Source organism: Mycobacterium sp., assembly GCF_049608025.1.
Lineage (GTDB): Bacteria > Actinomycetota > Actinomycetes > Mycobacteriales > Mycobacteriaceae > Mycobacterium.
This window is the reverse complement of the sequence record NZ_JBMYXC010000004.1, coordinates 1-57671: the sequence shown is the minus strand read 5'-3', so window position 1 is coordinate 57671 and position 57671 is coordinate 1. Positions and strand designations below refer to the sequence as shown.

The 57671-nt window shown below is 65.7% G+C and carries 44 protein-coding genes and 1 tRNA gene (1 of these 45 running past the window's edge); 25 read left to right on the top strand and 20 right to left on the bottom strand.

Going from position 1 to position 57671, the window contains the following annotated elements:
* Positions 1-139: part of a hypothetical protein coding region (locus ACPGXI_RS02530; RefSeq protein ID WP_526649474.1), annotated on the bottom strand (this coding region is incomplete at its 3' end). The annotated region extends 743 nt beyond the left edge of the window; the window shows 139 of its 882 annotated nt.
* 197 nt (positions 140-336) lie between these two features.
* Between ACPGXI_RS02530 and glf the strand changes: the two genes are divergently transcribed.
* From glf to ACPGXI_RS02455, 15 genes are all read left to right on the top strand, one after another.
* On the top strand, positions 337-1599 hold the full coding sequence (glf, locus tag ACPGXI_RS02525) for a UDP-galactopyranose mutase (RefSeq protein WP_526649472.1): 1263 nt from the start codon (positions 337-339) through the stop codon (positions 1597-1599).
* Positions 1600-1623: 24 nt separating this feature from the next.
* A complete protein-coding gene (locus tag ACPGXI_RS02520) occupies positions 1624-3585 on the top strand; it encodes a glycosyltransferase family 2 protein (RefSeq protein WP_526649470.1) in 1962 nt (653 codons plus the stop codon).
* Complete coding sequence (locus ACPGXI_RS02515; protein WP_526649468.1) at positions 3578-4162, top strand: phosphatase PAP2 family protein; 585 nt, start codon at positions 3578-3580, stop codon at positions 4160-4162. Before ACPGXI_RS02520 ends, ACPGXI_RS02515 begins: the two co-directional genes overlap by 8 nt.
* The gene (locus tag ACPGXI_RS02510) at positions 4159-5094 is read left to right on the top strand and encodes a decaprenyl-phosphate phosphoribosyltransferase (RefSeq protein WP_526649467.1); all 936 of its coding nucleotides are present in this window, start codon (positions 4159-4161) and stop codon (positions 5092-5094) included. Before ACPGXI_RS02515 ends, ACPGXI_RS02510 begins: the two co-directional genes overlap by 4 nt.
* Positions 5072-7060 carry a terminal beta-(1->2)-arabinofuranosyltransferase gene (gene aftB / locus ACPGXI_RS02505; RefSeq protein ID WP_526649465.1) on the top strand — a complete coding sequence of 663 codons (1989 nt, stop codon included), beginning with the start codon at positions 5072-5074 and terminating at the stop codon, positions 7058-7060. The genes ACPGXI_RS02510 and aftB overlap by 23 nt, the downstream gene beginning before the upstream one ends.
* Positions 7061-7286: 226 nt before the next feature.
* Complete coding sequence (locus ACPGXI_RS02500) at positions 7287-8354, top strand: alpha/beta hydrolase (RefSeq protein WP_526649463.1); 1068 nt, start codon at positions 7287-7289, stop codon at positions 8352-8354.
* 219 nt (positions 8355-8573) lie between these two features.
* Positions 8574-9485, top strand: a complete 912-nt coding sequence (locus ACPGXI_RS02495; protein WP_526649461.1) for an alpha/beta hydrolase — start codon at positions 8574-8576, stop codon at positions 9483-9485.
* Positions 9486-9558: 73 nt separating this feature from the next.
* Positions 9559-10023, top strand: coding sequence for a DUF732 domain-containing protein (locus ACPGXI_RS02490; protein ID WP_526649459.1), 465 nt, complete (start codon positions 9559-9561; stop codon positions 10021-10023).
* A 34-nt stretch (positions 10024-10057) separates the two neighbouring features.
* The gene (gene culp6 / locus ACPGXI_RS02485; RefSeq protein ID WP_526649457.1) at positions 10058-11068 is read left to right on the top strand and encodes a carboxylesterase Culp6; all 1011 of its coding nucleotides are present in this window, start codon (positions 10058-10060) and stop codon (positions 11066-11068) included.
* A 169-nt stretch (positions 11069-11237) separates the two neighbouring features.
* Entirely contained in the window at positions 11238-13127 is a 1890-nt protein-coding gene (fadD32, locus tag ACPGXI_RS02480; protein ID WP_526649455.1) for a long-chain-fatty-acid--AMP ligase FadD32, read from the top strand.
* An 83-nt stretch (positions 13128-13210) separates the two neighbouring features.
* Positions 13211-18541 (top strand): polyketide synthase Pks13, encoded by a 5331-nt coding sequence (gene pks13 / locus ACPGXI_RS02475; protein ID WP_526649453.1) that lies wholly within the window; start codon positions 13211-13213, stop codon positions 18539-18541.
* 11 nt (positions 18542-18552) lie between these two features.
* Positions 18553-20109, top strand: a complete 1557-nt coding sequence (locus ACPGXI_RS02470) for an acyl-CoA carboxylase subunit beta (RefSeq protein ID WP_526649604.1) — start codon at positions 18553-18555, stop codon at positions 20107-20109.
* 19 nt (positions 20110-20128) lie between these two features.
* Entirely contained in the window at positions 20129-21061 is a 933-nt protein-coding gene (locus ACPGXI_RS02465; RefSeq protein WP_526649451.1) for a DUF4331 family protein, read from the top strand.
* 10 nt (positions 21062-21071) lie between these two features.
* Positions 21072-21512, top strand: a complete 441-nt coding sequence (locus ACPGXI_RS02460) for a hypothetical protein (protein ID WP_526649449.1) — start codon at positions 21072-21074, stop codon at positions 21510-21512.
* Positions 21496-21951, top strand: coding sequence for an RDD family protein (locus ACPGXI_RS02455; RefSeq protein WP_526649447.1), 456 nt, complete (start codon positions 21496-21498; stop codon positions 21949-21951). Before ACPGXI_RS02460 ends, ACPGXI_RS02455 begins: the two co-directional genes overlap by 17 nt.
* Before the next feature lie 10 nt (positions 21952-21961).
* Here the strand turns inward: ACPGXI_RS02455 and ACPGXI_RS02450 are convergent, their stop codons facing one another.
* Positions 21962-22579, bottom strand: coding sequence for a TetR/AcrR family transcriptional regulator (locus ACPGXI_RS02450; protein ID WP_526649445.1), 618 nt, complete (start codon positions 22577-22579; stop codon positions 21962-21964).
* A gap of 116 nt (positions 22580-22695) precedes the next feature.
* Here ACPGXI_RS02450 and ACPGXI_RS02445 point away from each other — a divergent pair, with 116 nt between their 5' ends.
* Positions 22696-23829, top strand: a complete 1134-nt coding sequence (locus ACPGXI_RS02445; protein ID WP_526649443.1) for a lipase family protein — start codon at positions 22696-22698, stop codon at positions 23827-23829.
* A 15-nt stretch (positions 23830-23844) separates the two neighbouring features.
* On the opposite strand, the gene ACPGXI_RS02440 is transcribed toward ACPGXI_RS02445, so the two are convergent.
* From ACPGXI_RS02440 to ACPGXI_RS02400, 9 genes are all read right to left on the bottom strand, one after another.
* Positions 23845-27060, bottom strand: coding sequence for an arabinosyltransferase domain-containing protein (locus ACPGXI_RS02440; RefSeq protein ID WP_526649441.1), 3216 nt, complete (start codon positions 27058-27060; stop codon positions 23845-23847).
* Positions 27057-30272 carry an arabinosyltransferase domain-containing protein gene (locus ACPGXI_RS02435; RefSeq protein ID WP_526649602.1) on the bottom strand — a complete coding sequence of 1072 codons (3216 nt, stop codon included), beginning with the start codon at positions 30270-30272 and terminating at the stop codon, positions 27057-27059. The genes ACPGXI_RS02440 and ACPGXI_RS02435 overlap by 4 nt, the downstream gene beginning before the upstream one ends.
* A gap of 81 nt (positions 30273-30353) precedes the next feature.
* On the bottom strand, positions 30354-33668 hold the full coding sequence (locus ACPGXI_RS02430) for an arabinosyltransferase domain-containing protein (RefSeq protein ID WP_526649439.1): 3315 nt from the start codon (positions 33666-33668) through the stop codon (positions 30354-30356).
* Entirely contained in the window at positions 33583-35568 is a 1986-nt protein-coding gene (locus tag ACPGXI_RS02425; protein WP_526649437.1) for an arabinofuranosyltransferase, read from the bottom strand. Before ACPGXI_RS02425 ends, ACPGXI_RS02430 begins: the two co-directional genes overlap by 86 nt.
* A complete protein-coding gene (gene dprE2 / locus ACPGXI_RS02420) occupies positions 35568-36341 on the bottom strand; it encodes a decaprenylphospho-beta-D-erythro-pentofuranosid-2-ulose 2-reductase (RefSeq protein ID WP_526649435.1) in 774 nt (257 codons plus the stop codon). The genes ACPGXI_RS02425 and dprE2 overlap by 1 nt, the downstream gene beginning before the upstream one ends.
* Before the next feature lie 13 nt (positions 36342-36354).
* Positions 36355-37746, bottom strand: a complete 1392-nt coding sequence (gene dprE1 / locus ACPGXI_RS02415; protein WP_526649433.1) for a decaprenylphosphoryl-beta-D-ribose oxidase — start codon at positions 37744-37746, stop codon at positions 36355-36357.
* Positions 37747-37778: 32 nt separating this feature from the next.
* A complete protein-coding gene (locus ACPGXI_RS02410) occupies positions 37779-38174 on the bottom strand; it encodes a GtrA family protein (protein ID WP_526649600.1) in 396 nt (131 codons plus the stop codon).
* A gap of 34 nt (positions 38175-38208) precedes the next feature.
* A complete protein-coding gene (locus ACPGXI_RS02405; protein ID WP_526649431.1) occupies positions 38209-39816 on the bottom strand; it encodes an HNH endonuclease signature motif containing protein in 1608 nt (535 codons plus the stop codon).
* 160 nt (positions 39817-39976) lie between these two features.
* Positions 39977-40471 (bottom strand): nitroreductase family deazaflavin-dependent oxidoreductase, encoded by a 495-nt coding sequence (locus ACPGXI_RS02400; protein WP_526649429.1) that lies wholly within the window; start codon positions 40469-40471, stop codon positions 39977-39979.
* A 98-nt stretch (positions 40472-40569) separates the two neighbouring features.
* On the opposite strand from ACPGXI_RS02400, the gene ACPGXI_RS02395 reads away from it, so the two are divergent.
* Positions 40570-41013, top strand: coding sequence for a pyridoxamine 5'-phosphate oxidase family protein (locus tag ACPGXI_RS02395; protein ID WP_526649598.1), 444 nt, complete (start codon positions 40570-40572; stop codon positions 41011-41013).
* 10 nt (positions 41014-41023) lie between these two features.
* On the opposite strand, the gene wzm is transcribed toward ACPGXI_RS02395, so the two are convergent.
* The 4 genes from wzm to ACPGXI_RS02375 are packed head-to-tail and all read right to left on the bottom strand — an operon-like array spanning position 41024 to position 44135.
* Complete coding sequence (gene wzm / locus ACPGXI_RS02390; protein ID WP_526649427.1) at positions 41024-41854, bottom strand: galactan export ABC transporter permease subunit Wzm/RfbD; 831 nt, start codon at positions 41852-41854, stop codon at positions 41024-41026.
* Positions 41851-42783, bottom strand: coding sequence for a galactofuranosyltransferase GlfT1 (gene glfT1, locus ACPGXI_RS02385; RefSeq protein WP_526649425.1), 933 nt, complete (start codon positions 42781-42783; stop codon positions 41851-41853). Before glfT1 ends, wzm begins: the two co-directional genes overlap by 4 nt.
* Positions 42776-43603 carry a galactan export ABC transporter ATP-binding subunit Wzt/RfbE gene (gene wzt / locus ACPGXI_RS02380; RefSeq protein ID WP_526649423.1) on the bottom strand — a complete coding sequence of 276 codons (828 nt, stop codon included), beginning with the start codon at positions 43601-43603 and terminating at the stop codon, positions 42776-42778. Before wzt ends, glfT1 begins: the two co-directional genes overlap by 8 nt.
* Positions 43604-43610: 7 nt before the next feature.
* Entirely contained in the window at positions 43611-44135 is a 525-nt protein-coding gene (locus tag ACPGXI_RS02375; protein ID WP_526649421.1) for a proteasome activator, read from the bottom strand.
* A gap of 205 nt (positions 44136-44340) precedes the next feature.
* Between ACPGXI_RS02375 and ACPGXI_RS02370 the strand changes: the two genes are divergently transcribed.
* Entirely contained in the window at positions 44341-45537 is a 1197-nt protein-coding gene (locus ACPGXI_RS02370; RefSeq protein WP_526649419.1) for a cysteine desulfurase-like protein, read from the top strand.
* A 14-nt stretch (positions 45538-45551) separates the two neighbouring features.
* Here ACPGXI_RS02370 and ACPGXI_RS02365 read toward each other — a convergent pair whose 3' ends face one another.
* Positions 45552-46526, bottom strand: coding sequence for an NAD(P)H-quinone oxidoreductase (locus tag ACPGXI_RS02365; protein ID WP_526649417.1), 975 nt, complete (start codon positions 46524-46526; stop codon positions 45552-45554).
* Between the two features lie 231 nt (positions 46527-46757).
* Between ACPGXI_RS02365 and ACPGXI_RS02360 the strand changes: the two genes are divergently transcribed.
* From ACPGXI_RS02360 to ACPGXI_RS02350, 3 genes are all read left to right on the top strand, one after another.
* Positions 46758-46844 (top strand) — tRNA-Ser (locus tag ACPGXI_RS02360).
* 94 nt (positions 46845-46938) lie between these two features.
* Positions 46939-47286 (top strand): hypothetical protein, encoded by a 348-nt coding sequence (locus ACPGXI_RS02355; protein WP_526649415.1) that lies wholly within the window; start codon positions 46939-46941, stop codon positions 47284-47286.
* A 289-nt stretch (positions 47287-47575) separates the two neighbouring features.
* Positions 47576-48328, top strand: a complete 753-nt coding sequence (locus ACPGXI_RS02350) for a lysophospholipid acyltransferase family protein (protein WP_526649413.1) — start codon at positions 47576-47578, stop codon at positions 48326-48328.
* Between the two features lie 170 nt (positions 48329-48498).
* Here ACPGXI_RS02350 and ACPGXI_RS02345 read toward each other — a convergent pair whose 3' ends face one another.
* Positions 48499-52215 (bottom strand): beta-1,3-glucanase family protein, encoded by a 3717-nt coding sequence (locus tag ACPGXI_RS02345; protein ID WP_526649411.1) that lies wholly within the window; start codon positions 52213-52215, stop codon positions 48499-48501.
* A gap of 64 nt (positions 52216-52279) precedes the next feature.
* Between ACPGXI_RS02345 and ACPGXI_RS02340 the strand changes: the two genes are divergently transcribed.
* The 4 genes from ACPGXI_RS02340 (at position 52280) to ACPGXI_RS02325 (ending at position 55779) form a co-directional block, all read left to right on the top strand.
* The gene (locus tag ACPGXI_RS02340) at positions 52280-52570 is read left to right on the top strand and encodes a hypothetical protein (RefSeq protein WP_526649409.1); all 291 of its coding nucleotides are present in this window, start codon (positions 52280-52282) and stop codon (positions 52568-52570) included.
* A 113-nt stretch (positions 52571-52683) separates the two neighbouring features.
* Positions 52684-53586, top strand: coding sequence for a LysR substrate-binding domain-containing protein (locus tag ACPGXI_RS02335; RefSeq protein WP_526649407.1), 903 nt, complete (start codon positions 52684-52686; stop codon positions 53584-53586).
* A 224-nt stretch (positions 53587-53810) separates the two neighbouring features.
* On the top strand, positions 53811-54449 hold the full coding sequence (locus ACPGXI_RS02330; RefSeq protein WP_526649405.1) for a hypothetical protein: 639 nt from the start codon (positions 53811-53813) through the stop codon (positions 54447-54449).
* A gap of 25 nt (positions 54450-54474) precedes the next feature.
* Positions 54475-55779, top strand: a complete 1305-nt coding sequence (locus ACPGXI_RS02325; RefSeq protein ID WP_526649403.1) for an MFS transporter — start codon at positions 54475-54477, stop codon at positions 55777-55779.
* On the opposite strand, the gene ACPGXI_RS02320 is transcribed toward ACPGXI_RS02325, so the two are convergent.
* From ACPGXI_RS02320 to ACPGXI_RS02310, 3 genes are read right to left on the bottom strand one after another with little or no spacing between them, the layout of a single operon-like run.
* Positions 55766-56590: a crotonase/enoyl-CoA hydratase family protein gene (locus ACPGXI_RS02320; RefSeq protein ID WP_526649401.1), complete on the bottom strand. Its 825-nt coding sequence runs from the start codon at positions 56588-56590 to the stop codon at positions 55766-55768. The two genes, ACPGXI_RS02325 and ACPGXI_RS02320, sit on opposite strands and share 14 nt — an antisense overlap.
* Before the next feature lie 51 nt (positions 56591-56641).
* Positions 56642-57085, bottom strand: coding sequence for a hypothetical protein (locus ACPGXI_RS02315; RefSeq protein WP_526649399.1), 444 nt, complete (start codon positions 57083-57085; stop codon positions 56642-56644).
* Positions 57086-57103: 18 nt separating this feature from the next.
* Positions 57104-57586: a GXWXG domain-containing protein gene (locus ACPGXI_RS02310; protein ID WP_526649397.1), complete on the bottom strand. Its 483-nt coding sequence runs from the start codon at positions 57584-57586 to the stop codon at positions 57104-57106.
* Positions 57587-57671: the final 85 nt, after the last annotated feature.

The window sequence follows — 57671 nt, the reverse complement described above, 5'->3', positions numbered from 1 at the left end:
CGAACTCGCGGTGCTGCGGCGCTCCCTCGGATGCCTCGGACAGTTCGTAAACGGCGAAAATGGCAATTGGACTCGCGACTGCCATAGCGGCGACTGTGCTCAAGGCTGTCGAGAGCCGGCGTCGACGTCGGTTCGGCACGGAAGTCTCCTCAATACTTGGACGTAGAAAATCGGCTACCTGAAGTGGCTGCCTGTGCGTGATCTTTCGGTATGCGATCGATGGTACTGATGTGACTAGTGTGACCAGAGTGGCGATGCGGAATTGTGAGCAAACCGCGATCTGCAAGGCTCGGTCAACTCGGGTCTGGCCGTGCTGGTCGGATACCCTTGCTGCCGATGATCTCTCCAGATCCCCGGGTCGCTTCGCTCCTGCCCACCGGCTCTACCTCCCGGGTCGCTTCGCTCCTGCCCACCGGTGACTTCGACCTGTTCGTCGTCGGCTCCGGGTTCTTCGGCCTGACGATCGCCGAGCGCGCGGCCACCCAACTCGGCAAGCGGGTGCTCGTACTTGAGCGGCGCCCGCATATCGGCGGCAACGCCTACTCCGAACCCGAACCCGAGACCGGCATCGAAGTGCACCGCTACGGCGCACATCTGTTCCACACCAGTAACCAACGGGTGTGGGATTACGTCCGGCAGTTCACCGAGTTCACCGGGTATCAGCACCGCGTCTTCGCGCTGCACAACGGGCAGGCCTACCAGTTCCCGATGGGCCTGGGCCTGGTCAGCCAATTCTTCGGCCGGTATTTCACCCCCGATGAGGCGCGTGCGCTGATCAAGGACCAGGCCAGCGAGATTGATACTGCCGATGCGCAGAACCTGGAAGAGAAGGCCATCTCGCTGATCGGCAGACCGCTCTACGAAGCGTTCGTCAAGGGCTACACGGCCAAGCAGTGGCAGACCGACCCCGCTGAGCTTCCGGCCTCCGTCATCAGTCGGCTGCCAGTCCGCTATACCTTTGACAATCGCTACTTCAACGACACCTACGAGGGTTTACCGGCCGAGGGCTACACGGCGTGGCTGGAGAACATGGCCGCCGACGACCGCATCGAGGTGCGGCTCGACACCGACTGGTTCGATGTCGCCGATCAGTTGCGGTCCGCGAACCCGGCGGCCCCGGTGGTGTACACCGGCCCGCTGGATCGCTACTTCGACTACGCAGAGGGGCGTTTGGGCTGGCGCACACTGGATTTCGAGCTCGAGGTGCTGCCGACAGGCGACTTCCAGGGCACTCCGGTGATGAACTACAACGACCCCGGGGTTCCCTACACGCGCATCCATGAGTTCCGGCACTTCCACCCGGAACGCGCATATCCAGCCGACAAAACGGTGATCATGCGGGAGTTCTCGCGGTTCGCCGACGATGACGACGAGCCGTACTACCCGATCAACACCGAGGCTGACCGCGCGGTGCTCGGCGCCTATCGCAAGCGGGCACTGGCGGAGACGGCCTCGTCGAATGTGCTGTTCGGGGGCCGCCTCGGCACCTACCAATACCTGGACATGCACATGGCGATTGCCAGCGCGCTGAACATGTTCGACAACACCCTGGTGCCGCATCTTCGCGAAGGCGCGCCGCTGGTCGATACCCAAACATGAACCCGCCAAGGAAAGTAGTGGACCATGAGTGACATTCCGTCCGGCGCGCTCGAGGCCGGACAGTCACGGGCGATCAGCCTGCTGGCCCGCGTCATCCTGCCGCGCCCGGGCGAGCCGCTCGACGTCCGAAAGCTCTATATCGAGGAGTCGGAAACCAACTCCCGGCGCGCCCACCCGCCGACCCGCACCGAACTGGAGATCGGTGCGGAGTCCGAAGTGTCGTTCGCCACGTATTTCAACGCCTTCCCCGCCAGTTACTGGCGGCGCTGGTCGACGCTGAAGTCGGTGGTGCTGCAAGTGGAGCTGACTGGAAGCGGTCGCGTGGACGTTTACCGCACCAAGGCCACCGGCGCCCGCATCACCGTCAGCGGAGATTCCTTCTCCAGCGATCAGGGAGACTCCGCGGTGGTGGAGTTCGAGATCGAGCTGGATCCCTTCGAGGACGGCGGCTGGATCTGGTTCGACATCACCACCGACACGGCGGTCACGCTGTGCGGTGCCGGCTGGTACGCACCGGTGCCGGCGCCCGGCCGGGCCAACATCGCCGTCGGTATCCCGACCTTCAATCGGCCTTCTGATTGCGTCAACGCGCTGGCTGCGCTGACCTCGGACCCCTTGGTGGACGAGGTGATCGGCGCGATGATCGTCTCAGACCAGGGGACCAGCAAGGCCAAGGATCACCCGGGCTTTGCCTCGGCCGCAGCCGCGCTGGGCGACCGGCTCTCGGTGTACAACCAGCCCAACCTGGGTGGATCCGGCGGCTACAGCAGGGTCATGTACGAGGCGCTGAAGAACACCGACTGCGACCAGATCCTGTTCATGGACGACGACATCCGAATCGAGCCGGACTCGGTGCTGCGGGCGCTGGCGATGAACAGGTTCGCCAAATCGCCGACGCTGGTCGGCGGCCAGATGCTGAACCTGCAGGAGCCGTCGCACCTGCACGTGATGGGGGAGGTCGTCGATCAGGCCAACTTCATGTGGACCAACGCACCCAATACCGAGTACGACCATAACTTCGCCAAGTACCCGCTGGTAGGCGAGGAGGACCGCAGCAAGCAACTGCACCGCCGCATCGACGTCGACTACAACGGATGGTGGATGTGCATGATTCCGCGGCAGGTCGCCGAGGAGTTGGGCCAGCCGTTGCCGTTGTTCATCAAGTGGGACGACGCCGACTATGGGTTGCGTGCGGCCGAGCACGGCTACGGCACCGTGACGCTTCCAGGTGTCGCGATCTGGCACATGGCGTGGAGCGACAAAGACGACGCGATCGATTGGCAGGCCTATTTCCACCTGCGCAACCGGCTGGTGGTCGCCGCCATGCACTGGGATGGCAAAACCACCGGCCTGCTGCGCTCGTCGATCAAGGCCACGCTGAAACACCTTCTGTGTCTTGAGTATTCGACAGTAGCGATTCAGAACAGGGCGATGGCAGACTTCCTGGCGGGCCCGGATCACATCTTCTCCATCCTGGAGTCGGCGCTGCCCGACGTGCGGGCGATGCGCGAGAACTTCCCCGATGCCGTGGTGCTGCCGGCGGCGACAGCGTTGCCCCCACCCTCGGGTAGGGGCGGCAGGAAGTTGAGGCTCCCGACGTCCAAGCCCGCCATCGCTCTTCGAGTGCTGCGCGGTGTCGCTCATCAACTCACCGAGCACGACCCCACCCATCATCGGCGGCCCGAGCTCAACGTCGCTACCCAGGACGCGCGCTGGTTCCTGCTCTGCCAGGTCGACGGCGTCACCGTGACGACCGCGGACGGCCGCGGCGTGGTCTACCGGCAGCGGGACCGAGCGAAGATGTTCGAGCTGCTGGGTACCTCCCTGCGTCAGCACGTGCAGCTGGCCCGCAGGTTCAACCGTATGCGCCGGGTGTACCGCGACGCATTACCGGCGCTGACCAGCAAGCAGCGGTGGCAGACTGTGCTGGACGCCGGCGAGCGGCGAGTCGCGCTATCCCCTGATGTGGAATCCCGTAATGGTTGATCCAGCGATGATCGAGGAGGAAGTGCCGCCCGAAGGTGAAGACCTGGCACTGGTGGCCGTGCAGTCGGCGCTTGCCGGCCGGCCCGGAGTGTTGGCCGGTGCCCGGGGGCTGTCTCACTTCGGTGAACACAGCATCGGTTGGATGATGCTCGCCGCGGCCGGTGCGCTGGTCTTTCCGAGTCGCCGCCGGGACTACCTGGCTGCGGGTGCGGGCGCATTCCTGGCCCATGCCTGTGCGGTCGTGATCAAACGGGTGGTGCGCCGTCCACGCCCGCACCACCCGGCGATAGCGGTCAACGTCCGCACGCCGAGCAGGCTGAGCTTTCCCTCCGCACACGCCACCTCAACGACCGCGGCGTCGATGTTGTTGGCCCGGCCCACCGGCCTGCCGCTGCCCGTGTTGGTGGTCCCGCCGATGGCCATGTCCCGCCTGGTTCTCGGTGTCCATTATCCCAGCGATGTGTTGGCCGGTATCGCCGTCGGGGCGGTTGTGGCCAAAGTAGTCGGCAAGGTGGTCGACGGGGTGGCTGACCGGGTCGGAGATAGGGTGCCCACCGTGATGAGTAGATGGCCATGAGCGCATCCGAGGTCGGCCAGGACGCGGGCTCGACCGCCGGTCCTCCCAAGAGTCTGCCCGCAGGAATCGTCAGGGCGCTTCGACCCCGCCAATGGGTGAAGAACGTATTGGTCTTTGCCGCTCCGGTGGCCGCGCTGGGCGACGACCGTTACGCCTACGACTACCGCGAAGTGCTGGTCAAGGTACTCCTGGCGTTCGTCGTGTTCAGCCTGGCCGCGTCGGCGGTCTACCTGGTCAATGACGCGCGGGACGTCGAGGCCGACCGCGCTCATCCGACCAAGCGGTACCGCCCGATCGCGGCCGGAGTGGTGCCGGAGTGGCTGGCCTACTGGCTGGCGGGCGTGTTGGGGGCTGCGTCACTGGCGATCTCGTGGCTGGTCACGCCCAACCTGGCAGTGGTGATGGTCGTCTACATCGGCATCCAACTGGCCTACTGTTTCGGGCTCAAGCACCAGCCGGTCATCGACATCTGCATCGTGTCGTCGGGTTTTCTGATCCGGGCGATCGCCGGCGGCGTTGCGGCGGAAGTGCCGCTTTCGCAATGGTTCCTGATGATGATGGCGTTCGGATCGCTGTTCATGGCGGCTGGAAAACGCTACGCCGAACTGCAACTCGCCGAAATGACCGGCGCCAAAATTCGCAAATCGCTGGAGAGTTACACAAGCTCGTATCTGCGTTTCGTGTGGACGCTGTCGGCGACGGCGCTGGTGCTGTGCTACGGACTCTGGGCCTTCGAGCGCGATGAGACCGGCGGTACGTCCTGGTTCGTGATCTCCATGGTGCCCTTCACGATCGCGATTCTGCGTTACGCCGTCGACGTCGATGGCGGGATGGCAGGCGAGCCCGAGGAGATCGCGCTCAAGGACCGCGTACTGCAGCTGCTGGCGCTCGCCTGGATCGGAACCATCGGTGCCGCAGTCTTCCTCGGCTGACCGGCCGACTGCCACTCTGACGGACCGGCTCGCGCGCTGGCCCGCCTTTCCCTACGACGCCTCGGCGCGTGTCAGCCTCTGGGTGAGCCTCGCCGTGGTGGCCGTGCTGTTCGGCTGGGGCGCCTGGCAACGTCGCTGGATCGCCGACGATGGATTGATCGTGTTGCGTACGGTGCGAAACCTGTTGGCGGGCAACGGCCCCGTCTTCAATGCCGGGGAGAGGGTGGAGGCCAACACCTCCACGGCGTGGTCGTACCTGGTGTACTTCGGTGGGGTGGTCGGTGGTCCCGTCAGGCTCGAGTACGTCGCGTTGGTGTTGGCGCTGGTGCTCAGCGTGCTCGGCGTAGCACTGGTCATGCTGGGGGCCGCACGGTTGTACGCGCCCAGTCTGGTGGGCCGGCGCGCGCTGTTGCTGCCCGCCGGCGCACTGGTCTACATCGCGGTGCCGCCGGCCCGGGACTTCGCCACTTCCGGTCTCGAGAACGGTTTGGTGCTGGCGTATCTGGGCCTGCTGTGGTGGATGATGGTCTGCTGGTCGCAGGCACCGCTCCGGACTTCGGGAACCTCGCGGACCTTCGACGCTGCATTGGCAGCGGTTGCCGGGCTGAGCGTGCTGGTGCGGCCGGAACTGGCGCTCATCGGCGGCCTGGCACTGATCATGATGCTGGTTGCGGCACCCGATTGGCGGCGGCGTGCGTTGATCGTCGGCGCGGGCGGCCTGCTTCCGGTGGCCTATCAGATCTTCCGGATGGGCTACTACGGCCTGTTGTTCCCGGGCACCGCGTTGGCCAAGGATGCCTCTGGGTCCAAGTGGCAGCAGGGTTTCGTCTACCTCGCCAACTTCAACCAGCCCTACCTGCTGTGGGCCCCGGCGATTCTGATTGTCGGCTTGGCGGTCATGGTGATGTTGCTGCGAGGTCGGCCGTCGTCGGTCGACCGGCGAACGCCATCGGGGTCCCGATGGCAGGCCAGAGCGGTGCAGAGCCCCACCGCCGTCGTGGCGTTCATGCTGTTCAGCGGTTTCCTGCAGGGGGTCTACTGGATCCGTCAGGGTGGCGACTTCATGCATGGCCGGGTGTTGTTGACGCCGATGTTCTGTCTGTTGGCGCCCGTTGCGGTCATCCCGCTCATGCTGCCGGAGAGGTCGCGGATGGCCCGGGGAGCGGGCTACCTCTATGCGGGCGCTACCAGCGTGCTGTGGTTGGCGGTGGCGGGCTGGGCGTTGTGGGCGGCCAATTCGCCGGGGATGGGCGCAGACGCCACCCGGGTGACCTCTTCGGGCATCGTCGACGAACGGCGTTTCTACGCGCAGGCCACCGGTCATGCGCACCCGTTGACCGCCGCGGATTACCTCGACTACCCACGGATGCGCGCCGCCGTGGCCGCCATCCAGAACACCCCGGACGGCGCGCTGCTGTTACCCGGGGGCAACTATGACATGTGGGATGTGGTGCCGGCGATCCCCCCGCCACCGGGTGCCCCACCGGTATCGACACAGTCCCGAAGTGGTCCTCACACAGTCTTTTTCACCAATCTTGGCATGCTTGGAATGAACGTCGGCCTCAACGTCAGGGTGATCGACCAGATAGGTCTGGCTAACCCGCTGGCAGCCCACACCGCGCGGATCGAGAACGGCCGAATCGGACATGACAAGAATCTGTTCCCGGACTGGGCGGTAGCCGAGGGTCCATTCCTGAAGACGGATCCATACATCCCGGCATATCTGGACGAGGACTGGATCAGGCAGGCGGAGGCAGCGCTGACGTGCCCCGAAACCGAGGCGGTGATGGCCGCGATCCGGGCGCCGATGGGGCCCGGGCGGTTCCTGTCGAACCTGTGGCGTTCCGTGCAGTTCACCCAATACCGCATCGACAGGGTGCCGTTGTACGAGCTCGCGCGGTGTGGCCTGCCGGTGCCGGAGCCGGTGAACCCGCCCTACACTGGGATACCCCCGACGGGCCCCTGATCCGCAGGCGATTTGCTGGCGGGTAGGGTCATCTGCTTTCGTAACGCTGTAGCCATGTCAGTCAGATAAGACATGTGTCGGGACCACAAGAAGGTTCGCGGCGAACAGAGAACACCACAAAGCGGTGGTCCACTGATCGGGCAACGAAGCCGATACGAGGACTATTTCAGCTGGTCCGTTGTTGTTTTTCGAAAGATTGGATTGACTGCCCGTGACTAAACAAAGCATGAAGCTCTTTCCGGGGCTGCGTGGCGCAGCCAAAACTCTGGGGCGTCGGCTCACGGTGGCAGCCCTTGCCGCGGCCGTGATACCGGGCCTGATCGGCGCCTTCGGCGGATCGGCGACTGCGGGGGCTTTCTCCCGTCCGGGTCTGCCGGTGGAGTACTTGATGGTTCCCTCTGCCGGGATGGGCAAGGACATCAAGGTCCAGTTCCAGAGCGGCGGCCCTAACGCGCCCGGTGTCTACCTGCTCGACGGTCTGCGCGCCCAGGATGACTTCAACGGTTGGGACATCAACACCCCGGCGTTCGAGTGGTACCTCGACTCCGGTCTCGCGGTGATCATGCCCGTCGGTGGACAGTCCAGCTTCTACAGCGACTGGTACAAGCCCGCTTGTGGCGACGCGGGTTGCAGCACCTACAAATGGGAGACATTCCTCACCAAGGAGTTGCCTGCCTACCTGGCCGCCAACAAGGGTGTCGACCCGACCCGCAACGCCGCAGTCGGCCTGTCCATGGCAGGTTCGACCGCGATGACGCTGGCCATCTACCACCCCAATCAGTTCCAGTACGCGGGCTCGCTGTCGGGCTTCCTGAACCTGTCTGAGGGCTGGTGGCCCATGCTGGTCAACATCTCGATGGGTGATGCGGGCGGCTACGACGCCGACGACATGTGGGGCAAGACCGAGGATCCCGACAGTGCGTGGGAGCGAAACGACCCGATGGTCAACATCGCCAAGCTGGTGGCCAACGACACCCGCATCTGGGTGTTCTGCGGCAACGGCAAGCCCTCCGAGCTCGACGCGGGCTCCAGCTCCGGCAACCTGTTCAACGCCAAGTTCCTCGAGGGCTTCACGTTGCGCACGAACAAGACCTTCCAGGAGGAGTACATCGCCGCCGGTGGCAGGAACGGTGTGTTCAACTTCCCGTCCAACGGCACCCACAGCTGGGGTTACTGGGGCCAGCAGCTTCAGCAGATGAAGCCCGACATCCAGCGGGTGCTCGGCGCGGTGCCGCAGCCGTCGGCTCCGCCCGCGCCGGCTGAAGCGGTCGACGCTGCGGCGAACGGCGGCTAGGCCCGGGCTACCGGGACGGCACAAGCACGGCCACAAGCGCGACACCGACGGCGGTGATCCCCTCCCGGGGGTCACCGCCGTCGATCGCTTTAGCCCCGTTCGGTCGCGGTGATGTGATTCACTACCTTGCGGTAGGCCGGACAGGCGACGCGAGATAGCGACGCGCGACACCGGCGCGCAAGCAGTGCAGAGGATGGGCGAAAGAATGGGGTGGGCTCTATGCGTGCTTTGACTCGAATGATCGCGGCCGCAGTGCTGGCTGTGGCGCTGTGGTCGGTGGGTGTGGTGTCCCCGGAGCGGTGGACTCCCGGTGCGCCGAACGCCAACGCACAGGGCGTCGAGTACCTGATGGTGCCGTCGGGGGCGATGGGCCGCGACATTCCCGTCGCCTTCCAGGGCGGTGGACCCCACGCCGTCGTGCTGCTCGACGCGTTCAACGCCGGACCCGAAGTCAGCAACTGGGTGACCGCGGGCAACGCCATGAACACGCTCGCAGGGCTGGGCATCTCGGTGGCTGCCCCTGCCGGTGGCGCGTGGAGCATGTACACGAACTGGGAGCGGGACGGCAGCAAGCAGTGGGAGACCTTCCTGGCCGACGAGCTGCCCAACTGGTTGTCCGCCAACAAGGGGTTGGCCCCCGGCGGGCACGGCATCGTCGGCGCCGCGCAGGGTGGCACCGGTGCGCTGACCATGGCGGCCTTCCACCCCAACCGCTACCGGTTCGCCGGTTCGCTGTCGGGGTTCCTCACACCGTCGCGTACCACGATGAATGGTGCGATCACCGCCGGACTCATGCAGTTCGGCGGTGTCGACACCCAGAACATGTGGGGTCCGGCACAGTTCGGTCGTTGGAAGTGGCATGACCCCGAGGTGCATGTTCAGAAGGTGGTGGACAACAACACCCGGCTCTGGGTGTTCAGCCCGGCCGCCACTACCTGCACCGACCCGCCGGCGATGATCAACTACTGCGCCCAGGCCCAGGGCAGCAACCGCCGCTACATCCAGCAATACCGCGGCATCGGCGGGGGCAATGCCCACTTGGCCATCCCGGCCGGGGGCAACCACGACTGGGGTACATGGAGCGGGCAGCTGGCCGCGATGTCGGGCGATTTGGTTGCGACCATCAGGTAGGCGCTCTCGGTATGGGAGGCGCCCGGCGGGCAGCCGGTACCGTGGAGGAGTGCAGCACGGATCAAGATCGGCGATGGCAGGAATGACAGGGGTGTCCCTGCTCCTGGCTTCGTCTGCGGGATGGCTGACGGGGTGTTCGCCGAGCGACGAGATGGTGGTGGGCCTGGGGCCGCAGCTGGAGACCGCTACGGCGCAGGGCCAGTCCAGCGCCCAGGTCGCGGGTCCGTCGCAGTCAGGGTCTCAGTCCCATGCCCTGGTCGTCACCCCGCGCCAACGCGCCTACCTCGAAGCGCTGAAGGTCGCCGGTGTTACGCCGTCCAGTGAATTGACTGCGCTGAGTATCGGTTCGTACGTGTGTCAGGCGCGTGCGGCAAGTCACACCGACCAAGCGGTGTGGGACTTCGTGGAGCCGCTGGTACGCGACGACTTCGCCGAATCCGACAACCGCGATGGTCTGCGGTTGATGGAGCCGTCGCCGGGTGAGCTGCGCTCCGCAACCTCCGACTACATCCGGATAGCGACAGGCCGGCTCTGCTAGCAGGCGCACGAGTACTCAGGAGCGCAACAACTTGATGGCCAAGACCAACCGGCGGAAGCGCCACCGAATTCTCGCGTTGTCCGCTGCCGGGGCGGTGGGCCTTGTCGTGGTGCTGGTGGTGGCGATCGTGGTCGTGGTGCTACGGAGGCCCGACACTCCGTCGACCGCCATCCCGCCCAGTGCGGTCCCGCCGACGTCCGTCGTGCCTGGAATGAAGAAACCACGTCCGGACTTCCAGGACGCCAGTTGCCCGGACGTCCAGCTGATCTCGATTCCCGGCACCTGGGAGTCTTCGGTACAGCTCGACCCGTTCAACCCCGTGCAATTTCCGGCCGCACTGCTGCTCAACGTCACCAACCCGATTCGTCAGCAGTTCGACTCGGACCGCCTTGAGGTGTTCACCGTTCCCTACACCGCGCAGTTCCACAACCCGCTGTCCGCGGACCGGCAGATGTCCTACAACGACAGCCGCGCCGAGGGCACTCGCGCCGCGGTGCAGGCGATGAAAGACATGAACAATCGCTGCCCCTTGACCAGTTATGTCCTGGTCGGGTTTTCCCAGGGTGCTGTGATCGCCGGGGACATCGCCAGCGACGTCGGTAACGGACGTGGCCCCGTCGACCAGGATCTGGTGCTCGGTGTGATGCTCATCGCCGATGGCCGCCGCCAGGCGAGTGTCGGTCAGGAACTCGGCCCCAACGCCGAAGGCCAGGGCGCGGAGATCACGCTGCACGAGATACCCACGCTCTCGGCGCTCGGCCTGACGATGTCGGGTCCGCGCCCGGGTGGGTTCGGGACGCTCGACAACCGCACCTACGAGATCTGCGCGCCCGGCGATCTGATCTGCGCCGCGCCGGAATCGGCGTTCAACATCATCGAGCTGCCCAAGACGCTGGAGGTGCTCAGCGGTGGAGCGGGTCAGCCGGTGCACGCGATGTACGCAACGCCGGATTTTTGGAATCTCGACGGTCTGCCCGCCACGCAGTGGACACTGAACTGGGCCCAGGGTCTGATCGATAACGCTCCGCAGCCAAAACATGGCTGAGCCGTGACCGGGTTGATTTGGCACTGGTGGGGGTGTCGCCTAACATTAAGGAAAATCTAAGAGCGTTGAGTTAAGAGCATTGTCCGGCGGCTGAAGTGCGAGAAGTCTTCTCCCCGGTACGCTCTGCGGGCCGGGATCACCGATCCCGTTCGATTGGAGTTTGTGAGATATGGCCTTCCATAACCCGTTCATCAAGGACGGACTGATCAAGTTCCCCGACAACGGGAGCCTGGTCAAGCACGTCGAACGATGGGCGAAGGTTCGTGGGGACAAGCTCGCCTATCGTTTCGTGGACTTCTCGACCGAGCGCGACGGTGTCGAGCGCGATCTGAGCTGGGCCGACTTCGGCGCCCGCAATCGGGCGATCGCGGCCCGGTTGCAGCAGGTCACCGAGCCGGGTGACCGGGTGGCCATCCTGTGCCCGCAGAGCCTCGACTACCTCGTTGCGTTCTTCGGCACGTTGTACTCCGGCCGCATCGCGGTGCCGCTGTTCGACCCCTCGGAGCCCGGTCACGTCGGCCGCCTGCACGCCGTGCTCGACGACTGCAGCCCGTCCACGATCCTCACCACCACAGACTCGGCCGAGGGAGTGCGCAAGTTCTTCCGGAGCCGTCCGGCCCAGGAGCGGCCACGGGTGATCGCCGTGGACGCGGTGCCCGACGAGGTCGGTACCACCTGGGAGCCGGTCGATGTGGAGCTCGACACCATCGCCTACCTGCAGTACACCTCCGGATCCACGCGCATCCCGACCGGCGTGGAGATCACCCATGTGAATCTGGCGACCAATGTGGTGCAGATCATCGAGGCGTTGCAGGGCGAAGAAGGTGACCGCGGCGTTTCGTGGCTGCCGTTCTTCCATGACATGGGCCTGGTCACGGTTCTGCTGCCCACGGTGATCGGTCACTACATCTCCTTCATGACCCCCGCCGCATTCGTCCGACGGCCGAGTCGCTGGATCCGTGAGATGGCCCGCAAGCCCGATGACACCGGCGGAGTCATCTCACCTGCGCCGAACTTCGCGTTCGACCACGCCGCGATACGCGGTCTCCCCAAGGAGGGCGAGCCACCGCTGGACTTGTCGAACGTCAAAGCTCTCCTCAACGGCAGCGAGCCGATCTCGGCGGCCACGGTGCGAAACTTCAACGAGGCGTTCGGGCCCTACGGCTTCCGGCCACAGGCGATCAAGCCGTCCTACGGTCTGGCCGAGGCTACGTTGTTCGTCTCGTCCACCCATTTCAACGAGCAGCTGAAAATCGTCACCGTCGATAGGGAGCAGCTCAACAACCACCGCTTCGTCGAGGTGCCGCCCGACTCGCCGAGTGCGGTCGCACAGGCCTCGGCCGGCCTGGTCGGGGTGGCTGAATGGGCCGTCATCGTCGATGCCGAGTCGGCCTCCGAGTTGCCCGATGGTCAGATCGGTGAGATCTGGATCAGCGGCCAGAACATGGGCCTCGGTTACTGGAACAAGCCCGAAGAGACCGCCGCGACCTTTCATAACATCCTCAAATCGCGCACCAGCCCGTCGCATGCCGAGCGTGCCGACGACGACGCCACCTGGGTGCGCACCGGCGACTACGGCGCTTATCACGACGGCGAGCTCTACATCACCGGCCGGGTGAAGGATCTGGTGATCATCGACGGCCGCAACCACTATCCGCAGGACTTGGAGTACTCCGCACAGGAAGCGACCAAGGCGCTGCGGGCGGGGTTCGTGGCCGCGTTCTCGGTGCCGGCCAATCAGCTTCCCGACGAGGTGTTCGACAACGCGCACGCCGGCCTCAAGCGCGACCCCGAGGACACCTCCGAACAGCTGGTCATCGTCGGTGAGCGGGCGCCCGGCTCGCACAAACTCGACATGGGCCCGATCGCCGACGACATCCGTGCCGCGATCGCGGTGCGCCACGGCGTGACGGTGCGCGACGTCATGCTGACTCCGGCCGGCGCGATCCCGAGAACGTCGAGCGGCAAGATCGGCCGGCGGGCCTGCCGGTCGACCTATCTGGACGGCAGCCTGCGTAGCGGCAAGGTGGTCAACGCCTTCCCGGATGAGAAGGACTGAGGCTCAACTACAGCAACGGCGCTCAACTACAGCAACGGCAACGGGGGCCCTTGCCCGCGTGTCGATCGTGAGGTTATGTGAATATGGCTGAAGCACAAGACGGTCCGGACATCGGTCCGGACATCACTGTGGCCGAGATGCGCCAATGGCTGCGCAACTGGATCGGCAGCGCTACCGCTCAGGCACCCGATTCGATCAGTGAATCGACACCGATGGTCGAGTTGGGTCTGTCCTCACGCGACGCCGTGGCCATGGCCGGCGACATCGAGGATCTCACCGGGGTCACGTTGACCGCCACGGTCGCTTTCCGGCATCCGACCATCGAAGCGCTGGCCACGGTGATCGTTGAGGGCGAACCCGAGGATGACGGCGCCGATGGTGCCGATACGGACTGGTCGCGCCATACAGACGAAGTCGAAGATGGCCGACTCAACATCGCGATCGTGGGCGTGGCCACCCGCTTCCCGGGGGACATGAGCACTCCCGAGGAAATGTGGGCCGCCCTGCTCGAGGGACGTGACGCGATCACCGACCTGCCGGAGGGGCGGTGGTCGGAGTTTCTGGAAGAGCCGCGAATCGCCGAGCGGGTCGCCAAAGCGCACACCCGCGGTGGCTATCTCGCAGACATCAAGGGCTTTGACTCCGAGTTCTTCGCGCTGTCGAAAATGGAAGCCGACAACGTCGATCCACAACAACGAATGGCGTTGGAACTGACGTGGGAAGCGTTGGAGCAGGCCCGGATTCCGGCGTCAAGCCTGCGCGGGCAGAGCGTCGGTGTGTACGTCGGTAGTTCGACGAACGACTATACGTTCCTGGCCGTCTCGGACCCGTCGGTCGCCCATCCCTACGCCATCACCGGCGGCGCGAGCTCCATCATCGCCAACCGGGTTTCGTACTTCTACGATTTCCGCGGTCCGTCGATGACCATCGACACAGCCTGCTCATCCTCACTGGTCGCCACCCATGAGGGCGTCAAGGCACTGCGTGCCGGAGAAGCGGATGTGGTGATCGCCGGTGGCGTCAACGCGCTGATCACCCCGATGGTGACGGTCGGGTTCGACGAGGTCGGCGGTGTGTTGGCGCCGGACGGCCGGATCAAGTCGTTCTCGCAGGACGCCGACGGGTACGCCCGCTCCGAGGGCGGCGGCATGCTGGTGCTCAAGCGACTGGCCGACGCCCGCCGCGACGAGGACGAGATCCTTGCGGTCATCGCCGGCAGCGCGGTCAACCACGACGGCCGGTCCAACGGCCTGCTCGCGCCCAATCCGGACGCACAGGAAGCGGTGCTGCGCAAGGCCTACAAGGACGCCGGAATCGATCCCCGAACGGTGGACTACGTCGAGGCACACGGCACCGGGACGATACTCGGTGACCCGATCGAAGCCGACGCTCTGGGCCGCGTCATCGGACGGGGCCGTGCCGATGACAAGCCGGCTCTGCTGGGCGCGGTGAAATCCAATGTGGGGCATCTGGAGTCGGCTGCGGGAGCGGCAAGCCTGGCCAAGATGACACTGGCACTGCGCAACGACAAGATCCCGCCGTCGATCAACTACACCGGCCCGAACCCCTACATCGACTTCGACAGGGAACACCTCAAGGTCGCCGATGCCGTCACCGATTGGCCCCGTTACAGCGGCAAGGCTGTCGCCGGGGTGTCCGGTTTCGGGTTCGGCGGCGCCAACGCACACCTGGTGCTGCGCGAGGTGTTGCCCAGTGACCTGGTCGAACCTGAGCTGGAACCCGAAGTCGCGGTGGCCACCTCGGCTACCCCTGACGCCGCTGCCGTGTATGTGGGCGGGGTGCGGATGGACGAGTACGGCGAATTCGTCGACGAGAGTGACGCCGATGATGGGGACGCCGATGGGGACGACGCTCTGGACGCGCCCACCGCGCCCGCCGACGACGAACCCGAACTACCCGGGCTGACCGATGAAGCGCTGCGCCTGCTGGAAGTCGCCCGCGAGGAACTCGAGAGCGCGGAGGCCGCGGCAGACGGGGCGCCCGCCGCGAAGATCGTGCCGCTCGCCGTTTCCGGATTTCTGACCTCCCGGAAGAAGGCCGCCGCCGCCGAGCTCGCGGACTGGATCGACAGCCCGGAAGGTCGTTCTGCGTCGCTGGAGTCCATCGGGCGTTCGCTGTCGCGACGTAACCACGGCCGCTCCCGCGCGGTGGTGCTGGCGCACGACCACGACGAGGCGATCAAGGGTCTGCGCAACCTCGCAGACGGCAAGCCGAGCCCGATCGTGCTCACCGCTGACGGCCCGGTGACCAACGGCCCGGTGTGGGTGCTGGCCGGTTTCGGTGCCCAGCACCGGAAGATGGCCAAAAGCCTGTATCTGCGCGATGACACGTTCGCGCAGTGGATGAACAGGGTCGATTCCCTGGTCCAGGACGAGCTCGGCTATTCCGTCGTCGAGTTGATCCTCGATGACTCGAAGGATTACGGCATCGAGACCACGCAGGTCACCATCTTCGCGATTCAGGTCGCGCTCGGGGAGCTACTCAAGGCCCACGGCGCGAAACCCGGAGCGGTGGTGGGCCAGTCCCTGGGGGAGGCGGCGGCCGCCTACTTTGCAGGAGGGCTGTCGCTGGCCGACGCCACCCGAACGATCTGCTCGCGCTCCCACCTGATGGGTGAGGGCGAGGCGATGCTCTTCGGCGAGTACATCAGGCTGATGGCCTTGGTGGAGTACTCCGCCGAAGAGATCGAGACGGTGTTCAAGGAAGCGGAAGACTTCGGTGACCTGGAGGTGTGCGTGTACGCCGCGCCCACCCAGACCGTTATCGGCGGTCCGCCGGACCAGGTGGACGCGATCATCGCCCGGGCCGAGTCGGAGGGCAAGTTCGCCCGCAAGTTTCAGACCAAGGGCGCCAGCCATACCTCCCAGATGGATCCGCTGCTGGGCGAGTTGGCCGCTGAACTGCAGGGGATCGAGGCGCTGCCGCTCAACACTCCGTACTACTCGACTGTGCACGAGGGCAACCTGGTCCGTCCCGGTGCGGACCCGATCCACGACGTGGAGTACTGGAAGAAGGGGTTGCGCCACTCCGTCCATTTCACCCACGGCATCCGCAACGCAGTCGACAACGGTCACACCACCTTCCTCGAGCTGGCGCCCAATCCTGTTGCGCTGATGCAGGTGGGCCTGACGACGGCGGCCGCCGGGTTGCACGATGCGCAGCTCATCGCGACCCTGGCGCGCAAGCAGGACGAAGCGGACTCGATGACCACCGCGATGGCGCAGCTGTTCGTCCATGGCCACGACCTCGACATCAGGACGTTGTTTCCGCGGCGCTCCACGGGCCTGGCCGGCGCGCTGGACTTCGCCGACATCCCGCCGACCCGGTTCCGCCGCAAGCCGCACTGGCTCGACGCGCATTTCACCGGCGACAGTTCGGCCGTCATCCCCGGCAACCACGTCGCTACACCCGACGGTAGGCACGTCTTCGAGTACTCGCCGCGCAACGAAACCGATCTGGCGGCACTGGTGAAAGCGGCGGCAGCCGCGGTCCTTCCGGATGCCAGGCTGGTCGCGTCGGAGCAGCGCGCGGTGCCGGGCGAAGGTTCGCGCCTGGTGACCACGGTGACCCGTCACCCCGGCGGCGCCGGCGTCCAGGTGCACGCGCGCATCCACGAGTCGTTCACGTTGGTCTACGACGCGATCGTGGCCCGCGGCGACGCGCAGGTCGCGCTGCCCACTGCGGTGGGCGCAGGAACGATCGCCGAGACCGCGGTGTCCGAGGTAGCCGCGGCGGACGCCACCGAGGAGACCGGGGACGACGCGGCCATCCTGCACGACAACCTCACCGCGGGCGCAGGTATCGCTGCGGGCTTCGCCAAGTGGAGTCCGGACTCCGGTGAGACCATCGGCGAGCGGTTGGGCACCATCGTCGGCGCCGCGATGGGCTACGAGCCCGAGGATCTGCCGTGGGAGGTGCCGCTGATCGAGCTCGGTCTGGACTCGCTGATGGCGGTGCGGATCAAGAACCGCGTCGAGTACGACTTCGACCTGCCGCCCATTCAACTGACGGCGGTGCGCGACGCGAACCTGTACGCCGTCGAGAAGCTGATCGCCTACGCGATCGAGCACCGCGGCGAAGTCGACGAGCTGGCCGAACAACAGAAGGGCAAGTCCGCCGAGGAGATCGCGGCGGCCCAGGCCGAGCTGATGGGTGGGGCCACCACCGTGGCCGAACTCGAATCCAAGCTCGCCGAGGCCGGGCATCCGATCGACCCGTCCGTCCCCGCTCCACCGACCGATCCCGCAGGTCCGGCGGCGGCCGCCGGAGTCCTCACCCAGGAGGCCGTCAGTGAGGCGCTCGGCGCTGACGTCCCGCCACGCGATGCCGCGGAGCGGGTCACGTTCGCCACCTGGGCGATCGTCACCGGAAAGTCTCCGGGTGGGGTATTCAACGAGCTGCCGTCCCTGGACGCCGACACCGCCCAGAAGCTCGCCCAACGCCTGTCGGAACGCGCCGAGAACACCATCAGCCCCGAGCAGGTCGGCGCAGCGCGCACTATCCAGGATCTGTCCAGCGTGGTGCGCGACCTGATGGACGCCGGCGAGTTGGACGGGTTCGTCCGCACGATCCGGGCGCCGGCCCAGGGCTCTGCCAGCGTTCCGGTGTTCGTGTTCCACCCCGCCGGTGGTTCCACCGTCGTTTACGAGCCGCTGGTGAAGCGGCTACCGGCGGACACCCCGGTGTACGGCATCGAGCGGGTGGAGGGCTCGATAGCGGAGCGGGCGGCGCAGTACGTGCCCAAGCTCATGGAGATTCAGGGCAATGGCCCCTACATTCTGGCCGGGTGGTCATTGGGTGGCGCGCTGGCGTACGCGTGCGCGGTCGGGCTCAAACGCGCAGGCGCCGACGTCCGGTTCGTCGGTCTGATCGACACCGTGCGTGCGGGCGAGGAGGTCCCCCAGACCAAGGAGGAGATCCGGGCCCGCTGGGATCGGTACGCCCTGTTCGCCCAGCGGACATTCAATGTGGAGATCCCCGAAATCCCCTATGAGCAGCTCGAGGAGCTCGACGACGAGGGTCAGGTGACGTTCATCCTCGACGCGGTGAGGGGGAGCGGGGTCGACATTCCGGGAGGCATCATCGAGCACCAGCGCACGTCGTATCTGGACAACCGGGCGCTCGATACCGCGGTGATCGAACAGTACGACGGGCATGTCACCCTCTACCTGGCCGATCGGTACCACGACGACGCGATCATGTTCGAACCCCGCTACGCCACCCGTCAGCCCGACGGCGGCTGGGGTGAATTCGTCGCCGACCTCGAAGTGGTGGCCATCGGGGGCGAACACATCCAGGCCATCGACGAGCCGTACATTGCAAAGGTCGGCGCGCACATGAGCGAAGCGATCAACGAGATCAGGGCCGGGAACCAGGAGGACGCAGCCACGTGACAGCGGAGTCTCTGCCCAAAGCCCCGGTGACCAGCGCCGAGAAGCTCGCCGAGCTGCGCGAGAAGCTTGAGCTCGCCAAGGAACCGGGCGGAGAAAAGGCCGTCGCCAAGCGGGAGAAGAAGGGCATCCCGAGCGCGCGGGCACGCATCTATTCGCTGCTCGACCCGGGTAGCTTCCTGGAGATCGGCGCTCTGGCCAAGACGCCCGGTGATCCCAATGCGTTGTTCGGGGACGGCGTCGTCACCGGCCACGGCACGATCAACGGCCGCCCGGTCGGCGTCTTCAGCCATGACCAGACGGTGTTCCAGGGTTCGGTGGGGGAGATGTTCGGCCGCAAGGTCGCCCGACTGATGGAGTGGGTGGCCATGGTCGGCTGCCCGATCATCGGCATCAACGATTCCGGCGGAGCCCGCATTCAGGACGCGGCGACATCGCTGGCCTGGTACGCCGAGCTCGGCCGCCGCCATGAGCTGCTGCGCGGACTGGTGCCGGAGATCTCGCTGATCTTCGGGAAGTGTGCCGGCGGCGCGGTGTACTCACCGATCCAGACCGACCTGGTGATCGCGGTGCGCGACCAGGGCTACATGTTCGTCACCGGCCCCGACGTCATCAAGGATGTCACCGGGGAAGACGTCAGTCTCGACGAATTGGGCGGCGCCGACGCGCAGGCCCGCTACGGCAACATTCACCAGGTTGTGGAGTCCGAGGCGGCGGCGTTCGAGTACGTGCGGAGCTATCTCAGCTTCCTGCCGGCCAATACCTTCGATGACGCGCCGGTGGTCAATCCCGGCTTGGAGCCGGAGATCACCCCGCACGATTTGGAGCTGGACTCGATCGTGCCGGATGCGGACAACACTTCCTACGACATGCACGAGATCCTGCTGCGGATTTTCGACGACGGCGACGTGTTGTCGGTCGGAGAGCAGTGTGGCCCGGCGATCATCACCGCGCTGGCCCGCGTCGATGGCCGTCCGGTCGGGGTGATCGCCAACCAGCCGATGTACATGTCAGGCGCGATCGACAACGAGGCGTCCGACAAGGCCGCCCGATTCGTCCGGTTCTGCGACTCGTTCAACACCCCGCTGGTGTTCGTGGTCGACACCCCCGGGTTCATGCCGGGCGTCGAACAGGAGAAGGGCGGCATCATCAAGCGGGGCGGTCGTTTCCTCAACGCCGTGGTGGAGGCCTGCGTCCCGAAAGTGACGATTACGGTGCGCAAATCCTACGGTGGCGCCTATGCGGTGATGGGTTCCAAGCAGCTGACCGCGGACCTCAACTTCGCCTGGCCGACCGCGCGGATAGCCGTGATCGGCGCCGAGGGCGCCGCACAGTTGCTGGTGAAGCGCTTTCCGGACCCCACCGCGCCCGAGGTGCAGAAGATCAAAGCCGACTTCATCGAGGGCTACAACGCCAACATGGCGGTGCCGTGGGTGGCGGCAGAGCGGGGCTTCATCGACGGCGTCGTCGAGCCGCACCAGACGCGGCTGCTGCTGCGCAAATCCCTGCACCTGTTGCGGGACAAGCAGATCAACCGCGTGCAGCGCAAGCACGGCCTGACCCCCATCTAACGCTGTGCCGAATCAAGAGGTGCCGAATCAAGAGGTGCCGAATCAAGAGGTGCCGAATCACGAGGTGCCGAATCTAGAGCTAGGCGATCCGCGGCTGGAACTGTGCGACCTGTACGCGTTCCAGGTGCCCGCTGCCCCTGAACGGACCGCGCTGGTCCTGACCGCCAATCCCGGGGGCGGTCCGATGCACCCCGATGCGGTCTATCGGCTGGCCGTCGACCACACCGGTGACCTGCGCAACGATATCGCGATCAGCTGCGTCTACGCTCCGCCTGTCGATGGGGCCCAGAAGGTGGATGTCTATCTGGCCGTCGGCAATCAGGCCTCGACGATCGCAGCGGTCGGGTCGCAGATATTCGGCGGTGTCGAGGTGTCCTTCGGTGAGCGGCTCACTGCTGTGGAATCGGGTGGGTTCACCTTCGCCTCCGGAGCTCGCAGCGACCCGTCCCGCGCCGGAGCCAACGTCGTTGCGATGATCATCGAACTCCCCAACAGTTACCTCAGTGCCGGTCCGGACGTCCGAATCTGGGGGCGCTGCAGCATGCTGGAGGACCGCCAGTGGGTGCACACCGACCGGGTCGGCCATCCGTTCCTGGGCGACCTCATCACGGCCGACAACCTGCTGGCGCAGTATCAGGCCGGTGAGCCGAACCGCGACAGGGAACGCTGGATGGGGCAACTCATCGAGGTGATGGCCCGAACCGGCGGATACACCCGGCAGGAGGCGATCGACGCCATCAACGCCGACGGCACGCTTCCCGACGTGCTGACCTATGACCCGTCGCGGCCGGCGAAGTACCCGAACGGTCGCACCCTGACCGACGACGTCGTCGGCTACCGGCGTTCGTTCCTGACCAACGGGCAAAGCCCCCCATCGGGGTGGAGCCCGCCCGCCGACGTCCGCGCTGAGTTTCCCTACCTCGGGTCGCCACATCTGGCTCACGGGCGCTGAGGATGCGCCGATGACCCTGGTGATCGACCCTGTCCCCGAACCCGAACCGCCCCCGGCGCCGAAGTCCCTGCTGCTCGATGTCTACCGAACGTGTGAGGGGCTGCCCGTGGTGGGCGGATTGTTCACCCGCGGCAAGCAAGAGGCGCAGGCCCTTCTCTCGTTCGTCGTGGCCGCCGTCCTCGACGAACTCGACCTCACCGCGATCGTGCGGGACCGTCTGCACGCCGAGGCGATCGAAGCGGTGATCGCCCGGATCGACCTCGTCGGTCTGGCCAACGAGGTGATCGAAGAGGTAGATCTGCCGGCCATCATCCGGGGCTCCACCAGTTCGGTGACGGCGGACGTGATGACAGATGTGCGTAGCCAGGGTGAACGGGCCGACGACGCGGTCTCCGGATTCGTCGACCGGCTGTTGGGCCGTCGGCAGGTCATCGATGAACAGCTGCGATGACAGCGACGTGCTGCCGGCGGCTCGCGCGGCGGGCGTGGTCAGTCGCGGCGTGGCCGCGCTGATCGACCTGTGCGTCGTCAGCGTGATGCTGGCATTGCTCTACCTCGGGTTGGTGCTCAGCATGCTGGCCCTCAACCCCGGCTCGTTGCGGTTCCCCGCGCTTGATCTGGTATTCACCGGCGCCGTGGTATTCGGCGTCGCGGTGCTCTATCTCGCCGGCTGCTGGTCGGTATCCGGCTGTACCGCCGGGGCAGCGGCGATGGGCCTCCAGGTGGTCGGGCGGCGCTCGGCCAGGCTGAGACCTGCGATCGCGTTGCTGCGCGGCGCCGCGTGCGTCTTCTTCCCCGTGGGGCTGGCCTGGGTGGCGGTGGACCGGCGCCGAAGGTCGTTGCAGGACATCGTGTTCGGCAGCCGAGTCGTCTACGTGCGCCAGCGCTGAGCGGCAGACTTCAGGCTTTCGGGCTGTTCCAACGGGTGCGTTGATCGCGGATGTTGTCGATGACGTTGTCGAGGGCGGAGTTCACGCGGGCCTGGTCATCGGTGGCGAGGAGGTCGAGTTGCAGACCCCGAAGTTGGGCAACCAGCACGGTGGCGAAGTCGTCGGCGTCGCACCGGGGACACCCGGCCTGCAGGGCGAGGCGCCGGATGACCTCAATCCACCTCGTGACAATGTTGTTGAGCAGAGCGCGGTGTTCCGCCGGGTTGCGCAGTGCCTGGCCATAGGCTTCGAAGAGCAACCGGAACTGGCGAGCTCCCTCCGGCTGAGTCCACAGGCGCCAGAGCTTGCGTACCAGTACCTCGATGTCTTCGTCGCTGAGCTGATCGGGGATCGGTTGCCGCTTGCCGATCTCATCGAAGATCTCCACCAAGAGTTCATCTTTGGTGCCGAAGTGATGGTGCAGCGTGACATGTGACACGCCGACTGCCGCCGCCAGTGTGCGAAACGACATGGTGCCGATCCCATGGTCGAGCACGTGTGCGATCACGGCGTCCAGGATTTCGCCGCGTCGATTCTGGTAGCGCAGCCTGCGGCCGTCCACGCGGTCACCGTTGCCTGTGTTGGTCATGGTTTACGTCGTCTCTCCTTCGGCCGTTGACGGTAGATATACCAGATGGTATAACAATAACTGGAGTTATTGATCTACCAACTGGTAGAGCTAACCAACGATCCCAGGAGGACATCATGACCAGCGTTTCCCCCTTCGCCCCCGCGAATGACTTCTACGAATGGACCGGCGACCTCACCGGCTACGACAACGGCCACCTGCTGCGCAGCGAGCCGCTCACCGACGCCGAATTGATTCCCGTCGCATCCCAAGGCTGGCGGATGCTGTACGTGAGCACCGGCCACGACGGCGGCAAAGTCGCCGTCAGCGGTTTGGTGTTCCTGCCGGCCGGCGGCGCCCCCGCTTCCCATGGTCGGCCGGTGATCTCCTATGCACACGGCACCACCGGCATCACCGCCGCCGCCGCTCCGTCACTGAACCCGAAAGCGCGGGTGCTCGGGTACCCGATCCTGGGTGAAGTGTCGACGTTCCTGGCCGTCGGATACGCCGCTGTCTGCACCGACTACGAAGGGCTCGGCACTGCGGGGCCACACCCCTATTGCCACGGGAAAAGCCTCGCGCACAGTCAGGCTCACGCCGTCACCGCCGGCATGCAGGTATCCAGCGAGCTGTCGAATGTGTGGGTCGCCATGGGCCAATCCGAAGGCGGGCAGGCAACCATGTTCTCGGCGGCGTACGCCACAACCATTGCCCCCGAACTCGACTACCGGGGCGCCGTGGCCACCGCGCCGCCGACCGAGTGGCCCACGCTGCTGGCTCACACCACCGAGCTCGGACGGGTACTCACCCCGGCCGTCCTGCACGCCGTCAGCTACCGCGACCCAGCACTACAAGTGGAACAGTTGCTCAGCGAAGACGGTCGCACCCTCCTCGACGCGTGGCGCACCAGCTTCATCTTGGAGCCCGGAACGGTCATGGACACGTTCGCGCCGCTCGCAGGAAAGCCGCTGTTTGCACTGGCCCCTGGGGAAACGACCGACAGGGACGCAAGCGGGCGCCTAGCCGCCGCCTTGGACTTCAGCGACCTGGAAGTGCCTCGCGGCCGGCTCGACCGCCCAGTACTGCTCGCCGAAGGCGGTAGGGACGAGTTCTGTGTTCCAGGTACCATCACGCGTTTGGCTGATGACCTGCGATCCGCGGGAAGCCAGGTCGAGCACCACGCCTATCCCGAGTACAGCCACCTCGATATTCCCTTCGTGGCCTTCCCCGCGACGTTGCCGTTCGTCCAGCGGATCGCTCCGATCTCATAGCGGCGGCGTCACCAGTCACGGACCTATTCGGATCGGGCCGGGGGACCAGAGCCCCGAACGGGTGGCAGAGCCCAGGTCGATCTCGGCCTCCTGGGCATCGACGATGGTCTCGAAGCGGCGCAGCGAACCCCAATCCTGACCCCAGTCCTCTGACAGGTAGGTCGGCATCACCGAAGCCTGCAACAGCAGGTCGGTAATGCCCAGCAGCCCGCCGTTGACCCCGTCCTGCCACGTATCGGTGCTCTGGAGCTTGGCGTAATAGTCCGGCGAGATGCGATACCGGGGGATATCGGTGACTCCGTTGGCGTGCAGCATCGGCTGCTGGCAGGGGAACGCCAGTCCGACCGCCCAATCCATCAGCACCGGCTGTTCAGATCCGACGTACTCCTGGACCGTGCGCAGCTCCGGCACCCGTGGCGGTGTGACAGCGACCCAGTCGCCCTTGTTCAACGACAGGTCTTCGGCGATCACCCGAACCGCGATGGCGTCGGCGGGAATCTGAGCGCGTGGATAGCGAAGGTTGCGCCACGACGGGGTCGGCCCGACGTCGAATGGACTGACCCGGCCGGCGGGCTCGGGAGCTCCGTCGACCCCGGGAATGGCGTACTCGAGCTCCACTGTCTGGCCGGAGGTCAGGCCCTCGGCGACGCTGTCGCCCGCGATCGTTCCGGCCGCGGTGATCGCCAAGAGTGGGTGCGCGTCATCGGCAGCCGGCAACTCGTACCACGCCGAGGCCAGTCGGCTCTCCTGTTGTGCTTCAGTTGAATATGTTCCTGCAACGGGGACCCGCGCGGGGTCAAGGCCGTAGGGCAATGGCACGGTCGATCCGTTGACACCCTTGCGGGACCGCTTCTTGTCTTGATACCAGTCGGCATCGGTTCCCGGCTGCGGGTTGTTGATGCGGATGGCTTCGGCGATGATTCGATCGGGAACACCGTTGGGCGAGAAGCCCACCGGTCCGATTCCGCCCAGCGGACCCAGCGGGCCCCAGGGGGATTGGTCAGGGCCGCCGGGCAGGGGTCGCAGGAAGCCCGCGTTGGCGTCGGGCTCGACAAGCACGTCATCGGCCATGCCGCACCCCCCGGCAAGGGAGCGAAGATTGGCCCAACCGTTGGAGTAGGTGGGGTACTGGCGCACCATGCCCACCGCCAGCGAGGCCATGAACAAGACGACCATGAAGCCCGCGGCGATCGGTATCGGCGCTGCAGTGAGCCTGTCGACGATCCGCGACTCGGTACGTGAGGTGACATGCAGCCAGAACGCCCACAGCGCCGCGATCGCGAACAGCGCCAGGAATACCGTGCTGACCGTCACGCCGCCGAGCTTCGGCACCGAATTGTTGTACGGCACACCGAAGTTTGAGACGTACCACCAGCCGTTCGTCGATGCGAAGCACATGGCCAGCAGGAAGAACACGAACGAGAGAAACGCCATCCGATTGCGTGCCGAGCGCAACACCAGCGGCGACATCAACACCGTTGCCAGTGCTGCCATCGCGGCGCCGACAGCGGCGAACAAACCGAAATGGTGGATCCATTTGGTGGGGGTGAACATCAGGAAGAAGATCGTGGCGAAGATGACGCCCATCAGTCGCCAGGCCGGCCCGCGGGCCACTCCGGGAATCCGCTTGCGCCGCAGCATCATGAACAGCGAGGGGAACAGGCACATCACGGTGAACAGGAACGCGAACCGGCGGGAGATCGCGGCATCGGTGGTGGGCAGTATCAGGTAGTAGTAGCGCAGGATCTCGGTGAACCATTCCTGGCTGGGGCCGACTTCGGTGCGAATCCTGGTGGCTTCCAACACCGTTGCCAGCGTCTGGTCGGCGAAGACCACCGTGAGAATGACGGTGCCCGCGGCCAGCAGCGGCGCCACCAACGGCCAGGTGCCGAACAGTTGCCGTCGACGCATCAGGATTCGCAGGATCGGGCGGCCGCCGGCCACCAGAGCGGCCACCGCGATCAGCCCGGTGGGCTGGATGCCGAGCGTGAACGCCGCCGAGGTGATCGCCAACGCCGCGGGTGTCAGCCGGCCGGAGGTGATGGCTCGTTCGATCAGCACATAGGTGATGAGCGCGCCGGTGGCGATCTGTCCTTCGGGTCGCAGTCCGTTGTTGAACGGCATCCACGCTCCGAGCAACACCAGTCCGGCGGCCCACATCGCCGCGCGGCTGCCCGACACTGCGGGGCCCAGTCGCGGCAGCACTTCGCGGGACAGCAGCAGCCAGCACACCAACGCACAGATCAGGTCGGGCAGCCGGATCCAGATGCTGGCGTCGCTGACGTGCGTCATCAAGGCGAGCAGGTTGTAGTACCAGCCGAACGGATCTTCCGGGCTACCGAACCAGCGGAAGTAGTTCGACATGTAGCCGGCATGATCTGCGACCCGAGCCATTCCGAGGATGTAGCCGTCATCGGAGGAGTTCGCGCCGATGACGTACCAGAGCGCGAACCCGCCGACGACGACGCCGTCGACGGGGCTGGCCGTTCGCCAGCGGGACGGGATGAGCCGGTGCATGCGCCGCCCATCAGCGCGGTCCAACTGCCACAACGCGAGCAGCGCGACGATGGTTGAGACGATCGCCAGCAGCAACGCCGTCAGCTTGAGCGTGGTGGGGTGGGTGGTGAAGCGAGTATCGATCGTCGCGGAGAAATCCATCCCCGGGGGCGCGGGCCCGGTCAGGTCGGTGAACACCCCCACGATGGCAGGCCGCAGGTTGGGGTCGGCGAATCCGGTGCGCTGCGGTTTCCCGGCGTCCGACCCGGAAACCTGGGTCAGACCGACGAAGTCGGCGAAGGTCCCATCCAGTGACGAGGTGATGTCGATTCTGGAACAACCTGGCCCAGAACCGTTTCCGGCGACGCGGTCGCGTTTCACCGTGGCCACCACGACGTTGCGCACGATCACGTCGACGCGCGACTTCGTGACGTTCACCAGCATCGCGTTCAGTGCCGCGTCGCGGCCCTCCGGTGGCGCGGTGCCCAGAACCAGGCCACCCTCGGCAGGCAACGAGCCGATAACCGCGCACGGCACCGTGGCAGTCAGGTTCACCGGCGCCTGCGAGATCAGTGGCGCGGTGACGTTCTCGAGTTGTCCCCCTTGGGGCCAGTTCAGCGTCGCGGTGGTCTGCGTGACCGGCAACAGCGGCGTGGCTACCGAAAGAACGAAGCCGAGCAGGCCGGCTATCGTGGCGACCCAGCGGGCGACCCTGACTTCGTTCTCTTGGTTCACGGGAGGGCCCTTATCGGTCCGCCGCGACTCCAGCCGAACACTCGCGTCGACCCCTCCTCGATGACCGCCTCAGGTGCTTGTTCGTCCTCCACCACCCGGATGTAGCGCTCGATCGACCCCCAGTCCCGATACCAGTCGTCTCGTAGATATGTCGGGATGGTCGACGTGCGCAGCAACGCCTGGATGAACAGGAACGGTCCGCCGTCTTCGGCTGACTGCCACTGGTTCGACGAAGACACCATCTGCTCGAAGTTGGGCAGTATTCGATACTCCGGCAACTCGGCCACCCCCAGATGTTCGGAGAAGGGCCGCTGGCAAGGGAAGTTGGCCGCGGTGGCGATGTCTATCATCACCGGGGTCTGCGACCCGAGGAAGTCTTGTGCGGTCTTCAGCACCGGCACCCGGGGCGGCGTGAACCCGAACCACTGATCTTCAGACAGGTTCGGGTCATCGGCGACGATCCGGGCCACGTTGGCCTCTGGTGGTGCCGAGGCCAACGGGAAGCGCAGGTTCCGCCACGCTTTCTGCGGGAAGATGTCGATCGGTTCGACTTCGTCGAGCGCCTCATACGACCCATCGGGACGGTGCACGCCCCATTGCAGCTTCAATGACTGGCCGTAGTTGAACGAGCCGTCCTCTTCGAAGTACCAGATTGCCCCCGCGGCGGCGACGGCCACCAGTGGGCGGTCAGCGGTGCGTGGCGGCAGCTGATACCACGCCGAGGTGGTCTCGGCGGCCACGGTGTTCTCCTCGTAGCTGCCCATCACCGGGGTGCGGTCCGGATCGAGCCCGAAGGGCAGGAAGACCTTTGATCCGTTGACGCCCTCGGGGCCGTAGCCGCCGCCGGTACCCGCCGCGTAGCCGACGCCGATGTTCGGTTTGTCGACGGCCCCGTCGGAGTTCGCCAACCCCGGGTTGGCCGCCACCGGTTCGGCCGGTTCGAGGGTGTCGCTGATCCCGTTGGGGGTGAAGCCGACCGGGTTCTCGCCGCCCAGGGGCCCGTATTTTCCGTAGCGCTGGCCCGGTACCGGTTGCAGCATCCCGGCATTGGTGTCCGTTTCGACAAGGACGGCGTCGGCCATCGCGCAGCTGGGTGGCGAGGATCCGGTCAGAGCGGAACTCAGTGCTGACAGGTTGGCCGCGCCGTTGGTGTACACGGGGTAGCGACCCGCGGTCGCTTTGACCATCGAACCCACCTCGAGCAGCACCATGATGGTGGCCACGACGAGCAACGGGGTGGAGGCCAGGGCCCGATTGCGTCCGGTGTCGGCGACCTGGGTGTGTCCGGCGTAGTCGATCCGGAAATGCAGCCAGGCGGCCAACAGGCCGCAGACGATCGCCATGACCAGGAAGATCGTCGTGACGGGCTGGCCGAAGATGACGGGCTGCTTGTCGAACCACGGGACGCCGTAGTTGGCGACGTAGAACCAGCCGTTGATGCCGGCGGTCGACTCGGCCAGGACGAATAGCAGGGCGGTGACGTAGAGGGCCAGATTGCGTCGGCTGTGCAGCCCGACCCGGGCGAACGCGAACGCGGTGACCGCGCCCAGGGCGCCGGCCAGGCCTGCGAACACCCCGAACTGTGCGGACCACTTGGTCGGGGTGAACGTCAAGAGCATCAGGCCCAGCGCCGTCGTGCCGGTCAGCCGCCACACAGGCGCGTTCACGGCGCCGGGCACCGCGCCCTTGCGCAACAGCACGATGAGCAGCCCGAACAGGCACAGCAGCAGGATCAGCATGGAGAAGCGGCGGGTCAGCGATGCGTCCACGCTGTCCTCGACAGTCAAGAAGTAGTAGCGCAGGAACTCCTGGTACCACGGGATCGTCGGGCCGACGACGTACTTGATCCGGGCCGACTCGGCCACCGTGGCCAGCGTCTGATCACGGAACACGACGACGAACACCAGCGATGCCGCGGCCGCGAGGGGGGCCAGTTGGGCTGCGAGTCCGTAGGCCGGCCGGTGAGCGGCGGCGTTCTGCTTGACGACGCGCGTGATGCCGCGCGCAGCGACCAGCAACGGCGCCAACGCGATCATCCCCTGCGGAGCGAGGGTCACGCAGAACACCGCGACGACGATGGCCACCGCAGCCGGAGCCAACCGACGTGATCCCAACGTCTTTTCCACCAGCATCCACACCGCGATCACGCCGAAGGCGATCAGGGGTTCGGGGCGGAGGCCGTTGTTGAACGGCAGCCAGGCGGACAGGAACACCGCCGCTGCCGTCCACACCGCTATCGGGTTGCGGACCAGGTTTCGGCCCAGCCGTGGCAGTACGTACCGGCTCAGGATCAGCCAGGTGCCGATGGCGGCCGCGGTGGCAGGCAGCCGCATCCAGATGCCGGCGGTGCTGATGGAAGCCAGTTGGGCCAGGACGCTCTGGTACCAGTCGAACGGCGCCTCCGTCGCGCCGAAGAATCGGTAGTAGTTGGCGATGTAGCCGGCGTCCCCGGACACCCGGGCGATGGTCAGGTTGTAGCCGTCGTCCGACGATTGGGCCCCGACGAGATGCCACACCAGCAGTGTGCCGATCACGGCGGTATCGGCGAGCCGAGTCGACAGGCCCACGCGGCGGCGTCGACCGCGGACCCACCGTCTACCTGACGTGCGGTCCAGCAGGGCCAGGGCGAGGATCGAGGCCACCACGCAGGCAACGCCGAGGATCATTACGGCGAGCTTGAGCGTCGTCGGGGCCGTGATGAACCGGGTGTCGATGTCGACCGTGGCGGACACGCCGCTGTTGGCGGGCACCTCGAGTTCAGTGAAGATCCCCGCGACCTGCGGCCGGTTCTCGGTGGGGAGAGTGCCTACGGCGCCGGGAATTCCGACGAAGTCGGCGCCGACCTCACCGACGTTGGCCCACAGACGGACTTCGCTGCAGGCCCCATCCTCCACCGCGTCGCGGGGGGCCACCGCGGCGACCGAATCGCGGAACGCGACGACGACGTTGTCCGCGTAGGCACGCACGAACAGTCCGTTGCTGCCAGCGTCGATGCCGCCCGGCGGGATCGTGGAGAACACCAGTCCGCCGTCGGCGGGCAAGGTGGCCACGGCCTGGCAGGGGATGACGACGTCGAGCGATTTGGGAGCACCCGACACCAGCGGCGCGGTGACGTTTGCGATGTTGCCGTCGCTGTCGACCGTCTGCGGCCACTGGATGGTCGCGGTGGTCTGTTTGACCGGGAGCAGCGGCGCCATGGCACACAGCGCCATTCCCAGCAGCCCGGCGGCAACCGCGACGATCGCGACGAGGCGGGTTGTCCGGTCAGGCACGAGGTTCGATGCTATGCGACGCTAGCTCAGACGGAGCGGCGCCGGGCTCCATAATCCGCTACGCGTCGCGGAACCGAGATCCAACCGGGCCGGTGTGGCGTCCGAGTAGTAGGGCGTGAGCTGCTGCAGCGCGCCCCAGTCCCGCAGCCAGTCGTTCTTCAGATAGGTGGGAACGGTGGTGGAGCGCAGCAGCAGTTCGGTGATGCCCAGCGGGCCGCCGCCGAGGTAGTCCATCACCGGCGAGTTGGCTTCGGCGCCGAACCGGTCGGGCAGGATGCGCCATTTGGGCACCTCGATGACGCCGTTGCGGTGGTTATAGGGCCGCTGGCAGGGGAAGGCCAGGCCGACCAGCCAGTCCAACAGGACCGGCTCCGTTGAGCCGACGACATCCTGAAGAGTGCGCAGCACCGGGATCCGAGGCGGTGTGAGGGCGATCCAGTGCTGCGGGCTGAGATCGTCATCGGTGGCCACCAACCGGATTCGGGTGGCGTCCGGGGGGAGCGCGGACAACGGTGCTCGCAGGTTGCGCCAGGCCGGAGCCGCGCCCACATCGCCGAGTTCGATGGTGCCGGTGTCGCCTGAACCCGCCCACTGCACCACGACCTCGCTGCGGTCGAACCGTCCGGCCGCGGACACCACGAGGATGGAATCTGATCGGTCGCTCTCGCTCCAGCCGGCGGGTAGCCGGTACCAGGCCGACCGGAGACTGGCAGGCTGCTGAGTTCCGCTGCGCCAACTGCCCAGCACCGGGGTGCTGGCCGGGTCCAGGCCGAAGGGCAGGCGGGCGCGTGAGCCGTTCACCCCGGCGGCGGCGGTGGTGCCGCCTTCGGTGCCCGCCTCGGTCTCGCCGTTACCGGTGTTCTCGGTGTCGGCGAAGTTGTCGGAGCCCGGCTGATCCATGACCGGATCCGCGGACACCTTGGAGGGGATTCCGTTGGGACTGAATCCTTCGGTAGTGCCGGATCCTGCCGTGGTGCCGGCAGCGCCGCCGCTCAGTGCGTCGGCGATCGGCAGCCCGATGGGTGCGAGCAGGCCGGCGTTGGGATCCTGCTCCACCATGACGTCTTCGGCCATGCCGCACGTTTTGCCGGCCAGCGCTTCCAGGTTGGACCGCCCGACCGTCCACGCGGGGTACTGGCCGGTCATCGCCAGCGTCAGCGAGATCACCTCAAAGGTCACCAGCGCCCAGGTGGCCGTGGCCAGTGGCGCCTGTGCGATCGGTCGCCAACGACCCTGACCGCCGTTGGGTGGTGCGCCCTCCCGCCCGGAGAAGTGGAACCAGGCGGCCACCAGCAGGGCGAGAACCGACAGGCCGAGCAGGATTGTGGTGAAGCCGAACTTCCATTCCGGGAAGGAATTCGACCACGGCACCCCGAAATTGGAGACGTACCACCATCCGTTGACCGTCGCGAACGACAGCGCAGTCACGAACAGAACCGCCGCGGTGAACAACGTGCGGTTGCGGCGCGAGCGCATGGCCGCTGCGGAAACGGCTACCGCGGCGAGCGCACCGAGGGAGCCGGCCAGTCCGGCGAACACGCCGAAGTGGTGGGTCCACTTGGTGGGGGTGAACATCATCGCCAGGAACGCAATGATGGTGATCCCGATGATGCGACGGCTGGGGCCCAGCGCGGTGCCGGGAATCCGGCCCTTTCGCAGCGACATCGCCACCGCGACCACGAGCGCGAGCAGCAGCGTGAGTACCGCGAACCGCCGCGCCACCGAACCGTCCGGGCTGGTGGTGAACAGTCGTGAGTAACGGACGTGCTCGTCGAACCAGGCCAGGCTGGGACCGACGGCCGACTTGAAGCTGCTGGCCTGCATCTCGGCGACCAGCGTCTGGTCGCGGAAGATCAGGATGATGGTCACCGATGCCGCCGCGGCGATCGGCGCCAGCAGCGCCGCGTAGCCGAACCGAGAAGTATGGCGCGCGACGATGGTTTTCAGCGGCCCGATGGCGACCAGCAGCGCGCCGACCGCAGCGATACCGGTGGGGCCGGAGAACAGCGTCAACGCCCCGATGATGATCGCGACGGCAACTGGCAACAGCCTGCTGGTTGCGACGCCCCGCTCGACCGAACACCAGGTCAGCAGGATTCCCAGCGCGATGATCGGTTCGGGGCGCAGGCCGTTGTTCAGCGGCAACCAGAACGCGAGGAAGAGCCCCGCGGCCGTCCAGGCAGCGGCCCGGCTGTGCTTGACGGCCGAGCCCAGCCGGGGAATCACCTCGCGACTGATCACCCACCAGCAGGCCAGTGCCATCAGCAGCGTGGGTAGCCGCATCCATACGCTGGTTGTACTGACGTGGGCCCACAGTGCGAGGAGGTCGTAGTACCAGCCGAACGGCGATTCGGGGGTGCCGAACCACCGGTAGTAGTTGGCCATGTAGCCGGCGTTCTCGGACACCCGTGCCATCGTCAGGATGTAACCGTCGTCGGCGGTGTTGGCGCCGACGAAATGCCACCACACCAGCACCGCGGTGACGAGTCCGTCCAGCGGTGACATCGACCACCAGCGCGGGGGCAGGAAACGCCGGTGCCGCATGCCGTCGGCCTTGTCCAACACGTGCAGCGCGCCGAGGGCGATGATTGTCATGGCGACGCCGACGATCATCGCGAGTAGCTTCAGCAACGTCGGCGAGGTGCTGTATCGGGAGTCGACGGTCGCCGAGAATTCCAGGCCTGGCGGAGCGGGTCCGGCGAGATCGGTGAAAACCCCCACGATTTGGGGCCGGAAGTCGTAGCCGCTGCGCTCACCTTTGAGCGGTTCGCCCGGTTCGGTGGTGTCGCCATCCACCGGCGCCGTCAAGCCGACGAACTCGCCGGTCACTCGGTCGGCATGGGCGGTGAACGTCAGTTTTTCGCACTCGGGGCTCAGGACCTGGGCCAGCGGCGCGCTGACCACCGGTGTGTTTCGGACGATGACGAGCAGGTCATTGTTGACCCGTTCGATGAGCAGGCCGCGGTCGACCGCCTTGGGCGCCTGCTTGGGGACGGTGGACAGCAGCACTGTGCGTCCCGGCCCGTCCAGTCCGGCGGCGGTGCTGCACGGCACGCTGATCTCGAGGTCGGTGGCCACGTAGCCGATCAACGGCGCGTCGACGCTGCCCAGCACTCCGTTCTGCGGCCAGTTCAGCTCGACGGTGGTCTGGTTGACCGGAAGTAGCGGCGTGGCGACAGCCAGCAGGGTCCCCAAAAGACCAGCGACGATCGCGATGAGCCGCGCGGTGCGGTGGTTGGCGACCACGGGGCTAGATGCTAATTGGCTTGCGGATGGCAAGCACGAACGGCCCGATGGTTGACACGTCGAAACGGGGATCGTCGAATAACGCAGCATCCAGCGCGACCTGGTACCGCCGCACGTTGGGCTGGTTGGGGTAGACGTCGGAGGCCAGTCGCAGGGTGTACGTGTCGGCCGGGCCGCCACGCATCAGGAAGACCGTGGGCGGTTCCCAGGGCATGCTGTCGAGGGCAGCGATGAATTGGTCGGGTTCGGTGAGCAAGGTCCAGTCCTCGATAGCTTCGGCACGTTGCTCGAACTGTGCGAGCGGATTGGCGTAGTGCGAGGTCAGCCCCTGGAAACCGTAGTAGGGGTAGTACGACAGGAAGCTGTAATCAGCGGTCATGACGACGGTCTCGTTGCGGGGTAGGCCGGTCACTTCTTGTATCCGGGCGTCGATCTCGCGGTAGTACTGCGCGGCTCCGGGCGGGCGACGGTCGGCGCGTTGGCCGTAGCCGTCGGTGTCGGTGTAGGCGACGACGATGTCGGAGCGCAGCACGTTGGGTATGTCTTGGCTGAAGGTCAGGGCGCCGAGGGCGCCCACTGCGGTGGCGACCGCGACCACCTTGCCGGCGTTCTGTTGCCGGACGCGGGCCGACAACGCCCGGGTGACCTCGATGAAGCCGAACGCACCCGCAGCGGTCAGCAGGATGGTCAGCGTCGGTTGCAGTCGGAACGACAGCAGGGTCGTGCCGGCCAGCGTGGTGAGCATCGACAGCAGCGACCAGGCGTAAACCGTCAACACTCCGACGGCCAACGCCCCTGCGCGGGTGGAGGTGCGGGCGCAGACCACCAGCCACAGGGTGCCGAGCATGCACAAGGCTCCGAGCAGGGTGAACTGCAGCATCGGGAACGATAGTTGAGCGCCGTCGACGGGCAGATAGTGTTGGGCGGTGCCGGTTTCGGCGGGCGTGCCTTCGATCGCGGCCAGCAGGTAGGGAGCCCAGCCGATGAGGGCGATCAGGCCGGAGATGACCGCGATGACCAGCAGTCGCAGCAGTGGGCTCCAATGTCGGTGTGTTGCGGCCAGCAGTACGGCCATGACCGTCACCGTGAACGCGGCGTAGGCCAGTAGCAGCGTGTAGAACAGTGCCGCTATCCCGAGGAAGACGCCAACCCCGACGACCGCAGCCCAACCCCTGCTTTTCCCCTTTCCCGGGTCGCTGCGCTCCTGCCCTCCGTGTCCTCTTCCCGGGTCGCTGCGCTCCTGCCCTCCGTGTCCTCTTCCCGGGTCGCTGCGCTCCTGCCCTCCGGAACGCTGACGGCCACCCAATCCCGACCAGGCGAGCACGAACACCGGGGGCAGCAGTACCGCGATGATGGCCGCGTAGGGCTCAGCGGGCGAGTACGCCAACGTCGCCGCCGCGGTGGCTGTCGACACGATCAGCGCGTACTCGAAGCGAATCAGGTTGGTCCACAGCACGAACGCCAGCACGACCGCGATCGTGATCGAGATGATCGACCAGGGCTTGAACATCTCCCACGCAGGCGTACCGGTGAGGTCGGCGAGGCGACCGCCGATCCAGAACCATCCCGGCGGGTAGAACGGCGGCAAGCCGATGTAGGTCATGTCGTGCAGCTGAGGCGAATCGGCGAACCGGGTCAGGTACTCGGTGCGGAACTGCTGGTCCACCGAGATGCCGAATAGATAGAGCTTGGTGGCGCCCAGCGGCATCGCGAGGGTGACCAGGGAAAAACCGGCGAGCAGTAGCACCGCGCCGATCCGGGCAATGGTTTGGCGTTGGCGCCGCCACGCCAGTCCGCACGCCGCCAAACCGGCCAGGCAGACCACTTGGCCGACCGTGGTCAATGCGTGCAACTGATTCGACGAGTTGTACGCAGGCCAGTCGACGCGCGCGATCGCGATCAGCCCGACCACGCAGATGGCCACGACGACCACGATTGCCGCGACCATCTGGCCTGCGACCCTCAACGGCGCGGCCAGCACTCCTGGCATCAGATAGGTAGCTTGCGGAAGATGGGTCGTGGGATGTGGCGCAGCAACATCATCACGTAGCGGAAGCCGCCCGGCGCCCACACCAGATCCTTGCCTTTCGCAGATGCGGTGACTGCGAGCTCGGCAACGTACTCCTTGTCGACCGTCAGCGGCGCTTCCTTGACATGCGCGCTCATCCGGGTGCGAACCTGGCCGGGCCTGATGACCAGCACGCGAACCCCGAACTCGCGGAGAGCTTCTCCAAGCCCCAAGTAGAAGCCGTCGAGCCCCGCTTTGGTGGAGCCGTACACGAAGTTCGACCGCCTGACCCTTTCACCGGCCGCGGAACTCATCGCGATGATCCGGCCGGAGCCCTGAGCTCGCATCTTGTCGCCGAGTAGCACACCCACCGAAACCGCTGCCGTGTAGTTGATCTCGGCGATCTGTACGGCTTTGCGCTGGTTCTGCCAGAGTTCCTCGGCATCGCCGAGAAGCCCGAACGCCACGATCGCAACGTCTACGTCTCGGTACGCATCCCCGCCCCAGGCCGCGTCGATGACTGCGGGATGGCTCGCGGTATCCACCGCGTCGAAATCGATCACCTCGACCGACTTGGCGCCTGCCTGCTCCAGCTGGGTTTTGGCGGCGTCGCGTAACGGATCACCTGGCATGCAGGCCAGTACGACACTGGCGTGCGCGTCACGTAGGTAGCGTTCGCAGATTGCCAGGCCGATCTCGGAGGTGCCGCCGAGAAGCAGGATCGTCTGCGGGTTTCCTGTCGCATCAAAGACCATGTGAGTACACCATTCAGAGCAGCTCCAGTCGTCGGGCCATGTCGGAGGCGAACAGCCCATCGGGGTCGACCTTGCGGCGCAGGGCGATCCATTCGTCAATCCTGGGATACATAGCGTGGAAAGTCGCCGCGGTCGTCCGCGAGTCTTTGGCGGTGTAAAGCCGTCCGCCGAACTCCAGCACGCGTTTGTCGAGGCTGTTGAGGAACTGATTGAGACCCGGCTTGATCTGGAAGTCGACGCAGATGTTCCAGCCCGGAATCGGGAAGCTCAGTGGCGCTTGATTCCCGGGGCCGAACAGCTTGAACACGTTGAGGAAGGAGTAGTGGCCGGAACTCTGGATGTCGTAGACGATCCGCTTGAACTCATCCACCGCCTCGGTGGGCACTACGAATTGGTATTGGCCGAAACCCGCTGAGCCATAGGCGCGGTTCCACTCGCCGACCATGTCCAGCGGATGATAGAACTGCGTCAGGTTCTGCGTCTTGCCGCGATAGGTCTTGGCCATCCGGTACCACAGTGCGGTCATCGCACCGAAGATCGGCTTGTTGCCCAGACCGCTAGGGAAAATGTCGGGTGCGGTGAAGTATTGGGGCGCATCGAACTTCAAAGGTGCGCGTTGCAGCTTCTTCGGGAGCTGGTCGATGGTGGCCAGCGAGCCGCGGGAGATCACCGCCCGGCCCAGCCGAGGTGGTGGGCTCATCGCGTCGAACCACGCGCTGGAGTAGGTGTAGTTGTCTTCGGTGCCGTCGCTGTGGAAGGCAATGGTCTCATCGAGTCCGCCGGTGACGTCGCCGTCGGCGATGAAGTAGGCCGTTTCCGTTGGGGTCATCTCGATGGCGGCGCGCAGGATGATGCCGGTTAACCCGTTGCCGCCGACGGTCGCCCAGAACAGGTCGCTGTCGGGTCCGTTCGGCGTCAACTGACGGACCTCGCCGTCGGCAGTGAGCAGGTCCAACGAGCGGACGTGGTTTCCGAAGCTACCCGCGCTGTGGTGATTCTTGCCGTGGATGTCGCAGGCGATCGCGCCACCGATGGTTACTTGACGGGTGCCGGGCAGGACGGGCACCCACAGGCCCAACGGCAATGCCGCACGCATCAGTTGATCGAGGTTCACCCCGGCATCCACGTCCGCGATCGCGTCGTCCGAATTGATCGAGTGAATGCGATTGACAACGCTCATGTCAACGACCAGGCCGCCGCCGTTCTGCGCATTGTCCCCATACGAGCGCCCGAGTCCGCGGGCGACGATGCCGCGGCTTGATCCCCGGGCCAGGTCGGCCACCTGGTTTACTGCTTTGACGATCACCTCGGGTTCCGGCGTCGACAGCACCTGAGCCACCGACGGGGCGGTGCGTCCCCAGCCAGTCAGCCGCTTCGCGGTGGTCGCAAACTCGGTGCTCAACATCGTCACAGAGGGTACCGCCTGCGGCTCACGGTTCAGCGCAACCGGAAGATGACCGCACGCTGGACGATGAAATTGATGACCGTGGCCGTGCCCTGGGCGATCACGAACGCGACCGGTACCCGCCATGGCTTGTCCTCGAATTGCATGTAGAAGATGTAGTTGATGCCGACCTGGGCGGTAAATGTGACGGCGTAGAGAACGACCACGGCGACGAATCGCGCGCTGCTCGGCGGCGCCTGAAACGTCCAGCGCCTATTGATCAGATAGGCGGTTGTGGTGCCCGCGATGAAGCTCAGGGTCTTGGCGACGTTGACGTGCAAGCCCGCGGTCAGCAGCGCCACATAGAGGCCGAAGTCGACGATGGCCGCAAGTCCGCCGGTCACGACGAACCGCCATACCTGCGTCTTCAGGCTCAGCTGCGGTGACATCGGGGGCTCGGCCACCCGGGAAGCTTACGGGTTCTCAGAACGGCGGTGGTCTATTGCGTTCGACCACGAGATCGTCGTTGAGTCGGCGTTCAGCTGCGATGGCGCGGGCGCGGTTGGCGGCGCGAGTGTGTCGGCGCCGGGGCATCATCGCGCCACGCCGGTCGGTGTCCTCGCTGACAGCGGGTGGGTCGCAGTCCCAGATGGAGGCGGTGGCCGGGCGCAGACCCGGGAACAGGCGCGCGCCGCGGGGGCGCGTGATGTACCTATGGCCGGTTGGGCTGGTCCAGATAATCGTCCCGTCGGGCTGTTGGCGGTCGTGCCAGCCGTGCTCGCCGGTCCAGAACGTTTTCAGAAGGTGATGGAAGCGGCAGAGGCATTTGAGGTTGGAGGCATGGGTCGGGCCGGCCGGGTAGGGGACGGTGTGGTCGATGTCAGCTTCGGTGGCGGGGACATCGCAGCCGGGGAAGCGGCAGTTCAGATCTCGGCATCGGACGAAATCGGCCAGTGTCCGCGACGGGGTGTACGCGCTCTCGGCCGGGGCCTGGCCGGGGTGGGTGATCTGGCGCAGCCGGGCGCGGTCGAGCAGCGGGTCCAGCAGTGGTGCGGGCAGGACCCCGGCCCCGAACACGAACGCCGGCCCCGGCCGCCCGGCGGTGGCGGGAGTCGACGCACCGTCCCGCGGGGAAGGCGGCCGCCGCGGGTCTTCGGGTTTGGGCCCGTTGTTACCGGCATTTTCGGCACCGTCGGCACCAGCGCTACCGTAGCCGCCGGTTGCACGGCCACCGCCAGCGTCGTGACTGGCGGCGCTATGGTTTCCGGCGACCGCGGCGGCGTCGGCGATGACGTAGACGACTGCGTTCTTGGCCGGCCCGGCCCCCTTGGCGGATTGACAGTCGGTCGCCCCGCACTGGCAGGCCAGGTCGGTTCCGGTGACCAGGGCGCCCAGCGCGTCGGCGCGGCGTTCAGCGGTGCTGCGGGGATCATGCTCGCACGCGCTGTAGGCCAGTTCCTGCACGCATTTGTCGATGAGCGCCGCGTCCGACGAGTACAGCCGCGCCCACAGGCTGGTGAGTCCTGGCGGGTCCCCGGGTGAGCCCACCTGCACATCGCGATTGCTCGTCGATTCCTGGGACCTCCGCAGCGCACCAGGGTCATGCCGCTCGACCAGAGCGTCGATGGCTTGTTCGGTCTTGGTGATCGACAACGCCCCCCACGACGTGATCTCGGCGGCCAGGTCGGTATCCACGGCTGCCATCGCGGCCTCATCGCAGACCAGGCAGGTACGCCATACGATCGCCCGAACCAGCATTTCGCTGACCAGACCTGCGTCAAACAACTCGGCGAGACGCGGTAGCCGGTCGCGTAGCGCAACCCCGCGGTGGGTTTGGTGCAGCGCCAGCGAGCGGGTCACGTTCTGCGCGGCCGCCAGCTCCGTGGCCACTGCGGCCTCCGGATCGAGCCACCACAGTTCGCGTTGCCCGGCGGGTAGGCCGGTGCGGCGGGTGAAAATCTCGGCCATCACCGCCAACTTGCGGGCACACGCGGCGTTCTCTGTGCGTGCCCAGCCGCCGGCTGCATCGATCAGCTCGGCATCACTGAGGTTGGCTAGGTCAGCCGCCGCCGGAAGGGATTCATCGAACATATGTTCGACACTACAGCTGCCATCCGACATTGCCCGCCGATGTGTTTCCGCCGCGGGCCGGGGGGCCGATGCCGACCGAAACTACACCGCTGAACTGCTGGTTCGTCGGACTGCTTTCGGCTGGTCGTACGTTCAAGTGGTCACCCGGGCGCCGGCGTCGCTACGCGGACCGCCGCAACCGGATGAGCGGGATAGTCCTGCCACCGGCCCGCGCCTCGTAGTCGCCGTAGCCGGCGTACACATCGAGAGCTTTCGCCCACGCGTCCGCGCGTTCGGCCGGATCGGTGATCTCCGCGGCGGTGTATTTTCCGCGGTGTTTACCCGCGAGTACCTCAACTGTTGGGTTGGCCGTCAGGTTTCGATACCACGCGGGGTGGCCGTGTCGGCCGTAGTTCGATGCGACCAGGATCAGCGAATCGCCGTCGATCGTATAGAGAAGCGGCAGTTGCCGGGCCAAACCGCTCTTGGCCCCGGTTGTGGTCAACAGCATCACCGGCACCGGATAGGCACTGCTGAACCGACCGCCGGTGAGGCGCAGCAGGGGAGGATCGATGCGCGGCGCAACGCGGGTGAGAAACCAGTTACCGGGCGATGACCGGCCGAACCGCTCGAGGGTGCGCTCGTAGATGCCCATGCGGCGGCGCGAAGCTGTCATATGTGGAAGCTACAGGCCACTGGTCGCTCATGTCGCAGGCGCAGGGAAGTGCCATTGGGCCCTAGGGCGGGTGGCTGCCGTCGAGGAACATCATGAGCATGGACGCGACTACTGATCCGGACACACCGGTAACCGAACTCACCGAGGCGGAAAGCTGGGATCTTCTGTCCGGCGTCTCGTTGGGCAGACTCGTGACGACCGTGGACGGATGGACCGAGATCTTTCCCGTCAACTTCGTCGTCCAGCACCGCACACTGCTGTTCCGCACCGCCGAGGGCACGAAACTGCTGACCGCGGTGCTCAATGAACACGTGCTGTTCGAGGCCGACGACCACAACGTCTCCGGCGGGTGGAGCGTGGTGCTGCGCGGCACCGCACGTGCGCTGTCCACCTCGGAGGAGGTCGATGACGCACGGCGCGCCGGGCTCTTCCCCTGGGTAGCGACCCAGAAGTTGCGCTTTGTACGGGTCACACCCGACACGTTGTCCGGGCGCCGATTTGTCTTCGGCCCGGAACCGGACGGCCCCCCGCTGGTCAGCTGATCAGAGACCGTCAGACCCAGTAGGGCACCCGCGAACGGTACTGGCGCATAGCGAGGGCGGCGAAGATCCAACCGATCAACGTCAACGACAACACCACCACCCAGTGCCGCAACTCCTGCTCGGCGCCGAGCAGCGGGGCCCGGACGATATCCAGGTAGTGCAGCAACGGATTCAGCTCGACGATCCGGGCCCACTTTCCGGCGCCCTGCGCCTGCAGCGTCGACTCGTTCCAGATGATCGGCGTCATGAAGAACAACAGCTGCACCAGGCTGGCCAGCAAGGGGCCGATGTCGCGGTAACGGGTGGCCAGAATGCCGAAACACAGCGCTACCCAGACACAGTTCAACGCGATCAGGAACAGCGCCGGGATGAACGTCAGATCGGTCCACTGCCAGGGCTTGGGGAAGATGATCGCGATGATCACGAAAATGACGATGTTGTGCCCGAACAGGATCATCTGCCGCCACACCAGCCGGTAGACATGAACCGATAGTGGCGTCGGGAGTTGTTTGATCAGGCCTTCGTTGGCGATGAAGACCTCGGAACCCTCGAGGATCGAGGCGTTGATCAGGTTCCAGATGATCAGGCCCAGCGTGACATACGGAAGATGCTCGGAGAGTTCGAGCTTGAACAACTTCGAGTACAGACCACCCATCGCGACTGCAGTCGTGCCGGTCGCGATCGTGATCCAGAACGGCCCGAGCACCGAGCGCCGATAGCGCTGCTTGATGTCCTGCCAACCCAGATGTAGCCACAGTTCGCGTTTGCCGAAGCCGCCGACAAGGTCAGCCCACGCGCGCCGAAATGTCTTGGACTGCGCGGCGGCATCTGTGAAGGTCATAGGTTTCTCCCCCCGTCGCGGCCAAACCTCTCGCGGCGGCCCAGACGCCGCAATCGAATCCATTCCCGCAGCCCGGCGGGGTCTCGTTGAGAGATGAGGAAGTACCAGCCGAATCGCAGCCACTCCTGGGGCAGTAGCGCGCGCATACCCGGCTGGGATTGCAGGTAACCCCGGTTGCGGTAGGTGAAATACCGCTTGGTCGGGTTGTCGGGATACTGGGCGTGCATGCGGCCGCCCAGTATCGGCTTGAATTCGTCGCCTCCTTGCGGATGCAGGTATGCCGCATCGAGGCACGTACCGAACGGCAGCCCGGAACGCAGCAGTCGACGGTGGAGCTCAGTTTCGTCGCCGCGGAAGAACAGTCGCAGATCCGGCACCCCGGTGGCCTCGAAGGTGGCCGCGCGAAAAAGCGCGCCGTTGAACAAGTGCGCGATGTTCGGCATCAAGTTCGGACTGGCAGAGTCGGTGCGCAGTTCGCTCACTCGGCGCCGCCACGACAGCCCGCGCCGCAACGGGAACGCCAGACGTTCGGGATCGTCTATGTCGCAGATCATCGGTGAGACCTCGGCCAGTCCGTGCGACTGTGCGCAGGCCAGCAACGTGGCCAGCACGAGGGCGTCCTGCGGGCGGCCGTCGTCGTCGGCCAGCCAGACCCACTCCGCGCCCAGGGCCAGCGCATGAAGAATGCCGAGCGCGAAACCTCCTGCGCCACCGAGGTTTCGCTGGGAGCCGAGATAGGTGGTCGGAACGGCTTGGCCGGCGACCAGGTCACGCACTCGTTCGTCATGATCGTTGTCCACGACGATCAGGTGGTTGGGTCGTCGGCTCTGCGAGCACACGGCGTCCAACGACTTGGCGAGCTCGTCGGGACGTCGATGGGTGACGACGACTGCGACGATTGACTGCTCCCGGCCGACCGCGTCACTCATGAGTGTGTGCTGTCTCCTCGAGAACCTCGCGTACATGGCGGGCTGCGTCCTCGCCTTCGTAGGCCCGCACCACATCCTCGATCTCACCGGTCAGCTTCACCGTGCCGTGGTCGATCCACATCGCGGTGTTGCACAACCGTGCCAGAAACTCGTTGGAATGGCTGGCAAAGACGAGGATGCCGGAGCGCTCCACGAGGGCGGCCAGCCGGGTCTGGGCCTTCTTCATGAACTCCGCGTCGACGGCACCGATACCCTCATCGAGCAGCAGGATCTCGGGGTCGATGCTGGTCACCACTCCCATCGCCAGTCGGACCCGCATCCCGGTCGAGTAGGTGCGCAGCGGCATCGACAGGTAGTCGCCGAGTTCGGTGAACTCGGCGATCTCGTCCACCTTGGCCAGCATCTGCTTGCGGGTCTGCCCGAGAAATAGGCCGCGGATGATGATGTTCTCGAATCCGGAGATCTCTGGGTCCATTCCGACACCCAGATCGAACACCGGCGCGACCCGACCGCGCACGGTTGCCACGCCGCGCGTCGGTTCGTAGATGCCCGAGAGCAACCGCAGCAGCGTCGACTTGCCCGCGCCGTTGTGTCCGACGAGGCCGACCCGGTCGCCCATCTGCAGTGACATCGTGATGTCTCGCAGGGCCTCGATCACCACGACGTTGGAGTCGTTGCGTCCGATCGCACCCCCGGCCTTGCCGAGAAACGCCTTCTTCAGCGAGCGCGTCTTGGCGTCGAAGATCGGGAACTCCACCCACGCATTCCGCGCCTCGATGCGCGGTTCATGCGGGTTTACCGGTTCAGCGGAACGGGCCACACTGACCTCACAGGTACTGACCGGTGCCGGGATGCCCGGGGCCACCTCGTTGCCCCGGCGCGCCGATACCAGGGGGAAGAGCGCCCTGGCGCATCTGCTCGAGTTGTTGGCGGGCCGCCATCTGCTGGGCGAACAGCGCGGTCTGGATGCCGTGGAAGAGCCCCTCAAGCCAGCCGACCAGCTGGGCCTGAGCGATGCGCAGTTCGGCATCTGATGGCACCGCGTCCTCGGTGAACGGCAACGTCAGCCGCTCCAGCTCATCACGTAACTCGGGCGCCAACCCCTCCTCCAGCTCACTGATGCTGGTGCGGTGGATGTCGCGTAGACGGCCGCGGCTGGCATCGTCCAGTGGCGCCACCCGCACCTCCTCCAGCAGTTGCTTGATCATCGTGCCGATCCGCATCACCTTGGCGGGCTGCTCGACGAGGTCGGTCAGCGACTGCCCGTCGCGGACGACGTCCTGATCTTCCAGTTCGTCGTCCGAGCCGGCGCCGATGATCTCGATGTTGTCGTCGTCGGTGTTGGTTGTCATGTCCCTAGAGTGCCCCAGCATCGCTTTCCCATTGTGGCTGGGCTCCGCGCCGACCAGGGGCGCGGGGCTCGAATAGCGTGCTCCGCTGCAGAAGCTCGCTGGACTAGTATGGCGGTCCAGATGATCTGTTCCGGTTCGGCGGGATGATCCGGTTGGCATCCGGACTGGTACGACGGAATTCACCGACGCACTAAGGTGGGTTGACATGGGATATGACGTCGCCCGGGTGCGTGGACTGCACCCGTCGCTTGGCGATGGTTGGGTGCATATGGACGCCCAGAACGGCATGCTGCTACCGGACTCCGTCAGCCGTGCTGTCTCCACTGCCTTCCGCGGTTCGATGCCCAGCACAGCCGGCCCGCACCCGTCTGCCCGGCGCAGCGCCGCGGTGCTCGACGCCGCACGCCGGGCGGTTGCGGATCTGGTCAACGCCGATCCGGCCGGGGTGGTGTTGGGTGCCGACCGCGCGGTGTTGCTGATGTCGCTCGCCGATGCTGCGTCGGCCCGTGTCGGACTGGGCTGCGAGGTGGTGGTGACGCGCCTGGACGATGAGGCGAATATCGCCCCATGGCTGCGCGCCGCGGACCGCTACGGCGCCAATGTGAAGTGGGCTGAGGTGGACATCGAGACCGGTGAGCTGCCGATCTGGCAATGGGAAGCCCTGGTGGCACGGCCCACTCGGCTGCTGGCGGTTACCTCCGCGTCTTCGATCTTGGGAACGGTCACCGAGCTGCGCGAGGTCACCAAATTGGTGCACGACGTAGGTGGACTCGTTGTCGTCGACCACTCGGCTGCCGCCCCCTACCGGCTGATCGACATCAATGAGATCGATGCCGATGTGGTCGCGGTCAACGCCGTCGCGTGGGGTGGCCCGCCGGTCGGTGCTCTGGTCTTCCGCGACCCGTCAGTCATCGACGCATTCGGGCCGGTGTCGTTGGATCCCAATGCCACCGGCCCAGCCCGCCTAGAGCTCGGTGCCCACCAGTTCGGGATGCTCGGCGGCATGGTCGCGAGCATCGAATACCTTGCGAATCTGGACGATTCGGCGCAGGGAACCCGCCGTGAGCGGCTTTCGCTCTCGATGCAGTCGTCGGCGGCCTACATGAGCGGACTGTTCGATTACCTTCTGGCGTCGTTGCGTTCGTTGTCGACGGTGATGGTGATCGGTAGCCCGGAAGAACGCATCCCGGTGCTGACCTTCGCGATCGAAAACGTGCCCGCCGAGCGTGTGGTGCAGCGACTGGCCGACAACGGCGTCTTGACGATAGCGAACGCGAGCTCGCGCGTGCTGGACTTGATCGGCGTCACCGACATCGGTGGGGCGGTGACGGTCGGTCTGTCGCACTACAGCACCGCCGCCGAGGTCGACCAGCTGGTGCGGGCGCTCGCGTCGCTCGGCTGAGGCCAGGCTCAGCCTCAGTGGTCAACGCGCAGTAGCACTTTGCCAGACACATCGCCCGATGCGAGCAGCTCATGGGCGGCTTGGGCCTCGGCCATCGGGAACTCTGCGCCGATCACCGGCCGTACCATGCCGTCAGCCACCATCGGCCAGACATCATCGACCACCCTTGCGACGATGTCGCTCTTGCCGCCGGGGCCTTCCACTGGTCGGGATCGAAGCGCGGTCGCGAGTACGCCGGCGCGTTTGGCGAGCAGCTTGCCGATATTGAGCTCTGCCTTCGCGCCGCCTTGCATGCCGATGATGACCAACCGGCCGTCGGTGGCGAGCGCATCGACGTTGCGGTCGAGGTAGGCCGCGCCGATGATATCGAGGATGACGTCAGCTCCTCCGGCGCCGCGCACAACCTCGACGAAGTCCTCATTGCGGTAGTCGATGTTGATCTCGGCACCCAACTCGGCGCAGAGGTCCAGCTTGTTGCGAGAGCCCGCAGTGACGGCGACCCGGCAGTTCAAGGCGCGGGCCACCTGGATGGCGTGGGTGCCGATGCCGCTGGCGCCGCCGTGGATGAGAAGCAGCTGCGACGCGCGCAGGCCGGCGGTCATCACCAGGTTCGACCACACGGTGCAGGCGACCTCTGGCAGCGCCGCGGCGTGTGGCAGCGCGACGCCACTGGGTCGGGGCAGAACCTGGCCCGCGGGAACGGTCACGTATTCCGCGTAGCCACCGCCGGCGAGTAAAGCGCAGACCTCTTGCCCCGGGGACCACCCTGTGACGTGCGCACCGATGGCCATGATCGTTCCCGAGATTTCCAGGCCGATGGTCTCGCTGGCGCCAGGTGGGGGTGGGTATTTTCCTGCGGCTTGCAGCAGGTCCGCGCGGTTGACCCCCGCGGCGACGACCTTGATGAGGACTTCGCCGGCTGCGGGCGCGACGTCCGGGACGGGTTGCCAGACGAGTCGGTCGGGAGATTCGGCCACGATCGCGAGCATTCACGCAACGCTACTACGCTGCGGAAACACAAGTTGGTCGACTAACCCAACCGCGGTGCTCTTCTGTGATCTGCAGATGGCGGGGACCATCGGGGGCCGCACGGCGAGCGATCCTCTAGCTCTGGACGTTGCTGAACAACGCGGCGGTGGGGGAGAACTGCAGATGGATCAGCGCCGGCCTGAAGTCCAACGCGCCGTCGCCCGGGAGAGCGCGCGTTTAGACTATCCCGCGGTGGCGTGGCAGAGCGGCCTAATGCACTCGCCTTGAAAGCGAGAGTCGGCTAAAACCGACCGGGGGTTCAAATCCCTCCGCCACCGCAGTTCACTGCGATTTCCGGGTCCGCCCGGTAGGAGCCGAAAACCCTCGATGTGACACAAGCTGACACATGAGCCCGACCATGTGACGAGTGCGGTGGGCCGCAGTCGAGCTGATGCGGACCGCGCTCTCCGTGTTGGGGCCGCCGAGATCGTTGCCAACGGCCAACGAACTCTTGACGAAGATCTCGACACATTCTTTGTCGTCACCGACGAAGTGATCGATGTTACTGAAACTATCGGAACAGATTTGCTGCGTTCCTTCGACGCTATCTATCGTGCCTGCGCTGCCCAAACCGCTGACGAGCTCACCGCGGTGGTGACCTACGACCACCGCTCATCGAGGGCTGCCGCGACCGGAGATGTAAGAGTCTTCGCAGATCGTCTCGCCGGAACAGCCCTCGATGGCTCTGTCCGTCAATTCTTCGAGGCGGCGGCGCAGTAAGGCGGCTTGCTCAACTGGCATCCGCCCTCCGCCACACCGTGGTTGGCGCTTCTGTTGCCTCGAAGCCTTCGGTTGCTGGTTGATGCTGGGCTGAAAAACCTGACCGGCTACCCTCCAACCAGCAGGACGCCAATCCAAGATGGAAAGCCCCGCCAAACCGGGGGAAGTTGGCGGGCGCAAGAGTTTGCGGGCGTAAGAACAATATCGCCCGTCGTCCGGTCGGTGAGTTCTGAGGCGGCCCGCTGGGACGTGGTTGCCCATTCCGGCCAGAACGCAGGAGGATTAACCGGTGACGGAAATGACCTACAGCACGATGGTGGCCATGACCCGGACGTTCTTACTGGCCACCGGAGCCCGCATCACCTACATGGGCGAGGAGAACATCCCGGATCGCGGCGGCGCCGTGCTCGCCATCAACCACACCAGCTATGTCGACTGGCTGGCGGCCGGGCTGGTTGCGCGTCGCCGGCGCCGTTGGCTGAGGTTCATGGTCAAGGCCGAGCTGCAGCGGGTGAAGTTGATCAATTTCGCGATCACGCACACCAAAACCATTCCGGTGGATCGCAGCGCCGGGGCCGACGCATACGCAATGGCGGTGCAGCGGTTACGCGATGGGGAATTGGTCGGGGTCTATCCGGAGGCAACGATCAGTCGCAGCTTCGAACTCCAGGATTTTAAGTTGGGGGCGGCCCGGATGGCCGCCCAGGCCGATGTTCCGATCGTTCCGGTGATTGTCTGGGGTACCCAGCGGATCTGGACCAAGGGCCAGCCAAAGAGTCTCGGCCCCAGAAAGGTGCCGGTCACCGTCGCGGTGGGTGCACCATTCCGGGCCGCCGAAGACGTCGCGCAGACCGATGCTGCGCTACGTGAGTCGATGGCCACACTGTTGCATGAGGCGCAAGAGCAATATCATCACCCAGCCGGCGCGTACTGGGTGCCGCGTCGACTGGGCGGCGGGGCACCGACTTTGGCCGAGGCGGTTCGGATTAACGCTGCCGAGGCCGCGGCTAGGGCCGCGGGGCATACCCCACTTCAGCAATAGGGCGTCGAGGTCTCACTTTTGAGCATTTGAGACGACCCTTTTCTGGTCTCGAATATGGTCGAGATCTTCTTGAAGTCACCCGGCCCTCTCGGCGGCCGCGTGTTCGATACCGCCATCTGTTTGCGAAGACCGCTCGGCAGGGCGTCGGCTCGCAATCGTGAAGCGGGGATTCAGTATCCGATGGAAATCACGAGCTCGTCTGCCGGTTCGGCGTTGTTGAGGATCAGTACCGAGCTTTGGTCGTTGACGTCGTCGTAGGGGAAGCCGTAGGCCAACCCCGCTATGCCGATGTCGTGGAAGAGCTTGGCGTAGGGGTTCCAGCGCTGCCCATCTGGATAGTAAGCCGCGACGTTGTTCCACTGGGCGGGCGTACTGGCTACACCCCGGTTGAGAGCGGCATCGAGCTCAGCGAGAAACAGGACCTGGAGGCCCGTGCCAGCGAAGGGGCCGTCAGCGGCAAAGACTTCCGCCGTCGTGGGCTTGGCCATTGTGTACCCCGATGGCGCGCCCCCGACGGGGGTCACGGTGTACTCGAACAGTTGAGAAGCGGCGTCGATGCCGCCGCTGACGGTATACCCCGGTCCGTTGTGGGTGAAGGGTTGGTTGGCGAAGGTCTCCCAGAAATCGTCGACCGGCTCATCGAGCCAGTCGGCCAATGCTCCCGGCTGCGTCGTCCGTGGAGACAAGATCCGCAGTGGGTTGCCCGAGACATCGTTGACAACCAGCGCCTGGAACGCCGCCGGCAGCGCCTGCTCGAAGTTGGCAAACACGTCGCTTCGAGTCACGTCAAGACCGCGGGTAGCCGAGAAGCCGCTGGCGGTCTGCACGAGGTTGAACTTGATCGGCAGGGCGAACATGTCGACCTGTGTCGTGTTGGCGCCGAAAGGAATATGGCCGTGGTCGTAGGTGAGCTCGAAATAGTCATAGACCGTGCCGTAGTTGGGGTCCAGTTGGTAGGTGGGGTCGGGCCCGGCCCAACTCCGATCATCGGCGCTGATGCCGATGAGAAGTGGCTGCCCCATCGAGATGTACATCCGGGTGCCTTGTATTTCAGGCGGAACCCGCAAGCTGTCCGCTTCACCGAGGGTGAAAGACATATTGGCGTAGTTCACCCCGTCCTTCTCAAGATGGCCCGGTGCGTCGGCGGCCGTGTGGTCCAGCGGATGAGCCACCCCGGCCGCGTCCACCCAGGACCAAGTGCCTGGCGGCGCCTGACCCAGGATGGTCACAAAGATCTCGTCGTCGAGGAAGGCCCCGCCGGTGTTGTTGACCACCGACACCGGGAATGAGCCGACCGGCGCCGACGAGGGCGGGGGCTCGGGGGCCGGTCTCGGCGAGGAATCGCTATCGACGTCGCTGTAGACGTAGCGGGTGCCCGCGCCGAAGTTGTCGAGGAAAAACGTTTCTACCGCCGCGTTGACCTCTACCCGGGAATCGCCCCATTCCGAGCCCCATCCATGTGCCGGCCAATCGGAATTGATGTAGGCCAGCGCCGAGACATCGTACTGCTCAACCACATCGTTCAAGCGGTCCAGGTATTCGATGAAGAGGTTCGGATCGCTCGCGGCCGGATTCTGCGCCGCCGACTCGGCAATGACGATTTGGTGGCCCTGTGTCTGAACAAAATCCATGGACAGGGCGAGGTTCGGGTCAATTCGTTGACCCGGCGCATTCGTGATTCCGTAGGCTTCCATGCCGACATCGTGGTTGAAGACCGAGAAACCAACCCAGTCAACATTTTCCGGTCCCGGATATAGCCACTGCGTGTCGTTCAATCCGCGCACGGGATGGTAGCCAAACTCGACGTTGGTCGCCTGCGATTCGATGCGATCGACGATGTGATTGTAGGCGTCGATGAAGGCCGTGCGGTCAAGTTCGGGGTAGGCATCAGGATTGTCGAACACATTGATTCCGGCGCTGGCCTTTTCGTTGAGCCAGTCGTTGACGTATTGATCGCCTTTGTAGGCGAAGAGGGGAATGCCGACCTCGTATCCCACTCGCAGCAGAAACTGTGTGTCGGGACGGGTGGCGATAGTTTGAGCGAAACTGTCGATTTGGTTATCCCACAGACCGTTTCGAATATCCACCAACGCTTCCCAGGTGGCATTCGAGTTGTAGTCGGCGGCGTTCGGATTGACCATCTGTCCGTATCCGCCGGCCTGAACGTTGTCCTTGAGGCTCAGAGCAACCATGGCGTAGTCACCTAGATCGTTCTCACGGACATAGTCCAAGAATTCGGCGTTGGGGCCATCGTCGCCCTGCTCGACAGTTCCCCAGTAGAAGGTGGCGTAGTGCGAGGAGCCGGCCGGAGTCAACCCCGTCCCCTCGATGAAGTCGCTGTACTCCTGCTCGAACGTCTGGCCGACGAGCATCAACGTTCGGCCGTCCGCCAAGGCGCCAAGCGGGGTGGGCGCCGCGCCGGGTTGTGGGCCGTCGACCATGGTCACGGTGAGCGTCACGGTGGCGGCATCGCTGTTGGCGGTGCCGTCGGAGGCGGTGTAGGTGAACTCATCGGTGCCGCTGAAGTCGGCATTCGGGGTGTAGGTGAACCAGCCGTTCGGGCTGAGGTCCACGCTGCCGTGGGCCGCGCCGGAGCCGAGCGTTGCGCTGAGCACGTCAGCGTCGATGTCGGTGTCGTTGGCCAACACGTCACCGACCACAGCGGTGTTCTCGGGGGTGCTGAAAGCGTCGTCGACAGCCACCGGCGCAGTGCCCGCAGTCGGCAGAACATGGTCGTCGCCATCTCGGCCATTGCGGGCCGGGCGGGTTACGACGGCACCGCCGATACCGCCTAGACCGCCAGTGTTGCCGGTACCGGCCAGACCACCAACCCCAGCCCTACCTGGTTCGCCGCCGGCACCGCCGGTACCGCCCTCGCGAGTGAGAGCATCGCCATCGGCGCCGTCACCGCCATCGCCCGGCGCCCCGGCATTGCCGCCGGCTCCGCCGTCACCACCAACGCCAACGATGCCGGCCCCGCCGAATACGCTGCTCGCGCCCGCACCGCCGGACCCGCCGACCCCACCGGCCGCACCGTCGCCGCCGGACCCGCCGTCCTCGCCGTCACCTCCTGCAGCGGTAGCGTCTGCGCCGTCCGCGCCGTTGCCGCCGTTGCCGCCGGCCCCCGCGCTGCCTCCTGCCCCACCGTTGCCGCCGCGGCCGAACCAGAAGCTGCCCGACCCACCGGCACCGCCGGCACCGCCATTGCCGCCGACAGTGCCGTTGGCACCCGATGCGCCAGGGGCGCCCCCCGCCATGCCGTGGGTACCGGCAGCGCCTGACCCGCCCGCGCCGCCGGACCCGCCGCTGCCACCGAAAAATCCAGCGCTACCGCCGTTCCCGCCGTCTCCGCCCGTGCCGCCGGGGGTGGTCGCCGCCGTACCGGTTCCACCGTCGCCGCCGTTGCCGAAGTACTGCCCGCCGTTGCCGCCGTTGCCCCCGTTGAAGCCGGCACCGCCATCGCCGAACCACCCGGCCGAGCCGCCATGGCAGGCCACGTTGCCCGTGCATGTGCTTGCATCCCAGCTGAATCCGTTGCCCCACAACAACCCAGCGTCGGGATGCTCGGCGGTACCGTCGCCAAACAACCAAAGAGCGTCATCCGCCGCGGGCGCGACGGCGGCCGAACCGGAAGGGTTCGGTGCCACCGACTGCGCTGCAGCCGTCGTGTCGGCCGGTGCGCCGGTGGCTTGACCATCGCCGACCTCGCGACGCGCGTAGGCTGCTGCGGCCCAATCAAGCGGGTCGGCCAGTGGGGCGGCCGGATTGTCACCAGAATCGCTGCCCTCCAGCGTGTTAGCCGTACCCGCAGCCTCAACCGGAACCACATCATCGGCGGTAGAAGGATCATCGGCGGCCGAAAGCCCAGCCAAACCGGAGCCGTCCACCTCTGGCGTTTCATCCGAGTCCTCGAGCGCCGAGTCGAAGGCATCCGGCCCAGCGGTATTCGGCGTGTCGGTATTCGGAATGTCGGTGGAAGCTTCGCTTCTCGAGGACGTAGTTCCGGTCCCGCTCGGCGAGCCCGAGTCGGTGGCGTCCGAGTCGTTGTCATCGGTGGAGGAACCGCCTGAAGACGAGTCACCCGAAGAGGAGTCCGCACTGGGCGCGTCCGCCCGCGACGAGGGGCCCGACGAACTCGAACTCGTCGTATCAGCGAAGGCGACCGCCGGCAGCGAGGCGATCGCCATGCCGACGCCCAACGCTACCGCGAGCGCGCCAACCCGCCCGACATGGCTGGAATAGCACGGATGACACCCAGACTGAAAGAACATCCGCCCATCACAGCAACACGCAGTGATCTAGTCCAACGGCTAATCGCGATCCATTTCATCTACTCAATTGATAACGTGGCAAACGTGGAACTGCGCCAGCTCGAGTACTTCATCGCCGTGGCCAGTGAGATGAACTTCTCCCGGGCTGCGCAACGGGTCCGAGTCGTCCAATCCGCGCTGTCCACATCGGTGGGCAAGCTGGAAAAAGAACTCGGCGTCGAACTGTTTGACCGATCCAGGCAGCAGATCACGATCACGCCTGCCGGCGAGCTGTTCCGTGAACATGCCCGCCGGGTGATCCATACCGCCCGTCTGGCGAAGGATGCGATCAGCGACTACCGCGGCCAGCTGTCGGGAATCGTCGAGTTCGGATCACTCATCTCCTTCAGCACCCTGGATGTGCCCGAAATCCTGGGGAATTTTCACCGCGACTACCCGCTTGTCCAGATCAGATTGAGGAACACCCTGCCTGGGCGCGCGGCGCATCTGACGGCGATCGCCGACGGTTCACTCGACCTGGCATTGGTATCAGCGCCGGATCGCTTCCCATCCAGTATCGAGATGCGGTTGCTGGCCAAGGAGCCGATGCTCTTCGTCTGCCGGCCCGACCATCGCCTGGCCGGGCGCGAACACATCGACATCGCCGAGTTGGCCGAGGAGGACCTCCTAGGTTTTCCCTCCGACGTCGGACTTCGGCGCGTTGTGGAGAATGCCTTCACCGCCTCGGGTATCACCCCCCGCACCCCCTATGAAGTTCCCGTCGACTTGTCCTTGGCGGCTCGCTTGGTGCGACATGGATTGGGCGGCATCTTCCTGCCCGCCAGCGAAACTGGTCGTTTTCAGGATCTGATTGCGGTGCCTGTCCTGCCGGTGGTGCATTGGACGATCTTCCTTGCCTGGGCCAGGCATGAACGGATGGGACCCGCCAGCGCCAAGTTCGCCGAGCTGCTACTCGCAGCAGCCGATAGCAACGTCCACGACGAGTGAAACCGCCTGGCGGCAAGGCGATGAACCGTACGTAAGTGCAAATCGCCCCGCGAATCGCACTACCCTGCTGAGGATTCCGAGGTTGAGTGGCGATTCGAACGCCTGAGGCACGCAACCGGAGCCGAGGCATCCTGACCAAAGAGCCTTGCTCGAGTGGCATCTCGCCATAGTCTTGGCCCACTGGCTTCGTCCGGTGCACGATCGTCGGGACAGGGAGATGTCGCATGACTGGACAAGCCGCGGAGGGTTCGCGAATCACCGATTCACTGATTCGTAGCGCGGGCATCGCCGGGATCGTCGGTGGCATCGCGGTTGCGCTCGCCTACCTGACGCATCCGAATTCGGCGCCTCCCGACACCGTTGCCAGCACAGGATGGATATGGATCCACGTCGGCTTCATGGTTTCGCTGGTCGCCGGCATATTCCTGTTGATCGCATTGCTCGGCGCCTACCTACGCACGGGCGGCGGATACGTCGGTTTCACCGGATTCGCGCTAGCCCTACTCAGCATGCTGTTCATCTTCGGCTTGGACTATTCCGAAGTTTTCATCTTCCCGACGCTTGCCGTCGAGTATCCGCAAGTTGTCGAACATTATGGCGACGGCACCTCGATGCCATCGGTGGCCTTCGCGTTTCCGGTGTCGGGTGTGCTCTTCGTCGTCGGATTCGTGCTCTTCGCATGGGCGCTCTACCGACAGTCAACCGTCGACTCGGGCGCCGCGATCGTCACGATTGTCGGCACCATCGTGTTCGGAATCGGGTTGAGCGGGTTGGTGCCGATGACGGTGGTCCGCGTTGGCGCGGTCATATTCGGAGCCGGTCTTGCCTGGCTCGGAGTCAGCCTGCTTCGTCGTTACCGATAGTGCCGCTTCTCAGTAGACGTGTGGAATGGCAGACGTAGGCACGGCCCACGCGCAACGGCGAATCTCAATGGCCGGCTATGTCGGTTCGGCAATCGAGTTTTACGACTTCTTCATCTATGGCACTGCCGCAGCCCTGGTGTTCCCCACGGTGTTCTTCCCTGACTTGGGTCGGGTGATGGCAACCACCGCGTCGCTGGGAGCCTTTGCGTCTGCATTTCTGGTACGTCCGGTCGGCGCCGCGGTCTTCGGGCATTTCGGTGACCGGATCGGTCGTAAACAAACCCTGGTCGTCACGCTCATCCTGATGGGCGTCGCCACCGTGGGCGTGGGTCTTATCCCGAGCACAGCGAGCATCGGAATGGCTGCGCCGCTGCTGTTGATCGGTCTGCGTCTGGTGCAGGGGTTCGCCGTCGGTGGGGAGTGGGCCGGCGCGGTGCTCTTGAGCGCCGAGCACGCGCCGGCGGACAGACGCGGTTTCTATGGCATGTTCACTCAACTGGGCCTCGGTACGGCGCTGGTGCTGTCCAACCTTGTCTTCCTGCTGGTGTATTCCGCGTTCGGTGGCGCGGGGTCGGCCTTCCTTCAATGGGGATGGCGCATCCCCTTCCTACTCAGCGCGGTGCTCATCGCTACCGCGCTGTATGTGCGGTTGCAGGTTCAGGAATCTCCGGTGTCGACCGGGAAAGCAGCGCCCACCCGCCCCGCAGGGCCACCGCTGGCCGCGGTGATTCGTCGGCAGGGCGGCCACGTGCTGTTGGCCGGGGGTGCGGCGATTTGCGCCCCGATGCTGGTCTTTCAGGCGGGAACGTTCTTCACCCACTACGCCGCGGTCCACATGGGCTACTCCTTGACCCTGGTGCTTCTGGTGGGCGTGGTGGGTGGGCTGTTCGCGATCGTGTTTGCGGCCGCCTCGGCGATCCTCAGCGATACGTACGGGCGGCGCCGCATCATCATGTGTGGCGTAGCCATCGCCGCACCGTGGGCATTTGCCGTCTTCCCGGTGATCGAAACCAACGACCACATGGTGTTCGGCGCTGCCATCGTGGCGACCTACGCCCTCGCCGGTTTTTGCATGGGCCCGCTTGCCGCCTTTGTGCCGGAGATCTTCGCCGCGCCGTACCGCTACACGGGGACGGCATTGTCGCAGACTACGGGCGCCATCGTCGGTGGTGCGCTGCCACCGGTGCTGTCGCCAACATTGTTCGCCTCATTCGGGGGTTGGGCAGTGGCTGCGATGATGGGCGGCCTGGCGCTGGTCAACCTTGTCTGCGTCGCCGCGCTGCCTGAGACCAACGGGCGGAGACTGCGCAGACGAGCTATTCCCCGGTGAAGTTCGGCTGCCGCTTCTCGAACATGGCGGTGATGCCCTCGGTCAAGTCCTTGGACGCCAGGAACGCGGAGTTCCACGCGGCGACGTAGCGCAGGCTGGCCGACACCGCAGCGGTGCGTTGCTCGTCGAGTACGTCCTTGATGCCGTTGACCACCAGCGGAGGGTTGGCGGCAATCTCGGCGGCCGTGGCGCGCGCGGCGACCAGCGAGGCCTCGGGGTCGGGGTAGACATCGTTGACCAGGCCGATCTTCTCGGCGCGGGCAGCGTCGATGTCCTTGCCCGTCAGCGCCAGTTCGCGCAGATGCCCGTCGGACACGATGAGCGGCAGCCGGGCCAGCGAGCCGACGTCGGCGACGATCGCGAGCTTGACCTCCCGCACCGAGAACTTCGCGTCGGCGCTCGCGTAGCGGATGTCGACGGCCGAGATCAGGTCGACGCCGCCGCCGATGCACCATCCGTGCACCGAAGCGACCGTCGGCGTGCGACAGTCCGCCACCGCGGTGATGGCCTGCTGCATGGTCGTGAGCTCAGCGTGGAACTCCGCGCGCGGTTTGGCCAGGGCACCGTCGGCGAGCATCGGCGACAGGGTGCCCCCCATCGCTGCGAGGTCGAGGCCGTAGCTGAAATTGCGGCCCGCCCCGGTCAGAACGATCGCCCGGACGTCGGGGTCGGCGTCCAGTTCGGCGAAGACCAATGGCAGTTCGGCCCAGAACGCCGGACCCATTGCGTTGCCCTTGCCCGGGCCGATCAACGTCACCTCGGCGACGCGGTCGGCGATGTCGACGGTGACCGATTCGTAGGAGCTGCCCATGGCTAAGGAGGCTAGCCACTCACCACGGCGCGCCGCCCATCAGGTCGGCGGCTAGCCGCCCATCAGGACGTCGCTCACCCGGGCGCTGGGGAGGAACTGGCAGGCCGCGTCCGCCAGGATCTGCCCGACGAACTCACCGTTGGGTCCCAGCGGGTTGTTTTCCTGGGCGAGGACCTCGCGGACCACCGCCACCCGAGTGGCCTCATCGAGTTCGTTGTATTCCGTGCATCTCATGGTCAGTGCGTTCGCCGGGGCGGGAACTTCAGGGATGTCGGTGTCACGCGTGGGCAGCGGGATGTTGGGGAGCGTGATCTCGGGCAGTCCCGGGATGGACGGGGCACGACTGTCGGGCGTCGGTGCGGAGGTCAACGGCGGGCCCGGCTGGGTCGTCTGCGCTACGGATCCCTCGGTGGTGCGCTGGCATGCCGTCGTCATACCGAGAACCACCCCGAAACCGATCAGGGTCGCCGCCGTCGCCCGTGCACGCGTCTTCATTCCCGCCACGATATGCCGCTAGACCCGTTCGAGATAGAAATAGAGGTAGCGGGGTGTTCCCGAGGTGGTGTCCAGTGCACCCTTGCCGTTCATGATCCCGATCACCGCGTTGCCGTCGACGACCTTGAAATGGTCGTGCACCGGCTTACCGTCGTAGACCATCGAGGCGACCATCTCGCCGCGGAACTCCTCCATCCACAGGCTGGCTTCGCCGTTCATCGCCTCGGTGTTGGAGAATCGATTGCCGTCGGCATCGATGCACACGAGCGGCTTCGCGTCGGTGGCGGAGTGAAACGTTTTGCCGAACCAATTCAGTTTTTTCATGAATCCATTGGCCATATGGCCGGTGTTGAATTCCCCGCCCTTCCACTCGCCGATCATGAAGTCAATGTCGGCAGGGGCCAGCGCGGCCCAGAACTCATCGAGCCGGCTCTCGGCGATCTGGCCGGTGCATCCCTTGAGCTCGGCGAACGTGCTCCGTGCAGTATCTGTTGGCGTCATCTTTGCGCTTCCTGTTCGGTGATCCAGCCGCTGGCGAATTCGAGAAATGCGTCGTTCTCATCGGGAGAGCCGGCGGTAACTCGCA

What these genes read in the sequence shown, in the direction of transcription:
- glf (WP_526649472.1), top strand. Translation starts at nt 337, where the DNA reads ATGATCTCTCCAGATCCCCGGGTCGCTTCGCTCCTGCCCACCGGCTCT.
- ACPGXI_RS02520 (WP_526649470.1), top strand. Translation starts at nt 1,624, where the DNA reads ATGAGTGACATTCCGTCCGGCGCGCTCGAGGCCGGACAGTCACGGGCG.
- ACPGXI_RS02515 (WP_526649468.1), top strand. Translation starts at nt 3,578, where the DNA reads ATGGTTGATCCAGCGATGATCGAGGAGGAAGTGCCGCCCGAAGGTGAA.
- ACPGXI_RS02510 (WP_526649467.1), top strand. Translation starts at nt 4,159, where the DNA reads ATGAGCGCATCCGAGGTCGGCCAGGACGCGGGCTCGACCGCCGGTCCT.
- ACPGXI_RS02500 (WP_526649463.1), top strand. Translation starts at nt 7,287, where the DNA reads ATGAAGCTCTTTCCGGGGCTGCGTGGCGCAGCCAAAACTCTGGGGCGT.
- ACPGXI_RS02495 (WP_526649461.1), top strand. Translation starts at nt 8,574, where the DNA reads ATGCGTGCTTTGACTCGAATGATCGCGGCCGCAGTGCTGGCTGTGGCG.
- ACPGXI_RS02490 (WP_526649459.1), top strand. Translation starts at nt 9,559, where the DNA reads ATGGCAGGAATGACAGGGGTGTCCCTGCTCCTGGCTTCGTCTGCGGGA.
- culp6 (WP_526649457.1), top strand. Translation starts at nt 10,058, where the DNA reads ATGGCCAAGACCAACCGGCGGAAGCGCCACCGAATTCTCGCGTTGTCC.
- fadD32 (WP_526649455.1), top strand. Translation starts at nt 11,238, where the DNA reads ATGGCCTTCCATAACCCGTTCATCAAGGACGGACTGATCAAGTTCCCC.
- pks13 (WP_526649453.1), top strand. Translation starts at nt 13,211, where the DNA reads ATGGCTGAAGCACAAGACGGTCCGGACATCGGTCCGGACATCACTGTG.
- ACPGXI_RS02460 (WP_526649449.1), top strand. Translation starts at nt 21,072, where the DNA reads ATGACCCTGGTGATCGACCCTGTCCCCGAACCCGAACCGCCCCCGGCG.
- ACPGXI_RS02455 (WP_526649447.1), top strand. Translation starts at nt 21,496, where the DNA reads ATGAACAGCTGCGATGACAGCGACGTGCTGCCGGCGGCTCGCGCGGCG.
- ACPGXI_RS02450 (WP_526649445.1), bottom strand. Translation starts at nt 22,579, where the DNA reads ATGACCAACACAGGCAACGGTGACCGCGTGGACGGCCGCAGGCTGCGC.
- ACPGXI_RS02445 (WP_526649443.1), top strand. Translation starts at nt 22,696, where the DNA reads ATGACCAGCGTTTCCCCCTTCGCCCCCGCGAATGACTTCTACGAATGG.
- ACPGXI_RS02435 (WP_526649602.1), bottom strand. Translation starts at nt 30,272, where the DNA reads ATGGCGCTGTGTGCCATGGCGCCGCTGCTCCCGGTCAAACAGACCACC.
- ACPGXI_RS02430 (WP_526649439.1), bottom strand. Translation starts at nt 33,668, where the DNA reads ATGCTGCGTTATTCGACGATCCCCGTTTCGACGTGTCAACCATCGGGC.
- ACPGXI_RS02425 (WP_526649437.1), bottom strand. Translation starts at nt 35,568, where the DNA reads ATGCCAGGAGTGCTGGCCGCGCCGTTGAGGGTCGCAGGCCAGATGGTC.
- dprE2 (WP_526649435.1), bottom strand. Translation starts at nt 36,341, where the DNA reads ATGGTCTTTGATGCGACAGGAAACCCGCAGACGATCCTGCTTCTCGGC.
- dprE1 (WP_526649433.1), bottom strand. Translation starts at nt 37,746, where the DNA reads ATGTTGAGCACCGAGTTTGCGACCACCGCGAAGCGGCTGACTGGCTGG.
- ACPGXI_RS02410 (WP_526649600.1), bottom strand. Translation starts at nt 38,174, where the DNA reads ATGTCACCGCAGCTGAGCCTGAAGACGCAGGTATGGCGGTTCGTCGTG.
- ACPGXI_RS02405 (WP_526649431.1), bottom strand. Translation starts at nt 39,816, where the DNA reads ATGTTCGATGAATCCCTTCCGGCGGCGGCTGACCTAGCCAACCTCAGT.
- ACPGXI_RS02400 (WP_526649429.1), bottom strand. Translation starts at nt 40,471, where the DNA reads ATGACAGCTTCGCGCCGCCGCATGGGCATCTACGAGCGCACCCTCGAG.
- ACPGXI_RS02395 (WP_526649598.1), top strand. Translation starts at nt 40,570, where the DNA reads ATGGACGCGACTACTGATCCGGACACACCGGTAACCGAACTCACCGAG.
- wzm (WP_526649427.1), bottom strand. Translation starts at nt 41,854, where the DNA reads ATGACCTTCACAGATGCCGCCGCGCAGTCCAAGACATTTCGGCGCGCG.
- glfT1 (WP_526649425.1), bottom strand. Translation starts at nt 42,783, where the DNA reads ATGAGTGACGCGGTCGGCCGGGAGCAGTCAATCGTCGCAGTCGTCGTC.
- ACPGXI_RS02375 (WP_526649421.1), bottom strand. Translation starts at nt 44,135, where the DNA reads ATGACAACCAACACCGACGACGACAACATCGAGATCATCGGCGCCGGC.
- ACPGXI_RS02370 (WP_526649419.1), top strand. Translation starts at nt 44,341, where the DNA reads ATGGGATATGACGTCGCCCGGGTGCGTGGACTGCACCCGTCGCTTGGC.
- ACPGXI_RS02365 (WP_526649417.1), bottom strand. Translation starts at nt 46,526, where the DNA reads ATGCTCGCGATCGTGGCCGAATCTCCCGACCGACTCGTCTGGCAACCC.
- ACPGXI_RS02330 (WP_526649405.1), top strand. Translation starts at nt 53,811, where the DNA reads ATGACTGGACAAGCCGCGGAGGGTTCGCGAATCACCGATTCACTGATT.
- ACPGXI_RS02325 (WP_526649403.1), top strand. Translation starts at nt 54,475, where the DNA reads ATGGCAGACGTAGGCACGGCCCACGCGCAACGGCGAATCTCAATGGCC.
- ACPGXI_RS02320 (WP_526649401.1), bottom strand. Translation starts at nt 56,590, where the DNA reads ATGGGCAGCTCCTACGAATCGGTCACCGTCGACATCGCCGACCGCGTC.
- ACPGXI_RS02315 (WP_526649399.1), bottom strand. Translation starts at nt 57,085, where the DNA reads ATGAAGACGCGTGCACGGGCGACGGCGGCGACCCTGATCGGTTTCGGG.
- ACPGXI_RS02310 (WP_526649397.1), bottom strand. Translation starts at nt 57,586, where the DNA reads ATGACGCCAACAGATACTGCACGGAGCACGTTCGCCGAGCTCAAGGGA.